This is a genomic window from Dactylosporangium sp. NPDC049140 (assembly GCF_040648435.1).
This window is the reverse complement of record NZ_JBEZDS010000011.1, coordinates 192766-249240: the sequence shown is the minus strand read 5'-3', so window position 1 is coordinate 249240 and position 56475 is coordinate 192766. Positions and strand designations below refer to the sequence as shown.

56 protein-coding genes (1 of these 56 only partly in view) are annotated in these 56475 nt (G+C 73.7%); 24 read left to right on the top strand and 32 right to left on the bottom strand.

Annotation, left to right across the window (positions count from 1 at the left end):
• The 6 genes from AB0B76_RS20870 to AB0B76_RS20845 all read left to right on the top strand — a co-directional run.
• A protein-coding gene (locus AB0B76_RS20870) for an ATP-binding protein (RefSeq protein ID WP_360377420.1) crosses the window boundary here: on the top strand, positions 1–494 show its end. Its footprint begins 1858 nt before the window's first position; 494 of the gene's 2352 nt are visible here — the last part of the coding sequence; its start codon lies beyond the left edge, outside the window; it ends in the stop codon at positions 492–494.
• Positions 491–3400, top strand: a complete 2910-nt coding sequence (locus tag AB0B76_RS20865) for an NB-ARC domain-containing protein (protein WP_360377418.1) — start codon at positions 491–493, stop codon at positions 3398–3400. The genes AB0B76_RS20870 and AB0B76_RS20865 overlap by 4 nt, the downstream gene beginning before the upstream one ends.
• A complete protein-coding gene (locus AB0B76_RS20860) occupies positions 3397–4689 on the top strand; it encodes a CHAT domain-containing protein (RefSeq protein WP_360377415.1) in 1293 nt (430 codons plus the stop codon). The genes AB0B76_RS20865 and AB0B76_RS20860 overlap by 4 nt, the downstream gene beginning before the upstream one ends.
• Complete coding sequence (locus tag AB0B76_RS20855) at positions 4664–5647, top strand: hypothetical protein (RefSeq protein WP_360377413.1); 984 nt, start codon at positions 4664–4666, stop codon at positions 5645–5647. Before AB0B76_RS20860 ends, AB0B76_RS20855 begins: the two co-directional genes overlap by 26 nt.
• Positions 5648–5710: 63 nt before the next feature.
• On the top strand, positions 5711–7051 hold the full coding sequence (locus tag AB0B76_RS20850; RefSeq protein ID WP_360377410.1) for a trehalose-6-phosphate synthase: 1341 nt from the start codon (positions 5711–5713) through the stop codon (positions 7049–7051).
• A 35-nt stretch (positions 7052–7086) separates the two neighbouring features.
• Positions 7087–8043, top strand: a complete 957-nt coding sequence (locus tag AB0B76_RS20845) for a hypothetical protein (protein ID WP_360377408.1) — start codon at positions 7087–7089, stop codon at positions 8041–8043.
• A gap of 34 nt (positions 8044–8077) precedes the next feature.
• Here AB0B76_RS20845 and AB0B76_RS20840 read toward each other — a convergent pair whose 3' ends face one another.
• The 4 genes from AB0B76_RS20840 to AB0B76_RS20825 form a co-directional block, all read right to left on the bottom strand.
• Positions 8078–8956 (bottom strand): hypothetical protein, encoded by an 879-nt coding sequence (locus AB0B76_RS20840; protein ID WP_360377406.1) that lies wholly within the window; start codon positions 8954–8956, stop codon positions 8078–8080.
• An 18-nt stretch (positions 8957–8974) separates the two neighbouring features.
• Complete coding sequence (locus AB0B76_RS20835) at positions 8975–9469, bottom strand: SigE family RNA polymerase sigma factor (RefSeq protein ID WP_360377403.1); 495 nt, start codon at positions 9467–9469, stop codon at positions 8975–8977.
• 7 nt (positions 9470–9476) lie between these two features.
• Positions 9477–11633: an RNA polymerase recycling motor ATPase HelR gene (helR, locus tag AB0B76_RS20830; protein ID WP_360377400.1), complete on the bottom strand. Its 2157-nt coding sequence runs from the start codon at positions 11631–11633 to the stop codon at positions 9477–9479.
• A 333-nt stretch (positions 11634–11966) separates the two neighbouring features.
• A complete protein-coding gene (locus AB0B76_RS20825; protein WP_360377398.1) occupies positions 11967–12506 on the bottom strand; it encodes a GrpB family protein in 540 nt (179 codons plus the stop codon).
• Between the two features lie 89 nt (positions 12507–12595).
• Between AB0B76_RS20825 and fxsT the strand changes: the two genes are divergently transcribed.
• Both fxsT and AB0B76_RS20815 read left to right on the top strand, forming a co-directional pair.
• A complete protein-coding gene (gene fxsT / locus AB0B76_RS20820; RefSeq protein WP_360377395.1) occupies positions 12596–14719 on the top strand; it encodes an FxSxx-COOH system tetratricopeptide repeat protein in 2124 nt (707 codons plus the stop codon).
• 81 nt (positions 14720–14800) lie between these two features.
• A complete protein-coding gene (locus tag AB0B76_RS20815) occupies positions 14801–15676 on the top strand; it encodes an alpha/beta hydrolase (RefSeq protein ID WP_360377393.1) in 876 nt (291 codons plus the stop codon).
• On the opposite strand, the gene AB0B76_RS20810 is transcribed toward AB0B76_RS20815, so the two are convergent.
• From AB0B76_RS20810 to AB0B76_RS20800, 3 genes are all read right to left on the bottom strand, one after another.
• Positions 15630–15974, bottom strand: a complete 345-nt coding sequence (locus AB0B76_RS20810; protein WP_360377389.1) for a hypothetical protein — start codon at positions 15972–15974, stop codon at positions 15630–15632. The two genes, AB0B76_RS20815 and AB0B76_RS20810, sit on opposite strands and share 47 nt — an antisense overlap.
• A gap of 41 nt (positions 15975–16015) precedes the next feature.
• On the bottom strand, positions 16016–16738 hold the full coding sequence (locus AB0B76_RS20805) for a hypothetical protein (protein ID WP_360377386.1): 723 nt from the start codon (positions 16736–16738) through the stop codon (positions 16016–16018).
• A 451-nt stretch (positions 16739–17189) separates the two neighbouring features.
• Positions 17190–17552 (bottom strand): hypothetical protein, encoded by a 363-nt coding sequence (locus AB0B76_RS20800; RefSeq protein WP_360377383.1) that lies wholly within the window; start codon positions 17550–17552, stop codon positions 17190–17192.
• Here AB0B76_RS20800 and AB0B76_RS20795 point away from each other — a divergent pair.
• Positions 17542–17736 (top strand): hypothetical protein, encoded by a 195-nt coding sequence (locus AB0B76_RS20795; protein WP_360377380.1) that lies wholly within the window; start codon positions 17542–17544, stop codon positions 17734–17736. The genes AB0B76_RS20800 and AB0B76_RS20795 overlap by 11 nt on opposite strands.
• Here AB0B76_RS20795 and AB0B76_RS20790 read toward each other — a convergent pair.
• Complete coding sequence (locus AB0B76_RS20790; protein WP_360377378.1) at positions 17706–18629, bottom strand: hypothetical protein; 924 nt, start codon at positions 18627–18629, stop codon at positions 17706–17708. The two genes, AB0B76_RS20795 and AB0B76_RS20790, sit on opposite strands and share 31 nt — an antisense overlap.
• Positions 18630–18668: 39 nt before the next feature.
• On the opposite strand from AB0B76_RS20790, the gene AB0B76_RS20785 reads away from it, so the two are divergent.
• A complete protein-coding gene (locus AB0B76_RS20785) occupies positions 18669–19370 on the top strand; it encodes an alpha/beta hydrolase (RefSeq protein WP_360377375.1) in 702 nt (233 codons plus the stop codon).
• A 73-nt stretch (positions 19371–19443) separates the two neighbouring features.
• Here AB0B76_RS20785 and AB0B76_RS20780 read toward each other — a convergent pair whose 3' ends face one another.
• From AB0B76_RS20780 to AB0B76_RS20770, 3 genes are all read right to left on the bottom strand, one after another.
• Positions 19444–20085 carry a response regulator transcription factor gene (locus AB0B76_RS20780; protein ID WP_360377372.1) on the bottom strand — a complete coding sequence of 214 codons (642 nt, stop codon included), beginning with the start codon at positions 20083–20085 and terminating at the stop codon, positions 19444–19446.
• A complete protein-coding gene (locus AB0B76_RS20775; RefSeq protein WP_360377370.1) occupies positions 20082–22013 on the bottom strand; it encodes a histidine kinase in 1932 nt (643 codons plus the stop codon). The genes AB0B76_RS20780 and AB0B76_RS20775 overlap by 4 nt, the downstream gene beginning before the upstream one ends.
• Positions 22014–22125: 112 nt before the next feature.
• Complete coding sequence (locus AB0B76_RS20770) at positions 22126–22797, bottom strand: hypothetical protein (protein WP_360377368.1); 672 nt, start codon at positions 22795–22797, stop codon at positions 22126–22128.
• A gap of 129 nt (positions 22798–22926) precedes the next feature.
• On the opposite strand from AB0B76_RS20770, the gene AB0B76_RS20765 reads away from it, so the two are divergent.
• Positions 22927–23097: a hypothetical protein gene (locus AB0B76_RS20765; protein ID WP_360377365.1), complete on the top strand. Its 171-nt coding sequence runs from the start codon at positions 22927–22929 to the stop codon at positions 23095–23097.
• An 8-nt stretch (positions 23098–23105) separates the two neighbouring features.
• On the opposite strand, the gene AB0B76_RS20760 is transcribed toward AB0B76_RS20765, so the two are convergent.
• The 9 genes from AB0B76_RS20760 to AB0B76_RS20720 all read right to left on the bottom strand — a co-directional run bounded on the left by AB0B76_RS20760 (position 23106) and on the right by AB0B76_RS20720 (position 30562).
• Entirely contained in the window at positions 23106–23822 is a 717-nt protein-coding gene (locus tag AB0B76_RS20760) for a septum formation family protein (protein WP_360377363.1), read from the bottom strand.
• A 190-nt stretch (positions 23823–24012) separates the two neighbouring features.
• Positions 24013–24357 (bottom strand): hypothetical protein, encoded by a 345-nt coding sequence (locus AB0B76_RS20755; RefSeq protein WP_360377361.1) that lies wholly within the window; start codon positions 24355–24357, stop codon positions 24013–24015.
• Positions 24358–24403: 46 nt separating this feature from the next.
• Positions 24404–24619, bottom strand: a complete 216-nt coding sequence (locus tag AB0B76_RS20750) for a helix-turn-helix domain-containing protein (RefSeq protein WP_360377359.1) — start codon at positions 24617–24619, stop codon at positions 24404–24406.
• Positions 24616–25194 carry an IS607 family transposase gene (locus AB0B76_RS20745; protein WP_360377357.1) on the bottom strand — a complete coding sequence of 193 codons (579 nt, stop codon included), beginning with the start codon at positions 25192–25194 and terminating at the stop codon, positions 24616–24618. Before AB0B76_RS20745 ends, AB0B76_RS20750 begins: the two co-directional genes overlap by 4 nt.
• A gap of 64 nt (positions 25195–25258) precedes the next feature.
• On the bottom strand, positions 25259–26494 hold the full coding sequence (locus AB0B76_RS20740; protein WP_360377354.1) for a hypothetical protein: 1236 nt from the start codon (positions 26492–26494) through the stop codon (positions 25259–25261).
• A 22-nt stretch (positions 26495–26516) separates the two neighbouring features.
• Positions 26517–27308, bottom strand: coding sequence for a GntR family transcriptional regulator (locus tag AB0B76_RS20735; protein ID WP_360377351.1), 792 nt, complete (start codon positions 27306–27308; stop codon positions 26517–26519).
• Between the two features lie 10 nt (positions 27309–27318).
• Positions 27319–28569, bottom strand: coding sequence for an amidohydrolase family protein (locus tag AB0B76_RS20730; RefSeq protein WP_360377348.1), 1251 nt, complete (start codon positions 28567–28569; stop codon positions 27319–27321).
• 8 nt (positions 28570–28577) lie between these two features.
• Positions 28578–29351 carry a class II aldolase/adducin family protein gene (locus tag AB0B76_RS20725; RefSeq protein ID WP_360377346.1) on the bottom strand — a complete coding sequence of 258 codons (774 nt, stop codon included), beginning with the start codon at positions 29349–29351 and terminating at the stop codon, positions 28578–28580.
• A gap of 263 nt (positions 29352–29614) precedes the next feature.
• On the bottom strand, positions 29615–30562 hold the full coding sequence (locus tag AB0B76_RS20720) for an AraC family transcriptional regulator (protein ID WP_360377343.1): 948 nt from the start codon (positions 30560–30562) through the stop codon (positions 29615–29617).
• 57 nt (positions 30563–30619) lie between these two features.
• Here AB0B76_RS20720 and AB0B76_RS20715 point away from each other — a divergent pair, with 57 nt between their 5' ends.
• The 3 genes from AB0B76_RS20715 (at position 30620) to AB0B76_RS20705 (ending at position 32390) form a co-directional block, all read left to right on the top strand.
• Positions 30620–30769 (top strand): hypothetical protein, encoded by a 150-nt coding sequence (locus AB0B76_RS20715; RefSeq protein WP_360377340.1) that lies wholly within the window; start codon positions 30620–30622, stop codon positions 30767–30769.
• A 204-nt stretch (positions 30770–30973) separates the two neighbouring features.
• The gene (locus AB0B76_RS20710; RefSeq protein WP_360377338.1) at positions 30974–31288 is read left to right on the top strand and encodes a winged helix DNA-binding protein; all 315 of its coding nucleotides are present in this window, start codon (positions 30974–30976) and stop codon (positions 31286–31288) included.
• 298 nt (positions 31289–31586) lie between these two features.
• Positions 31587–32390: an NAD(P)H-binding protein gene (locus tag AB0B76_RS20705; protein ID WP_360377335.1), complete on the top strand. Its 804-nt coding sequence runs from the start codon at positions 31587–31589 to the stop codon at positions 32388–32390.
• A 412-nt stretch (positions 32391–32802) separates the two neighbouring features.
• Here the strand turns inward: AB0B76_RS20705 and AB0B76_RS20700 are convergent, their stop codons facing one another.
• From AB0B76_RS20700 to AB0B76_RS20690, 3 genes are read right to left on the bottom strand one after another with little or no spacing between them, the layout of a single operon-like run.
• Positions 32803–33273 (bottom strand): SRPBCC domain-containing protein, encoded by a 471-nt coding sequence (locus tag AB0B76_RS20700; protein ID WP_360377332.1) that lies wholly within the window; start codon positions 33271–33273, stop codon positions 32803–32805.
• Positions 33270–33608, bottom strand: a complete 339-nt coding sequence (locus AB0B76_RS20695; RefSeq protein ID WP_360377329.1) for a metalloregulator ArsR/SmtB family transcription factor — start codon at positions 33606–33608, stop codon at positions 33270–33272. The genes AB0B76_RS20700 and AB0B76_RS20695 overlap by 4 nt, the downstream gene beginning before the upstream one ends.
• A 49-nt stretch (positions 33609–33657) precedes the next feature.
• Positions 33658–34617 (bottom strand): LacI family DNA-binding transcriptional regulator, encoded by a 960-nt coding sequence (locus AB0B76_RS20690; RefSeq protein ID WP_360377326.1) that lies wholly within the window; start codon positions 34615–34617, stop codon positions 33658–33660.
• A 124-nt stretch (positions 34618–34741) separates the two neighbouring features.
• Here AB0B76_RS20690 and AB0B76_RS20685 point away from each other — a divergent pair, with 124 nt between their 5' ends.
• From AB0B76_RS20685 to AB0B76_RS20660, 6 genes are all read left to right on the top strand, one after another.
• Positions 34742–35602, top strand: a complete 861-nt coding sequence (locus tag AB0B76_RS20685; RefSeq protein WP_360377323.1) for a PhzF family phenazine biosynthesis protein — start codon at positions 34742–34744, stop codon at positions 35600–35602.
• A 332-nt stretch (positions 35603–35934) separates the two neighbouring features.
• Positions 35935–37743 (top strand): family 16 glycoside hydrolase, encoded by a 1809-nt coding sequence (locus AB0B76_RS20680; protein ID WP_360377321.1) that lies wholly within the window; start codon positions 35935–35937, stop codon positions 37741–37743.
• 56 nt (positions 37744–37799) lie between these two features.
• A complete protein-coding gene (locus tag AB0B76_RS20675; RefSeq protein WP_360377318.1) occupies positions 37800–39473 on the top strand; it encodes an alpha-keto acid decarboxylase family protein in 1674 nt (557 codons plus the stop codon).
• Between the two features lie 47 nt (positions 39474–39520).
• Positions 39521–40777 (top strand): Nramp family divalent metal transporter, encoded by a 1257-nt coding sequence (locus AB0B76_RS20670; RefSeq protein WP_360377316.1) that lies wholly within the window; start codon positions 39521–39523, stop codon positions 40775–40777.
• A 20-nt stretch (positions 40778–40797) separates the two neighbouring features.
• Entirely contained in the window at positions 40798–41010 is a 213-nt protein-coding gene (locus tag AB0B76_RS20665; RefSeq protein WP_360377313.1) for a hypothetical protein, read from the top strand.
• Entirely contained in the window at positions 41007–42146 is a 1140-nt protein-coding gene (locus AB0B76_RS20660; RefSeq protein WP_360377311.1) for an oxalate decarboxylase family bicupin, read from the top strand. Before AB0B76_RS20665 ends, AB0B76_RS20660 begins: the two co-directional genes overlap by 4 nt.
• 25 nt (positions 42147–42171) lie before the next feature.
• Here the strand turns inward: AB0B76_RS20660 and AB0B76_RS20655 are convergent, their stop codons facing one another.
• Positions 42172–42711 carry a DUF6886 family protein gene (locus AB0B76_RS20655; protein ID WP_360377308.1) on the bottom strand — a complete coding sequence of 180 codons (540 nt, stop codon included), beginning with the start codon at positions 42709–42711 and terminating at the stop codon, positions 42172–42174.
• Positions 42712–42719: 8 nt separating this feature from the next.
• Positions 42720–43421, bottom strand: a complete 702-nt coding sequence (locus tag AB0B76_RS20650) for a hypothetical protein (protein WP_360377305.1) — start codon at positions 43419–43421, stop codon at positions 42720–42722.
• A gap of 83 nt (positions 43422–43504) precedes the next feature.
• On the opposite strand from AB0B76_RS20650, the gene AB0B76_RS20645 reads away from it, so the two are divergent.
• Complete coding sequence (locus AB0B76_RS20645) at positions 43505–44896, top strand: MFS transporter (protein ID WP_360377302.1); 1392 nt, start codon at positions 43505–43507, stop codon at positions 44894–44896.
• Positions 44893–45861: a sigma-70 family RNA polymerase sigma factor gene (locus AB0B76_RS20640; protein ID WP_360377300.1), complete on the top strand. Its 969-nt coding sequence runs from the start codon at positions 44893–44895 to the stop codon at positions 45859–45861. Before AB0B76_RS20645 ends, AB0B76_RS20640 begins: the two co-directional genes overlap by 4 nt.
• 100 nt (positions 45862–45961) lie before the next feature.
• Here AB0B76_RS20640 and AB0B76_RS20635 read toward each other — a convergent pair whose 3' ends face one another.
• From AB0B76_RS20635 to AB0B76_RS20610, 6 genes are all read right to left on the bottom strand, one after another.
• Positions 45962–46954, bottom strand: a complete 993-nt coding sequence (locus AB0B76_RS20635) for a C-terminal binding protein (protein ID WP_360377297.1) — start codon at positions 46952–46954, stop codon at positions 45962–45964.
• Positions 46941–48689, bottom strand: coding sequence for an IlvD/Edd family dehydratase (locus AB0B76_RS20630; protein ID WP_360377295.1), 1749 nt, complete (start codon positions 48687–48689; stop codon positions 46941–46943). The genes AB0B76_RS20635 and AB0B76_RS20630 overlap by 14 nt, the downstream gene beginning before the upstream one ends.
• Positions 48690–48700: 11 nt before the next feature.
• A complete protein-coding gene (locus AB0B76_RS20625; RefSeq protein ID WP_360377293.1) occupies positions 48701–50050 on the bottom strand; it encodes a glucose-6-phosphate dehydrogenase in 1350 nt (449 codons plus the stop codon).
• Positions 50047–51879, bottom strand: coding sequence for a glycoside hydrolase family 15 protein (locus AB0B76_RS20620; RefSeq protein WP_360377290.1), 1833 nt, complete (start codon positions 51877–51879; stop codon positions 50047–50049). Before AB0B76_RS20620 ends, AB0B76_RS20625 begins: the two co-directional genes overlap by 4 nt.
• A 34-nt stretch (positions 51880–51913) precedes the next feature.
• Positions 51914–52909, bottom strand: a complete 996-nt coding sequence (locus tag AB0B76_RS20615; RefSeq protein WP_360377288.1) for a hypothetical protein — start codon at positions 52907–52909, stop codon at positions 51914–51916.
• 95 nt (positions 52910–53004) lie between these two features.
• Entirely contained in the window at positions 53005–54081 is a 1077-nt protein-coding gene (locus AB0B76_RS20610; RefSeq protein WP_360377285.1) for an epoxide hydrolase family protein, read from the bottom strand.
• Between the two features lie 74 nt (positions 54082–54155).
• Here AB0B76_RS20610 and AB0B76_RS20605 point away from each other — a divergent pair, with 74 nt between their 5' ends.
• Positions 54156–54614 carry a MarR family winged helix-turn-helix transcriptional regulator gene (locus AB0B76_RS20605; RefSeq protein ID WP_360377283.1) on the top strand — a complete coding sequence of 153 codons (459 nt, stop codon included), beginning with the start codon at positions 54156–54158 and terminating at the stop codon, positions 54612–54614.
• A gap of 5 nt (positions 54615–54619) precedes the next feature.
• On the opposite strand, the gene AB0B76_RS20600 is transcribed toward AB0B76_RS20605, so the two are convergent.
• Entirely contained in the window at positions 54620–55933 is a 1314-nt protein-coding gene (locus AB0B76_RS20600; protein ID WP_360377280.1) for an MFS transporter, read from the bottom strand.
• An 89-nt stretch (positions 55934–56022) separates the two neighbouring features.
• On the opposite strand from AB0B76_RS20600, the gene AB0B76_RS20595 reads away from it, so the two are divergent.
• On the top strand, positions 56023–56433 hold the full coding sequence (locus tag AB0B76_RS20595; RefSeq protein WP_360377277.1) for a MarR family transcriptional regulator: 411 nt from the start codon (positions 56023–56025) through the stop codon (positions 56431–56433).
• The last annotated feature ends 42 nt before the right edge of the window (positions 56434–56475 follow it).

The window sequence follows — 56475 nt, the reverse complement described above, 5'->3', positions numbered from 1 at the left end:
ACGCCGACCGCGGCGGCCAGGAGCTGGCCCGCACCTGGATCGGGTACGAGATGGCCCAGGTGGCCCGGCATCGGGGCGACACCAAGGCCGTGGTGGAGCTGGCCCTGTCGGCCATGGAGCGCTTCGACCAGATGCGGCACCGCTACGGCAGCGCCCACTGCCGGGAGATCATCGGTCGCGTCAAGGCCCGCGACGATCCCGACGACGCCGTCCGGTTCCTGGCCGAGGCGCTCGAGACCTTCCACAACTGCGGCGACGAGTGGGTCGAGGCGAACACCGCCGAGCGGCTCGGCCAGGTCCAGGCCGCGCTCGGCAACCTCGGCGAGGCTGCCGAACTGTGGCGGGCCGCCGAGCGCCTCTACGCCACGATCTGCCACCGCTACTCCTCCGCCCGGGCGCTGGAGCGCCTGGCCCGGGTGCGGAGACGGCTCGCGCGGATCCCCCGGCGGCCGGAGCTGCAGGCCGCGGGCGCAGGTCCGGACGTGGCCCGGTGAACGCGCTGCGGTCGCGTATCGCGGCGGGGTTCGCGATCGCCGTCGGCGTCGGCCTGGTCGGCGAGGGACCGCTCTGGCTGCGGGCCTGCGCGGCGTTCGGCCTGGGGCTCGCCACGGCCCTGACCGGCCTCGGGCACCGGCCGCCCACCGGCCCCGGCGAGGACGTGCCGGCGGCGCCGACGCGCGTGGTCGGCAGCCGGCTGCCCCGCCTGGCGACGTTCCGGGGACGCCGCCGGGAGCTGGCCGAACTCACCAAGCGGTACCACAACCTGCGCGAGCCGGAGGCGTCCAACGGCGCCATCATCCTGGCGATCCACGGTATGCCCGGCGTCGGCAAGTCGGCGCTGGCCCGCGAGCTGGCCCTGGAACTGGCCGGGCACTTCCCCGACGGGCAGCTGTACGCCAACCTCGGCAACGCCGGCAACCTGCGCCCCGAGGCCGAGATCCTGCAGAGCTTCATCACCGCCCTCCGCCCGGACATGCCGGTGCCGACGTCCACAGTGGACCGGGCCGCCCTCTTTCGCTCGCTCACCGCCACCGGCCGGCTGCTCGTCGTGCTCGACGCCGCCCGCGACCACGAGCAGGTGGCCCGGCTGATGCCCGCCGGCGAGGGCTGCGCCGTCATCGTCACCGGACGGCGCAATCTCGGCCCGGCGCTGGGCGTCCGCTCGCTCCCGCTCGGCGTTCCGGGCACCGACGACGCCATCGCCATCCTTCGCGCGGTAAGCGGTACCGCCGCCGAGGACGAGAAGTTCGCGATCGAGATCGTCGACCGGCTCGGCCGGCTGCCGCTGGCGATCCGGGCGTTCGGCGACGTGGTCGTGCACCGGCTCGGTTCCCTGCCTCCGGCCGCGCGACGGCTGCGCGTGATCCGGGCCGACAGCAGCGCCGAGGACGGCCCCCACCTCGCGGTCGTGCGGGAACGGGTGGAGAGCGAGTACGCGCGGCTCGACGGCGACGAGCAGCTCGCCTTCCGCGCGCTGGCGCTTATCGAGTCGCCGAGCTTCGTGCCGTGGGTCCTGGCGCCGCTGCTGAACCTCGACGGCCACGGCCGCCGCCCGGAACAGCAGGCCGCGGAGCGGACGGTCAGCCGGCTGGCCGAGCGGCAACTGCTGGAGCTCGCCGGCTCGGACCCGGTCACCGGGCTCGACCGCTACCGCCTGCACCCGCTGTACCGCGCCTTCGCCGAGTCGCTGCCGGACGACGCCGGCGCGCTCAGTGCGGCGGCCCTCGCCCGCGTCGACGACGCCTACCTCGAGGCGCTCGACCTCATCTTCGCCAAGGCCGAGCCCGGCTACCGCGAGCGGAATCCGTTGCCGGAGCGCCTGCACTGGTTCGGCGACTCGGAGGTGCTCTCGGCCGCCGTGGACGGGCTGCCGGAGCGCTGGGTCCGAGCCGAGTACCGCAACCTGCTGCGCTGCGTCGCCGCCGCGCACGCGCGGGGGCGGTTCGGTCTGTGCTGGCGCCTCGCCGTCCACCTCGGGGCCAGCGTCGCCGACGAGGTTCTGCCGGCGCCGGTGGAGGAGGCGTTCGCGCTGGGCCTCGACGCCGCCGGTCGGGTCGGGGACGAACACGCGGCGATCCGGGTGGAGCTCGCCCGCGGCTGGTTCCTGGGCCGGCTCGGCCGCTACCGGCCCGATCCCGACCGACCCGAGCAGGACCGGCCGGGAGTGGCCGCCGCGTACGAGGGACTGGACCGGGCCGCCGCGCGGGCGAACCGGCTGCCGGACGACGCCACGCAGGCCGGGCCGCGGCTGGAGGCGGAGGCCTTGCACCGGCTCGCGGCGGTCCACCTGCATCACGGCGCGTACCGCGACGCCGCCCACGTGCTGGCCCGGGCGGCCCAGTTGTGCGAGATCGCCGGGGACAAGGACCAGCAGCACCTCGTCGCCATCATGCGCGCCGCGGCCGAGCCCGATCGGCCGCTGCCGGCGCCCACGGAGAACCCGGGCGACGAGGCGGTCTTCTGGCGCGGCTGGGTGCGCGCGGACCGGGCGCTGGCGGAGGGGCGCTGGCGCGACGCGTCGCAGCGGCTGCACCGGCTGCGGGAGCACTTCGCCGATGACGCCTCACGGGTCGCCGTGCTGCTGGGCCGGCTGGCCGAGTGCCGGCTCACGCAGCTGCGCGCCGACCCGGAGACGGAGCCCGAGCGCTCCCGGGAACGGGCGGTGCACCGGGCGGCCGAGGCGCTGTACCGCTTCCAGCGCATCACCGACCTGGCCGGCGCCGCGCGGGCGCGCTGCGCGCTGGTTCGCGCGTTGGTCGCCGCCGACCGGGCGGACGAGGCCGCCCTTCAGTTCGACTTCGCCCGCGAGGAGGTCGGGCGGGTGGAGCCGCTGCTGAGCCACGAATGCTCTCCGCTGCAGGCCGCCCTGGCCTGGGCCGAAGGCGAACTGCTCCGGCGGCACCGGCCCAAGGACGACCCGGCCGGCGAGAACCGGCTGCTGCGGGCGGCCCTGCTGTTCCACGTGCACGGCGACCGGCAGAGCGAGGCGGGCGCGCTGCGCGGCCTGGACCTGGACCTTCTGCCCGACAACGCCTTCGAGCAGGCACAGCCCGGCCGGCCCACGGACGTCTGGATCGAATCGCCGGACGACACGCTGCGGCCCGACCGGCCCTTCACGGTGTGCTACCGGATCGGCCCGCCCGCGCTGACCCGCGATCTGCCACCGGCCGGGGCCCGCCGCATCGAGGTGATCCTGCACGCCGACGGCGGCCGCGCCGTGCCGGCCGTGCACGCCTTGCGGCTCGATCCCTGGGCCGGCCCCCCGGAGCTGCGCTTCGACATCACCCCGGACGGTGATGCCCCGCACCTGCAGGTGCTCGTCTACGACGCCGACGAGGGCGCCCTGCTGCGCCGGACCGTGGTGTCCACGGTCCCGAGGACCGGAGCGGTCGCGACATGACCGATGTGTACCGCCATCACGTCGACTTCAGCGACGAGTACGACGGCGCCGGCCGCCTGCACGACCCGGCCCGGCGCTGCCCGGGCAAGCGGCGCACCCTGCGCATCCGCTACCACCCCTCGCGGCGCGGCGGCTTCGACGTCGAGGCCTCCGGCACCGACCTGGCCGACGACAACGCGGCGGGGCTGTTCGCCCACCTCGACGCCGAGGCCGCCGACATCCACGGCTGGGTCGACAGGCTGCTGGGCGCCTGGTCGGAGTGGCTCGTCGACTGGCCCGACCCGGACAAGGCGCGCTCGTTCCCGTTCGCCGAGAAGGTCGACCATCGCGACCTGGACAGCGAGCTCCTGCGCAAGATGTGGCAGCGCCTCGCCGAGGCCGGCCACAAGCTCTTCCGCCTGCTGTTCCAGGGCGACGAGGCGCTGGAGGAGCTCGGCGCGGCCATCGCGCGGGCTCTGCACGCCGGCGACCAGGTCATCACCGTGTCGTCCGACGAGGTGATCGTGCCGTGGCCGATGCTGTACGTCCCCGAGGACGTCTGGGCCGACCTGCCGGACGACTTCGAGGTCGACCTCGACAGCTTCGTCGGCCACCGGCACCTCGTCGAGCACGCTTTCGCGCTGTACGGCCGGCACCGCAACGACGTCCGCATCACCGGCCGGATCGCGGCGGGCGCGTACTACGACGCGAAACTGCACCGCCCGGCCCACCACACCCTCGGCTCGGCGCTCGAGGCGCTGAACCTGCACACCCGGCTGGAGCGCGGCACATCGGCGGCCCGGCTGAGCCAGCGGCTGCGGCACGACGGCGCCAACGACCACCTGGTCTACTTCTGCTGCCACTGCGTGACTCCCCCCGCGGGCGAGGAGCTGCTGCACTTCGGGGTCGAGGCGGGCGAGCGGGTCTCGGCCAGCGACCTGCGCGCGTGGCTGCGGCGGAGGTTCCAGCACCGCCCGCTGGTGATGATCAACGCTTGCGGGGCCGGGCGGATCGGCCGGCGCTCGCTGCGGCACTTCAGTTCGGCGCTGCTCGAGCGCGGCGCCGGCGCCGTGATCGGGCCGGTCGTGAACATCCCGACCGCGTTCGCCGGGGCGTTCGCGCAGGACTTCTTCGAGCGGGTGCTGCCCGGCCACCGGCCGGTCCAGTTCGCCACGGTCACCCGCGACCTGGTTCGGGGCTTCGCCAAGGAGCAGCACAACCTGCTGGCGCTGACCTACATGCTGTACCAGGGCATCGACGGGCACTTCTGCCGAGAGGAACAGGATGCGGACGCCGCTGCCGCCGGCTGACGACTTCGACGCGTTCGACCGCATCCGCCTCGACGAGCGCGGCACGCTGCTGCACGACGACCGCCCGGTGCCGGTGGGCCGGGCGGGCGCGCTGCTGGAGGCCCTCGTCGACCTGCCGCCGCGTACGACGGACATCTTCGTGTTCGTGCACGGCTGGCAGAACAGCCGCGCGCGGGCCGACGCCGCCTCCCGCCGGCTGTTCTCGGCGATCTGGCAGCTGTACCGCGAGCAGCCCGACCGCTACCCGGCGCTCGAGGACTTCCGGCCGTACTTCTTCTCCGTCCAGTGGCCCTCGCAGAGCCTGCCGACGACGGCGGGGTACCGCCGAATCCGCGACCGCGCGCACGCGATGACCACCGGCGGCTACGCGGCCCACGTCGTCGCCGCGCTGCTCGGCCGCCTCGACCACGTCCGCGCCGCCCCGCGCGGGCCGTCCACGCTGCGCACGGCGGACGGGCAGTACCTGCACTGCGTCGGGCACTCCTTCGGCTGCCGCTTCCTGGGCGAGGCGATCCGCCAGGCCGCCGACCCGCCGGAGCGCGTCCTCGCCTGGCCGTGGGCGTCCGCGCACGACTTCGCCGTCGACAGCTTCCTGGGGCTGCAGATGGCCGCCCGTCCGGACGTCTTCCAGCACCGCTTCCGCACGCTCGTGGACAAGTCGGCCCCGATCGCCGGGCCGGTCGCCCTGACCGTCTCACCCCACGACCGGGCGCTGTCGACCTGGCACCAGCTCCCGGAGGGCGGGCCCGGCCTGGGCGCGGCCGGCGCGCCGGGTGCCCGCACCATCGCGCTGCGCCCGCTCGCCGAGGACTACACCGCCGCCCAGTTCGAGAAGCTCACGAACGTCGACGCCCAGTGGTACTTCCGCCGCGGCCCGCTCACCCTGGGCGCGCACTCGGACATCTGGTACCCCGAGACCGTCCACCTGCTGCTTTCGCTCGCCGCGCTCAGCCGCTGACCGCTCTTCCAGGCCTGGGATCCCCCACGTTTCAGAACGCGCCCACGCGGTACAGAGGGAGCCGTGAACCAATTCGTGGTGGTGGCCAACCGGCTGCCGGTGGACGCGGGCCCCGGCGGGCTGGTCAGCGCCCTCCAGCCCATCGCCCGCAGCTCCGGCGGGGCCTGGGTGGGCTGGACCGGCAACCCCGGCGAGCGGCCCGAGCCGTTCGAGCACGAGGGCGTGCACATCCAACCGGTCGAGCTCTCCGGCGAGGACGTCGACCACTACTACGAGGGGCAGTCCAACTCGACGATCTGGCCGCTGTTCCACGACGCCGTCGAGCCGCCGGTGCACCGGCGGGCATGGCGGGTGGCCTACGAGGCGGTCAACCGGCGCTTCGCCGAGGCGACCGCGTCCGTCGCCGCCGAGGGGGCGACGGTCTGGGTGCACGACTACCAGCTGCTGCTCGTGCCCGCGATGCTGCGCCGGGACCGGCCCGACCTGCGCATCGGGTTCTTCCTGCACATCCCGTTCCCGCCGGTCGAGCTGTTCATGCAGCTGCCGCGGCGCACCGATTTCGTGCGCGGGCTGCTCGGCGCCGACCTGGTCGGCTTCCAGCAGCCGCTGGCCGCGCAGAACTTCCTGCGCCTCACCACGCAGCTGCTCGGCCTGCACCCCGAGGGTGAGCGGGTGGCGTACGAGGGGCGCACGGTCACCGCCCGGGCGTTTCCGATCTCGATCGACGTGGCCGAGATCGAGAAGCTCGCCGCCGATCCCGAGGTCCAGCGGGACGCCGCCCGGCTGCGCAAGGATCTCGGCGGCGACCGCCGGCTACTACTGCTCGGCGTCGACCGCCTCGACTACACCAAGGGCATCGACCAGCGCATCGAGGCCTACGGCGAGCTGCTCGCCGACGGCACCATCAGCAACGACGAGGCCGTCCTGGTGCAGGTCGCCACCCCGAGCCGGATGCGGGTCGCGCAGTACCAGCAGCTGCGCGAGCGGGTCGAGCGCGAGGTGGGCCGGATCAACGGCGAGTTCGGCGACGTCGGCCGGGCGCCGCTGCACTACCTGTTCCAGTCGCGGACCCGGGCCGAGCTCGTCGCCCTGTATCTCGCCGCCGACATCATGCTCGTCACCCCGCTGCGCGACGGGATGAACCTGGTGGCCAAGGAGTACGTGGCCGCGCGCCGGGACGAGGGCGGCGCGCTCGTGCTCAGCGAGTTCACCGGCGCCGCGAGCGAGCTCGACGACGCCTTCCTCGTCAACCCGTACGACGTCGACGACCTCAAGCGCGGCATCGGCGCGGCGATCGCGACCGGCCCGGAGGAGCTGACCGCCCGGATGCGCCGGATGCGCGAGCGCGTGCGCGCGCACGACGTGGACCGCTGGGCCCGGGACTTCCTCGACGTGCTCGGCTGAGGGAACCGCCGCGCGCCCGGCCCCGTCCTAGGGGCATGCGTAGCGCCGCGGTCCTCGTCACTGCCCTCGCCGTGCTCGCCGGCTGCGCCCGTCCGCCGGGCGCCTCGGTGGCGGCGCCGCCCACCGGCGCGCCCGAGATCCACCCCGCGTGGACGTCGTGCGACCAGGTGGCCGACCCGGGCTGGCCCGACTTCGCGGCGCCGCTCGGCTTCCCGCGCCTGCCCGCCGACTTCGCGCCCACCGCGGTCGTGGTGTGCGCGACCGGCCCGCAGCCACGCGCCGACGGGGGCGAGGATATGGTGCGGCTGGAGAAGCACGGAAGCGATGTCGAAGCCCTCAGCCGGGCGCTGCGCCTGCCGGACCTGCCCCGCACCGCCGAGGCGTGCACCGCCGACCTGCCGGGCGTCGTGTGGTTCGCCGTGCTCGACGCGGCCGGGCGATGGCTGCGGCCGGGCATCGCCGGGGACGCGTGCGGCAAGCTGCGGATCGAGGTCCGGGATGCGGTAGAGCATCTGGCGTTGACGACCGTGCACACGACGGTGCTCGGGGAGACGAAGTCCTCGGCCGCGGCGAGCAGCGGGTGCGAGCAGCGCTGGGCCGACATGGTCGGCGCGGTCACCGCGATGCCGGGCGACGCGCCCGCCGACCGCCCGGCCGACGCGCCGCCGGGCCCGATGCGCCTGTGCCTGTACCGTGTGCCGCCGTCCGAACAGGGCAGCGGCAAGCCGGGCGGCGACTTCGAGCGCGGCGGCCCCCTGCCCGACCAGCGCTGGACGGCGTTGCGCGCCGAACTGCTCACGGCCGGCGCCACGCCCGGGCCGTGCACCACCCACGCGAGCCGGTTCGCCCTGTTCCGGGGCCCCGACGGGCGGGGCGGCGAGGTGTACGCCGAGCTCGACGGCTGTCACCGCCTGCTCTTCGACACCCCGTCGGGCAGCACCCTGCGCCAGGGCACCGCCGAGCTCGCCGCGCACATCGACCAGGCCCTGTGAGCCGGGCCGGGGAGGACCCCGGCCCGGCCTCGGGTCAGGCGACGATGTGCAGCGCCGGGTCGAGGGCGAGCGCGGCGAGCTTCTCGTCGTCGAACGGCAGCACGGTAAGCGACGGGGCGGAGTTGCCGGGCAGGAAGTTGCCGGACTTGGACTGCGCGACGAACACGACGGTGCCGTCCGGGTACTGGTACGCCGACCAGTTGGCGATCCGGTCGTCCCGCTCGCCGCCGGTCGCCACCGCGACGCTCTTGCCGCCGCTCGACACGATCCGGCAGCTGGCCGCCGCCGACCAGAACTTGAGGTCGCACGGGGTCGCGCCGGTGCGCAGGCCCGGCTCGTACACCTCCACGATCAGCTGCCCGGCCGCGTCACCCTTGCGGATCTCGGTGGCGACGAGGTAGCTCCACGCGTCCTTCCCGCCGACCTTGTCCTCGAACTGGGCCTGGACGAGGTTGGTCTCGGCGCTCGCGACCGCCGTGTACCCGGCGGGCAGCAGCTCCGACACGTGCTTCGCCAGCGCCACCGCGGCGTCGGCCTTCTTGCCGGCGCGGGCCGTGCGGTCGCTCTGCGGCGAGCCGTCGGGGCCGGTCGGCCACACCGGCTTGGTCTCGCTGCCGTTCGCGCCGCCCGGCACCCCGGGCGCCACGGTGGGCGTGCCGCTGCCGGGGGGCGCGGCCACGCTCGGCGTGCCGGGGCCGGCCGCCTGCTGGGCGCCCGAGCCGGTGGTCGCCACCACCAGCCCGAGGGCCGTGAAGGCTGCGAGCAGACCCGCCCCGGCGGCCCCGGTGGCGAGCATCCGCACTCGCGCCGCGCGGCGGCCGGCCTGCAGAGCGCCATCCGGCGACATGCTCGGCGGCACGGTGCTGTGGTCGAGGGCGTCGCGCAGCGAGGCCCGGAAGTCCTGTTCGTCCATGATTGTTCGCGCTCTTCCTCAGTCGGTGGTGAACGTCGGGCTCAGCTGGGCGCGCAGGGTCTGCAGTCCCCGCGCGGCCTGGCTCTTCACCGTGCCCGCCGAGCATCCGAGCAGCTCGGCGGTCTCGTCGACGGAGAGGTCCTCCCAGTACCGCAGCACCAGCACGGCGCGCTGCCGTGGCGGTACCGAGGTCAGGGCGGCGAGGACCGCGACCCGCTCCTCGGGCCCGGTGTCCACGACGGCCGGCTCCGGCGGCGTGTCGCTCGTGCGCACGCGCCGCCACCAGCCGAGCCGCCGCTCGTCGAGGTACGTCCGCACCAGCGTGCGGCGCACGTACCCGTCGAGCACCTCGTGCCGCGAGACCCGGTGCCAGGCGAGGTACAGCTTCGTGAACGCCGCCTGGGTGAGGTCCTCGGCCCGGTGCCAGTCCCCGCACAGCAGGAACGCCGTGCCGCGCATCGCGTCCGAACGCGCGGCAAAGTACTCGGCGAACGCTGTGTCCCGATCCGTCATGCGCTACTCACGACCGCGGACCCCCGCCAGGTTGCATGCTCCCGGAAAAATCTCCGCCCGACAGGATGACCAGCTGCCGGGTGGCGCGGGTCATCGCCACGTACCGGTCGACCGCGCCCTCCACACCTTCGCTCACGAGCACCACCAGGTCGAACTCGAGGCCCTTCGCCAGCTGCGGCGTCAGCGACCGCACCCGCGCGGTCGCCGGGAACGACGGATCGCCGATGACGCACGCGACGCCCTCGGCGTGCTCGGCCAGCCACGTATCCACGATGGTGCGCAGCACAGTCGTGGGGCCGTGCACCACCGGGGCGCCGTGGCGGATCGACGTGGGCACGTTCGCGTCGGGCAGGGCGGCCCGGATGACCGGCTCGGCCTCGGCCATGATCTCGGCCGGTGTGCGGTAGTTGACGGTCAGCGCGGCCAGCTCGATCCGGTCCAGGCCGACCCGCTCGAGCCGCTCCCGCCACGACTCGGCGAACCCCTGCCGGGCCTGGGCGCGGTCGCCGACGATGGTGAAGCTGCGCGACGGGCAGCGCAGCAGCAGCATCTGCCACTCGGCGTCGGTCAGCTCCTGCGCCTCGTCGACCACGATGTGCGCGAACGGGCCGGCCAGCGCGTCCGGCTCCACCCGTGTCAGCGCCGCGGTGTCGACGAGGGCGTCGTGGAAGTCCTCGACGCGCAGCATCGAGACCAGCCCGGCACCGTACTCGTCGTCGGCGACGGCCGCGATGTCGTCCACGACCCGGTGCATCCGCTCGCGCTCGGCGGCGGCCTCGGCGACCTGGCGGTGCCGGCGCCGCACCGCCTCCGGGTCGCCCAGGCGCTGCCGGGCCGCGTCGAGCAGCGGCAGGTCCGGCACCGTCCACGCCGACGGGTCCGATCGCTGCAGCCGGTGTACCTCCTCGCCGCTCAGCCACGGCGCGCATTTGCGCAGATACGCCGGTACCGTGAACAGGTCCCCCACCAGGTCGGACGCCTCGAGCAGGGGCCACGCGCGGCCGAACGCCGCCGCCAGCTCCCGGTTGCGCCGCAGCTCCCGCGGGTCCACGTCGTGCCGGTCGGCCAGGATCTCCACCAGCTCCGCCCAGACCGGGTCGCGCGCCTCGTTGTGCGCGACGCCGGGCTCGGCCGCCGCGAACGCCTCGGCCCAGACCTCGGGGGTGAGGCGCAGGTCGGCGTCCTCGGCCGGCACGAGCGTCGTCGTCGTGGGCGGCCGCTCGTAGAAGCGCACCGCCGCCTCGATCGCCGCCACCATCCGGGCCGAGGACTTGAGCCGGGCCACCTCCGGGTCCGGCTCGGCCGCGGCCGCGGCGCCCTCGGCGACCAGGTCGCGCAGCGTGCACGTCCGCACGCCCTCCTCGCCGAGGCTCGGCAGCACGTCGGAGACGTAGGCGAGGTACGGCTGGTGCGGCCCGACGAAGAGCACGCCGCCGTGGCGGTGGCCCAGCCGCGGGTCGGAGTGCAGAAGGTACGCGGTGCGGTGCAGCGCGACGACGGTCTTGCCCGTGCCCGGCCCGCCGTCGACGACGAGCGCCCCGGCCGAGCCGGCCCGGATGATGGCGTCCTGGTCGGCCTGGATGGTGCCGAGCACGTCGCGCATGCGGGCCGAGCGGTCGCCGGCGAGGCTGGCGATGAACGCCGACTGGTCGTCGAGGGCGGCGTGGCCCTCGAAGCCGTCCTCGGTGAACACCTCGTCCCAGTAGTCGGTGATCCGGCCGCGGGTCCAGCGGTAGCGGCGGCGACTGGCCAGGCCACTCGGGTTGGCGTGGGTCGCGCCGAAGAACGGCTCCGCGGCCGGGGAGCGCCAGTCGAGCAGCAGCCGGCGCCCGTCGGCGCCGGTGAGGCCGAGACGCCCGACGTACACCGGCTCGGACCCGTCCGCGCCGACCATCCGGCCCAGGCACAGGTCGAGGCGGTAGCGGCGCAGCGTGCGCAGGCGGGCGGTGAGGCGGTACACCTCCTGGTCGCGGTCCATGGCCGCCTGCCCGATCCCGGCGGGCGCCCGGCGCTCCTCGTCGAGGCGCGCGGACAGCTCGGCGGTCACCTGCTCCAGGCGCGCCGCGATGGCCGCGAAATGTTTTTCGTCCCCGGCGATGAGGCCCGGGTCGTCTTTCGCAAGGTTTTCGGAAAGGTCGAAAACACCGGCGGTCACTGATGGCATGTGCGCGGTCCCCCCACGAATTGGTGCAAGGCCGACGATTCTGCGCCGCCACCGGGGTCTTGCCGCAAGCCCCCACCTGCGGTATACGTTGTGAGTGGAGGAGCGCAGGGCGCTCCTCTTTTGCATGCGCTCGCTGTTCCACGCGAAGGCACGGGCTGGGACGCCCTCAGGGGTGCCGCCTGGCTTCACCGCCGGCCCGTCACCACCAACGGCGGCGTCGCGGGCACCCGCTGCCCGAGCGGGGGCGCCGTGGCAGGCGTTCGTGAGCAACGACCCGACCGGCGACCGGAGCACCCCGCCCTGGACGTGACCGGCCTCCGGCCGGCGGGCGCGTCACGCCCGCCAGCCGACGCTCTGGGCCCAGTCGTCGGCGCGGCGGACGATGTCCCAGACGAACGCCCCCTTCGCCGCCACGTAGCCCGCCCGGTCGTCGCGGAACCGTTGCGCGCACGCGCGCTTGACCGCCGCGTACTCGCTCGCGGCGTCCGGGTGCACGCGCAGGAAGTCGCGGAAGAGCAGCGGGAACTGCTGCGAGAAGCTGCCCGCCGCCCGGACGTGGATGTGCGTGCGGCGACGGCCGGGCGGCTCGCGGAAGTACCGCTTGGTGCGCTCGGGATTGTCGGCGCGGTAGCGGTACCCGAGAAGCTCGATCGGCTCCCGGAACGGGTCGACGGGCTCGAGCGCGACCACCGAGACCTGCACGTCGATCACGGGCTTGGCGGCGAGCCCGGGCACCGCGGTGGACCCGATGTGGTCGATCCGCACCGCAACGCCGCCGAGTGCGTGCCGCAGCGCCGCCCCGATCTGCGCGAACTCGTCCGCCCACTCGGCGCGGTACTCGACAATCTCGATCGGCTCGCCCACGCCCGCCATGATCCCACGCGGTCGGGGGATTGCATTCCGTCATTGACTGCCGAAGGGTGAGGCGTTCACCGTCTTCGACTAGGAGTGGCGCCGGCGCGATGAGCGAGACGCACCAGGAGATCACTGCCTCCGACCGGGCCCGCCAGACCGTGCTCGGCAAGGGCGTCCAGCTGGTCGTCCACAACTACAACGAACCCGACGCCCCGCCCTCCGAGCCGCCGCCGGCCCGTGAGCGCCCCGTGTCGAACCTGCCCGCCCAGAACCACGGTTTCGTCGGCCGGGAGGACGCGCTCGGCCGGATGCGCGAGCTGCTCACCACCGGCGGGCGGGTCGTCACCCGCGCGAAGGCGCGCATGGGCGGTGTGGGCAAGACGCAGCTGGCGGTCGAGTACGGGCACCGGTTCGCGGACGAGTACGACGTCGTGTGGCTCATCCCGGCCGAGCAGGGCGAGCTCATCGGCACCTTCCTGGCCCAGGCCGCGCTGGCCGCCGGCCTCATCGGCCCGGACGCGGCGACGTCGGCAGCCGTCGAGGCGACCCACCGCGCCATGCGCGGCGACCAGCGCTGGCTGCTGATCTTCGACAACGCGGAGGCCCCGCAGGCCCTGGAGACGTGGCTCCCGGCCCGCGGCGGCCACGTGATCATCACCTCGCGCGCCCTGGGCTGGGACGAGCTGGCCGCGCCGGTCGACGTCGGCTTCTTCGAACGCTCCGAGTCCACCACCCTGCTGCGGCGGCGCATCGACTCGCTGCGCGAGGAGGACGCCGACCGCCTGGCCGACCGGCTCGGCGACCTGCCCCTGGCGGTGGCCTCGGCGGCGACCTTCATGTCCGACACGGGCATGCCCGTCGACGAGTACCTGCGGCTGCTCGGCACCCACACGAGCCAGCTCCTGGACAGCGGCCACTCCGCGCGCTACTCGACCCCGCTGGCCGCCTCGATCAACCTGGCCGCGGACCGTCTGACCGCCCACAGCGAGGCGGCGGCCCAGCTGCTGAACCTGTGCGCGGTCCTGGGCCCGGAGCCCATCCCGACGTCACTGTTCACCACCGCCGCGACGACGCTGCCACCCCCGCTGCGCGACGCCGCCGGCAACGCGATCGAGTTCTACCAGCTGGTGAAGGCCATCGGCGACCACGGCCTGGCGACCACCGGCAACCAGGGCGTTCAGCTGCACCGCCTGATCCAGGCGATCCTGCGCAACCGCATGGACGACGCGCAGCTCGACGTCCTGCCGGCCCAGGCGGCGGCGCTGCTGGTGGAGGCGACACCGCGGGACGCCGACTCGCCCGACGCCTGGCCGACCTGGGCGACGCTGGCCCCGCACATCATCGCGGCGGACCCGGCCACCACCGGGAACCGCGACCTGCGGACGGTGGGCACGACCCTGGTGCTCTACCTCCTGCGCCGGGCCGAGACCCGTGCCGCGCTGCAGCTCGCCGACCACTTGAGAACGAGCTGGCACGAGCGTTTCGGACCCGACAACGTCCACACCCTGCAGGCGATCACCGAGTACGCCCATGCCCGGCACGCGCTGGGCGAGATCCACGAGGCCCACCCGATCATCGAGGACACGCTGACCCGGCGCCGGCGGCTCCTGGGGGACGAGCACCCCGACACGCTGCGCTCGGCCCAGGACTTCGCCGTCAGTCTCCAGGCCCTCGGGGACTACGCCGCCGCCCGCGACCTGGACCGGGACACCCTGAGCCGCCGCCGCGTCCTGCTGGGCGACGACCACCGCGACACCCTGCACTCGGCCCAGAACCTCGCCCTCAACCTCCAGAACCTGGGCGACGACGCCGCCGCCCGCGACCTGAACCAGGACACCCTCGGCCGGCGCCGCCGGCTGCTGGGCGACGACCACCCCGACACCCTGCGCTCCGCCGGCGCCCTCGCCTACAACCTGCACGCCCTGGGCGAGGTCACCGCCGCGCGCGACCTGCATCGAGACACGCTGAACCGCCGCCGCCGAATCCTGGGCGACGACCACCCCGACACCCTGGACTCCACGCACGGTCTGGCCACCGCCCTGTTCAGCACCGGCAACAGCTTCGCGGCGCGAACGGCCATGGAGGACGTCTGCTCCCGCGCCCGGAGCGTTCTGGGCCCGGACCATCCCCGCACGCGGCTGTTCACCGAGGACCGCATCGCCATGATCAGGGCGATGGGCGGGTCCGTGCCGGCGCAGCGGAAGAAGCCCAAGAAGGGCAGGAAGAAGTAGCGCTCGCCGGCCCGTCCTCCGGCTCGACGGTTGTGTTAAACTGCAAACGTCGTTCGCAGTTTGGCCCGGGAGGAGAGAGGCATGGAGCAGCGGATTGCGGCGCCCGACGGGGCGGACATCGTCGTGCACAGCGTCGGCAGCGGGCCCGGCATCGTCGTGGTGCACGGGGGCGGGGTCACCATCGGGATCTACCGGCGGCTCGCGAACCAGCTCGCCGACCGGTTCGCCGTGCACCTCTACAACCGGCGCGGGCGCGAGGACGCCGGGCCCCGCCGCGAGCCCTATACGTTCGAACAGGACATCGACGACCTCGGGGCCGTGCTCGCGCACACCGGCGCGGGCAACGTCATCGGGCACAGCTCCGGCGGGTTCATCGCGCTCCAGGCGGCGCTCCGGCTGCCGATCGAGCGGCTCGCGCTGTACGATGCCGCCGTCGGGGTCGAGGGGATCTTCCCGGGCGGGTGGCTCGACGACGCGCGGGCGGCGGCCGCGGCCGGGGACATCCCGCGCGCGATGGCGCTCACCAGCGCCGGGATCAACACCCACTCCGCGGCCGCCCGGCTGCCGCTCGCGGTGCAGATCGCGATGTGCCGGGTGTTCCTGCGCACGCCGATCGGCCGGATGATGGGCGGGCTCCTCGCCTCGACGCTCGACGAGTCGCACCAGATCCGGCTCGCCGAGGGGCCCGCCGAGCTCTGGGCCGGCGTCCGGGCCCGGGTGCTGCTCGCGTACGGGGCCGCCGGGCCACAGTACTACGCGCCGCTCAACGCGGCCCTCGCCGCGGCGATCCCGGACGCGCGCGTGCTGCCCATCCCCCGCAGCGGGCACGACGGGCTCAACCGGGCGCCCGGCCGGGTCGTCGAGCCGATCGCCGCCTTCTTCGGCGAAGGCGCCGGTGACGTCGGTGGAGTCAGTGGATCCACGGAAGATCCGGAGGCATCTCGTACGTCACGCTGACGTCGAAGCCGCCGTCCCCCTGCACGGTGAAGATCAGCCCGAACCGGGACGGGCTGCCCTCGGCCATCATCACGGCGCGCAGCGCGAGGAGGGTGTCGCTGAGCTCCTCGGTCCACGGGTCGGCGAACGCCACCCACCCGCTGCTGTCCAGGGGGCCCGTCGCGGAGTGGAACTCCATGCGTGTGCCGGTGTAGTGGTCGTCGACCTCGGCGAGCAGCACCGACCGCACGGCATCGGGCGGGGTCACCTTGCGCACGATGCCGACAATGGTGTCCATACAGGACGTGGCATCGACCATGGTCACAGCATACGGGCCATCGCCGCAGGCCGGCGCGGCGGTCAGCCCGCGAGGGCCGGGTTCGCCGCCAGCAGCGGGCGGCCGTCGGCGAGCACCGTGCGGGCGGCCAGGGCGCGGACCAGGGCCCGCCCGCCGCTCACCGAACCCTCCTCGTCGTTGCCGACCGCGGCCGGGGGCAGCCGCAGGACGACGAGGCGCCCGCCGCCGGTGTCGGTGGCGTCGACGTCGAGCCCGTCGACGTCGACCCGGGCGGCGGAGTCGCGGAGCCAAGTGGCGAGGGAGAACACCGGCAGGCCCCGCCGCCACCGGTTCCAGTCCTGGCGCACGTGCACGATGTCGATCCAGGCGTAGTCGGCCTCCCACACGCGGCCGAGCTCGGCGACGAGCGCGGCCAGCTCGGGCAGCCGCTCCTCCAGCGCCGGGTTCATCAGCGGCTTGGTCCCCACCTGCAGCTCCGCGCGCGTGCCGGGCCGCCCCGGGCCGGGGTCGCGCCACGTCACCCACAGGCGTCCGCGGCCGAGGCTGAGCGCCTCGACGCCGGTGTTGCCGCCCGCCTCGAGCTCCTGGCGCAGGGCTTCGGCGGTGTCGTCATCCGCGTCGGTACCGATGGGAAGCCGATCGCCGCCGGGGCTCATCCGCACGGTGTCGGCCTCACCCGGGAACGCGGCGGACAGCGCGCGCATGGTCGTGATCAGGCGGCCGGACCCCTCGGCCGCCGTGAGTAAGCGGGACGGCCCGTCGGTCCAGATCTCCCAGCGGTACATTGCGCCCTCCGAAGGTCCTCGTGCCCAGTCGTCGCACGGCGGTGCGTCACCAGCGCCTCCGAACGGCCCGTGCCCCATACCCAGCGCGCCGCAGTCACACGCGCCGGTGCTGGGCCGCGTTCGGCCGACAAATGTGCATGTACCGGACGCATCGTTCGAACCCGTACGACAAGCCCGTTGCGCACATGCCGAAATGCACCGCTCGTTCCGGTACGACGCGTTCGCCCCCCGGCGTCGTTCGTTCCCGTACGATCCGGCAACTTACACGCATCCCCGACGGACCCGTCGACCGCCTCGTGTCTGCACTCGACACGGGCGTGATGCTATCGGAACCGGCCCTCTCCCCGTCGTCCCGATTACGAACTGTAGTGAGCCAGCGCCGCCAGGACCGCCTCGGCGTGCGCCTTCAGGACCGGGTCGCCCAGTGCGGCCGTAGCGCGGCCGAGCGGCGTCACGCCGGTGTGGTCGGGGACGCCCGCGCGGGCGCCGTGCCCGATGAGCCACCGGATCTGCTCGAGTGGCTGTCCAAGGTGGACGGTGGGGCGGTCAGGGCCCGGTGCACGGTGTCGTCCAGGGCCGTCTGGCCGTTGATCGCCGGGCGCTCGTTCAGCGCCGCCGCGAAGGCGACCGGCGGCATGTGCGCGGCGATCGCGCGCAGGCACGCGAAGTGGTTCAGCACGGCGGCGCGGATGACCGCGTCCACGGCCATCGGGTGGCGCTCCGGCCGGTCCGGGTCGGCGCCGCGGGCCAGCAGCTCGCCGACCACGCGCAGCCGGGCCGCCGCCGGCGCCGCGTCGGGGTCGGTGCCGGTCACCGCGGCGATGATCGGGGTCTGGCCGAGCGGGCCGCCCTGTCGGTTGAGCCTCGGCGACACCGCGGTGCGCCGGACGCTGCTCGCGCTCGCCTCGGCCGTCATCGCCACCAACCTGTTCCTGGTGGTCGAGATGAACTTCCCGTACTACGACGCCTACCGGGCGGTGGTCGCCGCGCTGTCCTGAGCGTGGCGGTGCAGGTTGCGCATCGCCAGGATCGACGAGCGCACCTCCTGCAGCAGCTCGGTGGTGCTCAGCGGCCGGCCCCAGTCCGCCATCGCGGCGTCGTCGAAGCCGATGGTTTCGATGCCGCAGCCGTACCGCGAGCCGAGCAGCCGGATCGCGTCGCAGTGCTGATGGCGCACGTAGGGCGCGTTGGTCACCAGCAGCACGCGATCCGTCTTCGCCGGCGTCCGCACGATCTCGGCCCAGCCGGTGAGCGTGTCGGCGGTGTTGGCACGCAGCGGCGGCCGGGTCGACGGCGCGGCGAGCACGTGGATGTCGCCGTCCCACTCGCGGTGCCACTCGTTCACGGCCCGGGCCTCGCCCAGGTGCAGGAACTTCCGGAACGCCGCGGCCATCATGTCGGCCTCGGTGTCGACCGGCCCGAGCCCGAGCCGCGCGCCCTCGCGGAACTCGCGGTCGTCGCGCCACCGCTGGCTGCCGAGCCCGGTGAGGGTGGTCGTGGCGAGCCCGTCCGCGAGCAGGCGGGCGGTGTAGTCGGTGCGGCCGAGCGCGACCCGGATGCCGCCGCCGAGCACGAGCACGTGGTCGTAGCGCCGGTGCGCGGGCGCGGGCGGCCCACCCATCCCGAGCGCGTGCATGAGCTCGCGGATCCGCCGGTCCCGGTCCGACTCGAAGTCGATCCGTTCGGTGTCGAAGCGCTCCTTGACGCCGCCGCGGTAGTCCCAGACCGCGCAGAACCCGGCCAGCGCGTCCAGGTCGGCGCTCGGCGTCCCCCCGAACTCGGCGACCAGCTCGGCCAGCGCAGGCGCGGCGGCCCACGCCTCGACGGACGCGGCCACCTCGCGCGGGTCTTGGCCGCCGGGCTCACAGGGCGGCAGAACTAAGGGCTCCATGGTCCCCGCAGCCTACACAGCACGGCTATTGTGGCCCGCGTGCCGGACGAACTCGCGTGGACCGGGCACGGCGACCCGGCTGGACCCCCGGTGGTGTTCCTGCACGGCACCCCGGGCTCCGCGGACGACCACCCACCCGCGTCCGGCGCGCGCCTGATCCGCGTCGAGCGGCCCGGGTACCGCGGCTCGGCCCCGTCCCGCCGCCCGACCCTGCTCGGCGTCGCCGACGGCATCGCCGCCCTGATGGACTCGCTGGGCATCGAGCGCTTCGGCGTGCTCGGCTTCTCCGGCGGCGCCCCCTACGCGGCGGCCTGCGGCGCCCGCTTCCCGCACCGCCTCACGGGCGTGGTGACGGCGAGCTTCACCGGCCCCGACCGCGAGCTGCACACCGTGCACGGCGCGGAACGCCGGCAGGCCTGGGCGCTGCGGCACGTGCCCGGCCGCGGCCGCCGGTTCGTGACCCGCGCCGCCGCCGGCTTCGGCCCGGACGCGTCCGGCGTGGCCGGCGACTGGCTCGCCACCGACATCCGCCCGTGGGGCTTCCGCCTGCGCGAGGTTACCTGCCGCACGCTGATCTGGGCCGGCGCCGACGACCCGGGCCGGGCGGCCCCGGACGCCCCGCTGATCGCCGCGCGCCTGCCCGCCGCCGAGGTCGACATCGCCGCCGCCGGCCACACGCCGGGGCCCGCGCACTGGGCGTCGATGCTGGCCTGGCTGAGCAGCGGACCAACGTTTTCTTAACGGCCGGCGGATAGCGTCCGGCCGGCCGGTGCGCCCGGGGGTCCCGCCCGGGCGCGCCGCGCGGCCCGTGCGGCTACCGGCCGAGGCCGGCGTCGCGGGCGCGGACGATGGCCTCGGCCCGGTCGGCGACGCGCAGCTTGGCGAAGATGCTCGACACGTTGTTGCGCACCGTCTTCTCGCTCAGCGCGAGCCGCTGCGCGATGGCCGGGTTGGACAGGCCGCCGGCGATCAGCTCCAGGATGTCGTGCTCCCGCGCCGACAGGGCCGGGAAGGCCGGGGCCGCCGAGCGCTGGCCGCCCTGGAAGAACGCCGCCATCCGGGCCGCCACGGCCGCGCCGAAGATGACCTCGCCGGCCGCCACGGCGGTGACCGCGCGCAGGATCTGCTCCTCGTCGGCGCCCTTGAGGATGTACCCGCGCGCGCCGGCCCGCATCGCGGCGAAGACGGACGTGTCGTCCTCCAGCATGGTGAGCATGAGCACCGCGGTCTGCGGCCGCGCGGCCAGGATCCGGCGGGTGGCGTCGATGCCGCTGACCTCGGGCATACGGATGTCCATGAGCACCACGTCCGGCTCGGCCGCGGCGCACACCTCGACCGCCTGGCGCCCGTCGGCCGCCTCGCCCGCGTAGGTCAGGCCCGGGCTCTCCTCGACGAGGATCCGCAGCCCGTTGCGGAACACGGGATGGTCGTCGGCGACCACGACACGGATGCTCATGAGGGCTCCAGCGGCAGACAGGCCCGCACGACCGTGCCGTGCGGACCGGCGGCGGTGACGGTGCAGTCGCCGCCGAGCTCGGCGGCCCGTTCGCGCATCGAGGCGATGCCCACCCCGGCGCGGTACCCGTCCGGCAGGCCCACGCCCTCGTCGGCCACCTCCACGGTCAGCGCGCCGTCCAGGGTGATGCGCACGCTCGCCCGCCCGGCGCCGGCGTGCCGGGCCACGTTCGTCATCGCCTCCAGCGCGATGCGGTACGCCGCCACCTCGACCGCGGCCGGCAGCGCGAGCGCGCCCGGCGGCCCCGCCACGTCGAAGTCCCCTAGGCCCAGACCCTGCTCGCGCAGCGCGCCGACCAGGCCGAGCTCGTCGAGCGCGGGGGGCCGTAGCCCGTACACCAGCCGCCGCACCTCGCCCACGGCCAGCTGCACCTGCTCGGTCAGCGCGTCGAGCCGGTCGGCCACCGCGGCCGGGTCGGTGGCGATGTCGCGCCGGGCCCGCCGCAGCCCCAGCACGACGCCGGCCAGTCCCGGGCCGAGACCGTCGTGCAGGTCGCGGCGGATGCGGCGGCGCTCCTCCTCCGTCGCGCTCACCAGGCGCTCCCGCGAGCGGCGCAGGTCCCGGGTCAGCGACACGGCGTGCCCGGCCGCGGCGACCTGGCCCGCGAGGCCGGCCAGCAGCCGCGCCTCGGCCGGCGTGAAGGGCTGGTCCGGCTCGCGGCGGCCCGCGCGCAGCGCTCCGATCGTCTCGCCCGCGAACGTCAGCGGGTACTCGTCGCAGACCGTCGGCGTGCCGCTGTCCACCCGCGCCGGGCCGAGGTCGATCGCCACGTACGGCAGCCGCAGTGCCTCGCGGACCGTCCGGGCCACCCCGGGCAGCACCTCGTCGGCGGCGGCCGCGTCCTCGAGCCGGTGGCCGAGCCGGACCAGCGCCGCGTACGGGTCGTCGCGGTCGCCGTAGCTGATCCGGTTGGCCAGCCGCTGCAGCGCCTCCCGCAGCGGCAGCGCGGCGAGCAGCGTCGCCACCGCCGCGACCGGCCCGCTGAGCACCGGCGCGCCGAGCGCCCGGGCCCCGGCGGCCACGGCCAGGTAGACGGCGAGCACGGCCAGGCTGAGCCCCGTGTACACCAGCGCGCGGTTGACGACCTTGCGCACGTCGTACAACCCGTGGCGCCGGATCGCCAGCCAGGCCGTGACCGCCAGCACCACCAGCCCGGACAGCTCGGCGCCGAGCGCGTCGTTGCTGTCGCCGGTCGCCACGACCGCCACGCCGCAGGCCCACCAGGAGGCCGCGATCAGCCAGGCCGCCGGGGTCAGCAGGCGCAGCGCCGGCGTGCGCGGCCGACGTTGTACCGCCCACGCGTTCAGGGTCGCCAGCGGCGGGACGAGCACGATGCTCGCGCCCAGCGCGTCGGCGACGGCACCGGCCGGGCCGGGCAGCGCGGTGGGGTTGGCCCGCTGCGGGTGGTCGAGCAGGTGCGGCGCGAACAGCTCGTTGAGCAGCTGCGCGGCCAGCACCGCCAGGGCCAGCCAGAGCACCGGCCGCCAGCGTCGCGACGGCAACCGCCCGTCGGGGAACAGCAGCACGCCCAGCACCGGTACCAGGGTCAGGGCGGGGGTCCAGGGCCAGCCGTCGAGCCAGCCGGCCAGCGGGGTGTACCGGGCGTGCGAGTACACGAAGGCGCCGACGGCCAGCGGCACGCTCACCCCGCAGGCGAGCAGGGTCCAGCCGACCGGGTTGCCGGGCTCGCCGCGCACCACCGCCGCCCCGACCAGGGGCACCGACAGGAACAGCAGCACCAGTGCGGCCAGTCCCAGCCCGGCCGGGTCGCGCCGGTAGCCCACCGCGAGCACCGTCGCCACCACCGTCAGCGCGGCGGCGACGGCGACGGCGGTGCGGGCCACGGCGGCGGCGTTCGGTCGCGTCATCTTCCCTTCGATTCTCGCGGCGCCGGCGGTGGCCCGGCTCAGCCGACCGGCTCGGGCAACCGGTCCGACCCGGCGGGCCGCCCGCCCCGGACCGGGCGGTCGCCGCACGCGCTCAGCCGATCGCGCCGACCGGCTCGGCCGCGCGGTCCGACCCGGCGGGCCGCCCGCCCCGGACCAGGCGCACCGCGCACGCGGCGAAGCCGGCCAGCAGCAGTACGAACCCGGCCGCCGCGACGACCCGGACCCCGGTCGCCTGGCCGCCCATCTCGGCCAGCGGCCAGACGCACAGCGCGACCCCGGCCCAGGCCGGCACCGCCCGGGACCGGATCAGCGCGATGCCGAGCAGGATGAAGCCGACCACGTGCCCGACCAGGTAGAGCGCCACGAGCCCGGTCAGCACGCCGCTTGTCGCGTACCCCTCGACCAGCGCGACGGCCCCGTCCCGGTCGGCCTGCCCGGCCGCGACCTGGACCACGATGTCCTGGCCCAGCAGGTACCCGGCCCCGAGCGCGGTGCCGAACGTCAGCGCGGTGCCGGCCGTGGCCAGGCGCGACCGGCCGGCGACCAGCCCGGCGTACAGGACCGCGGGCAGGACGAGCAGGATCGGCAGGTCGAGCACGACGGCGAGGCGCATCGCCCCGGTGTGCGCGGCCGCGGCGGCCACCTGCCCGGCGGCGGAGTCGCCCGGCCCGACCGGGCTGACCAGGAACTGGATGAGCTGGCCGAGCGGGGCCAGCAGCAGGCAGGCGACGCCCGCGCCGCGGTGCCAGAGGGAAGTACGCATCGTCTCGCTCCCTGCGATCGCCCGCCCGGTCGGCGGGGTCGCAGGGAGCGTCCCGCCGCGGGACGTCCCGGAGGTAGTGACGACTGTCCCGCGGCGCCGGGAAACTCGAGCGGCGGTCAGCCCGGCAGCGTGCTGCGCACGACGTCGGCGATCTCGTCGGGCTCGGTCGCGCTGACGCTGCTGGCCGCGCTGGAGGGCGGGAACCTGCTGAGCCACACCATGCGCAGCTCCGGGCCGCTGCGGGCGGCCATGAACGCGGCGCTGGCCTACATCGGCTCCTTCGGGACCCGAGCGGCCTGACGGTCGGCTCAAGCCGGCAGCGGCGCGGCTCCCTTCTCCTTGAGCGACGCCTTCAGGTCGTCGTGCCCCGACGCCGCGGCCACGACGCAGCCGGTGCGGCCGTCGCGCGGGCTGGCGAGCGCGTACGAGCGCAGGTCCCGCCGGGCGGCGAACTCGTCCACCGGCTGCCCCAGATAGGCCGCTGCCGCCTGGCGGCAGCTCGCCTCGTGGTCCCCGCCGTCGACGACCGCGCCCACGTACTCGGCCGAGTGCGGCTCCCCGCAGGTCTTGTACTGCAGCCGGCCCTCGTCGTAGTAGCGGCCGCAGGTGATCGCCAGCGGGCGGTCGCCGGACATCGCCCCGTGCAGGCTGCCGGTGTACTGGGTGGCCGAGTCCTCGGAGTCGCTGACGACGACGAGTGCGCAGGCGAGCGAGGTGAAGTCCTCGCGGACGTACCGCAGCCGCTGCAGCTGCACCCGCGCGTCGGCGAGCGGGCCGCCGAGGAACTCCTCGGCCGATTCGTGGCAGCCCTTCTCGGCGCCGTCGGCGTAGAAGAAGTCGATGATCTCGGCCTCGTGCGGGTCGCGGCACGGGGCGGGCGCGAGCTGGTCGATCTCGACCGTGGTCCCGTAGCAGCCCTTGTCGCCGGACGCGTGGTGGTTCGGGGCGAAGTGGCGGTACAGCGCGAAACCGCAGCAGGAAAGCACCAGCGCGACGGCGACACCGATGACGATCTTCGTCTTCACGCGGGGAACATACACGCCGTATCAGTAGTCCTGCCTTGCGGCGGGACGGTCCCGGTCTGACCGGCTGATGCCGTGCCGGGTTGACGTTTCGCAGCCACCTGCCCGCGTACGCGGGTCTTCTGGTCGGCTCCACGTCCAGCCGCCGGGCCACTCCTGGCGGTGTCGAGTTCAGCCGCGAGCGCGGCTAGGTTCAGGGCGGCGTTGCGGTCCCGGTCGATGACCAGACCGCACGCCTCACAGCACGCGCCGTGGCGGACATGATCCGGGCGGTGCCATTGTCGAGGCGACGGGCGAGTTTGCGGGCGGACTCGTGCAGCTTCAGCCGACCCAGCCGGGGCAGGACCACATGCATCCGGTCCGGCTCGACCCGGATCGCGCCGGTCGTGAACCGCACGCTGGGTGTGGTGCGCCGACGGGACTTGAACCGGGGAAAACCGACCGGCCGTCCGGCGCGCTTGCCGCTGCGGGAGTCGGCCCAGTTCTTCAAGCCGCGCGCGAGGGCGTCCAGGCCGGTGTTGAACGCTTCTTTGGACACCTCGGTCCACCACGGCGCAGCATCGGACTTCGCGGCGTTCCACGCCTTACGCAGCCCGGCAAGCGACCACGACAGCGACCGGCGTCAACAGTTCGTCCGGCACACCGTACGAGCGTTCGGCCGTGCGCTGCTCCATCACCGCCTTGACCTTCGCGAGTGCCCAGTTGTGTGCAACCCGGGCAGCTCCGGTATGCGCCAGCACGTCGCGTTCCTGGCTCGGGGTGAGGTCGAGCGCGAATCGGTACGCCTGGATCGTCTTCACGTCGGGTCCTCGGCTGCCGCTTCGACGGCCCGGCGTGCCCGGCTGGCCGCGGCCTGGCGGCCGTAGAGCCGGGCGCACAACGACGTCAGGATCTCGGTCACGTCGCGGACCAGGTCGTCATCGACCTCGGCCGGATCGACCACGAGCAGGCGACGGCCCTGCGCCGCCAAGGCGGCTTCGACGTACTCGGCGCCGAAGCGGGCGAACCGGTCACGGTGCTCGACCACGATGGTCGACACCGCCGGGTCGCGCAGCAGGGCGAGGAACTTCTTGCGGTGCCCGTTGAGCGCTGACCCGACCTCGGTCACCACCCGATCCACGGCGAGTTTCTGGCCGGTGACCCAGACGGTCACCCGGGCGACCTGCCGGTCCAGGTCCGGCTTCTGGTCTGCCGAGGACACTCGGGCATACACCACGGTCTGTCCGATACCGGTGGTCGCGCCGGTCAGCGGCTCGCCCACCATGATCAGCCTGCCAAGACGGTACGCGGGAACGGGCAGCGTTCCGGACTCGTAACGCCGACGTGCTGTCGCGTACGAGATACCCGTGGCCGCTGCCCATTCCTTCAAGTTCACACTGACAACTATAGTCGACTACTGAGCACTACTGGCGACTGACATGCAAGCAGCCGCAAGCCCCTCAGGCGGCGCGGCGCCGGGCCATCACGGCGAGGATCACGGCCAGCGCCGCGGCCTCGGCGGCGGCGGTCGCGCCCGCGGTGCCGAGCGGGCCCCAGAGCGGTACCGCCACGGCCACCGCCACCGTGAGCAGGCCGGCGACGATGCCGATGGCCTTCGTGGCCCGGCTGTAGTGCCCGTCGCCGATCCAGTTGAACAGCACGGCCCGGGTCACCGCCAGGCACGGCAGGGCCAGCATGAACACGGCCAGCCAGGTGGAGGCCTCGCGCTGGGGCAGCGACAGCACGGTGTCGGTCAGGAACGGGGCCAGGATCGCGACCGCCGCCGCCATCGGCACCGCGCACGCCAGGGCCACCGCGACCGAGAAGCCGGCCGGGTGGGCCGTCTGCTCGATGCCGAGCCGGCTGCGGGCCCGCGCCACCATCGGCACCTGCAGCGCGGACTGCACGACGCCGCCGATGGCCTGATAGGCGGTCACGATCGCGCCGAAGCTGCCCATGACGGCCGGGCTGGCGGCCACGGACAGCACGAGCGTGCCGAAGCGGGCGACGTACAGCTCGCCGAGGGAGTAGCCGAAGAGGTGGCGGCTGGAGCGGTACCCCTCGAAGGCCCGCCGCCACGAGAGCCCGCGCAGCAGATCGGCCCGCAGCGACCCGTGCTTGCCCAGCACCAGCTCGCCGGCGAGCAGCTGGGCCAGCCCGGCGGTGGCCAGGGCGACCGTGAGCGGCACGCCGAACAGGACCATCACCAGCGAGACCGCCTTGCTGGTGCAGATGAGCACGGCGCTGGCCAGGAAGCGCATCCGGCGGTTGAAGTCGGTCTGCTGCAGCGTGGCGAGCCCGTTGCCCAGCGCCACCACGCCGGCCGCGGTGAGGGCGCCGATGCCGTAGCCCCGCGTGGCGTAGAACGCGCCGACCGCCACGGTGCCCAGCAGCAGGCCGGGCACCACGACGATCATCCACTGGCTGCGCACCAGGGCGCGCTGCTCCTCGGTGCCGTTGAGGTACAGCAGCGCCGAGCCGCCGCTGAGGAAGATGAGCACGAAGGCGAGCGCGGACGTCATGACCGTGTACGCGCCGACCTCGGCGGTCTGCCCCAGTTTCGTGCACAGGGCGAGGATCGCCGCGCTCAGCAGGCCGTTCGCGACCACCGCGCCGGCCGCGATCGCCGAGTTGCGCGCGAGTGCGCGAACGCCCGGCCGCGTCTCGGGGACCGGGTCGGCGACCAGCTCTGCCATGGGCCGAACGTAGCAGGCGCGATCACTGCGGATCGGCCGCCTCGCCCGGCGGCTGCATCAGCTCACACAGCAGGGTGAGGTCGATCGCCGGCGAGCCGGACGGCTCGGGGTTGCGCTGGGCCGCGGCCAGGTGCGATGCGACCAGCCGGTGCACGGCCTCGGACTCGCCGGCCTCGATGAGGTCCAGAATCTTCCCGTGTACCGCTCCGGCTTCCTCGCGCTGGCTCAGCGGTACACCCCGGGGCTCGGTCCGGCTCGCCCAGCCCTCCTCGTGGCTGAACCACAGCGCCTCCAGCGCCCCGGCCAGCACGATCAGCGGCGGGTTCCCGCACAGGCCGACCAGGGCCTCGTGGAAGCGGCGCGACACGCCGACCACGGCGGGCAGGTCGCCGATCCGCGCGAGGTACTCCTCGTGCAGCTCCCGCAGGCGCGGTACCACCGTGCGCGCACGGTCCTCCCGGGCCGCGCACAGCGCCGCGCACGCCGGCTCGACGTGACGCAGGGCGACCGCGACATCACCGATCCCGGAGCGCTGGGCGGCGAGCACCAGGCCGAGGTTGTACCCCAGGTTGGCCGGGGACGGCCGATGCACGACGGCACCGCCCAGCCGCCCCCGGCGCACCGTGATGAGGCCCTCCGCCTCCAGGATGCGCATCGCCTCGCGCAGCGTCGGCAGGCTGACCGGGTACCGCCGGATCAGCTCCTCCGACTTGGGCAGCGGGTCGCCGTCGGCGAGCCCGCCGCTGATGATCTGCGCCCGGATGCGGTCGGCGACCTGCTCGGCGAGCCGATGGACGCGTACCCGGGGCTCCACGGCCGTGAGCTTAGTAGGCGTCCGGGTCCTGCTGCACGGCGTCCGGGACCGGGTGCCGGTACAGCACGGAGGCGTTCTCCCACGTCATCTTGCGCACGTCGGCCGCGGGCAGGCCGCCGATCTCCTCCTCGATCGTGCGCTGGGTGTGCGGCCAGGTCGAGTCGCAGTGCGGGTAGTCCTGCTCCAGCAGGATGTGGTCGACGCCGATGACGTCGCGCAGCGCGAACGTCGACGGGTCCTCCACGGCGCAGAAGTAGAAGTTGCGCAGCAGCACCTCGGCCGGGGTGAGGTCGATGCCCTTCCAGGTGCCGTACATCTCGTGGTAGCTCAGCATGTGGTTGAGCCGGTCGACGAGGCCGGGTACCCAGCCGATCCCGCCCTCGGAGAGCACGATCTTGATGTCGGGGAAGCGGACCGGGATGCGGGAGTACAGCCAGTCGACGGCCGAGAACATCGAGTAGCCGAAGAACAGCACGCCGACCACGTCCGGCGGCGCGTCCTCGGCGGTCGACGGCGAGCTGCCCGACGAGCCGATGTGCAGGTTCACCACCGTGCCGGTCTCGGCACAGGCGCGCATGATGGGGTCCCAGTGCCCGGTGTGCAGCGACGGCAGGCCGAGCAGGTGCGGCGCCTCGGTGAACGTCACCGCCTTGAAGCCGCGCTCGGCGTTGCGGTAGATCTCCTGCGCGCCGACCTCGGGGTCGAGGAAGTACGGCAGCTGGCACGGGATCATCCGGTCCGGGTACGCGCCCGACCACGCCTCGATGTTCCAGTCGTTCCAGGCCCGGGTGGCCGCGAGCGCGAGCTCGGCGTCGGGGGTGGACAGCTGCAGGCGCTGCCCGGCGAAGCCCGGCAGGAAGGACGGGAAGCACAGCGAGGCGTACACGCCGGACAGGTCCATGTCCTTGATGCGCTCGTGGATGTCCCACGAGCCGCGGCGCATGTCGTCGAAGCGGCTCGGCTCCATGCTGTACTCGTCGACGGGCCGGCCGACGACGGCGTTGAACCCGACGTTGGGGAACTCGCGGCCGTCGTACATCCAGACGTGGCTGCCGTCCTTCTCGATGACGCGCGGGGTCTGCTCGGCGTACTTGGCCGGCATCCGGCCCTCGAAGGCGTCCGGCGGCTCGACGATGTGGTCGTCGACGGAGATGAAGGTGTACTTGCGCTCCTGGCGCGGCGGGTCGGGCAGGAACGTCACCTTGTTGCGGTCGGCGGTGGTGAAGCTCGTGTTGCGCAGGAGCTCGTCGATCGAGGCCATGTGCTCTCCTAGTCGAGGACGTCGGGTTCGTGGCGGAGGAGCTTGCGGACCGCGCCGGCCCAGTAGTAGTCCGAGCCCCGCTCCAGCAGGGACTTCTTCATGCCGGCGCGCAGCCCGGGGGCGATGGCGAGGGGGTCGCGGCCCAGCAGCATGACGTCGTACGCGAGCTTGCACGCGCGGTCGATGCTCGCGGAGCGGTAGGTCGCCTCCTGGATCGTCGGCGCGGTGACGATGATCCCGTGGCTGGCGAGGATGACGACGGACTTGTCGCCGATCCGGCGCGCCAGGTCGGCCCCGAGCGCGGCGTCGTCGACCTCGCCGGTGTACTCGTGCACGAACGCCAGGTCGCCGTCGAACATCGCCCCGGTCTGGTGCACGATCTCGGGCAGCACGCCGACCGCGGCCAGCACGGTCACGTAGTACGGATGGTTGTGCACGACCACCCGGGCGTCGGGCCGCGCACGGTGCAGCTCGGTGTGGATGTGGAACGCCGGGGTCACGTCCCAGCGCCCTTCCCTGACGGCCCCGTCCCGGTCGACGACGCACAGATCCGAGGCGGACACCTCGTCCCACCACAGGCCCCACGGGTTGATCCACATGTCGCCGGAGTCGTTCTTGACCATCGTGATGTGCCCGGCGATGTTCTCGCTGAAGCCGTCGCGGGCCAGGATGCGGAACGCGCAGGCGAGGGCCTGGGCCTCGGTGAGCTCGACCCCGATGGGCGGGGTGATGCGGGGCGACCAGACGGCGGTGCCGCCGGCCTTCTCGGTCACGGTTGTCACTCGCACCTCCTGAAAATCTTTTAAAAGATTTAGCAGTCGGTACCGGTTGAGGCAAGCAAACGCTTGGTTGTTTTCTGTGCCACTTTCCGCCGGTCTCGCCCTGCGCTCTCGCCGTCGGGCCTCGCCCGGCGCTCTCCCCGGTGGGCCTCGCCCGGTGCTTTCCCCGCCGGGCCTCGCCCGGCGCTCTCCCCGCTGGGCCTCGCCCGGCGCTCTCCCCGCTGGGCCTCACCGTGCGTGCCGACTCCTCCGCCGGGTTGACGGACTTACGCCGCGCGCCCGCTCTTCCGCCACGCCGACGGACTCACACCGTGCGCCCGCTTGAACGCGACGCTGAACGCGAAGGCATCGGCATATCCGGCCTCACGGGCGACCACGGCAACGGTGTCGTCCCCGGCCCGGAGCCGGTCGGCCGCGAGGGCCATGCGCCAGCCGGTGAGGTACGCCAGCGGCGGCTCCCCCACCTGCCGCACGAACCGGGCGGCAAAGGCGGCACGGGACAGCCGCCCCGCCGCGGCGAGCTCGGCGACCGTCCAGCGCCGGGCGGGCTCGGCGTGCATCCGCTGCAGCGCGGCGCCGACCGCGGGATCGGCCAGCGCCGTGTACCACCCCGGCGGGTCCGCCTCCGGCCCGGCACACCAGGCCCGCAACGCCATGACGAGCACGAGGTCGAGCAGCCGGGCCAGCACGGCATCCTGCCCCGGCCCGTCCCGGGCGGTCTCGGCGGCGAGCAGCTCGAGCACCGGCCGGGTGCGAGGCCCGGCCGGGACGACAGCGAGGGCCGGAAGCATGCCCAGGAGCCGATCGCCGACCGCACCGGTCACATGGAACGCCCCGCGCAGCATGGTCGTGGCCCCGGGCGCGTCGTCACCGTACGTGCGCGGAGCGAGCGGCACCCGCTCCGGCGCCACCTCACCCGAGCCGGCCACGAACTTCCGCCCACCCCGGATGACAAATCGCGCGGGTGCGTCCGGCGCAGACGCAACCGTGTACGGCCCGCCAGCCGTGAGCAGCGCAATGTCCCCGGGATCAAGCACGGCCGCAGGACGACCGGCACCCAAGACGCGAACGGCCGCCGGCCCGCCGATGGCGGTGACGACGGTGAGGGGCGGAACGTCCTCGTACGTCATCGACCACGGCGCCCGCTGAATGAGCTGCCGCACGAGCGCGTCGCCGGCCCGGCCCCGGTGCAGCAGATCGCTGAGCACGTCCACGTGAGCCGATGCTAGTCACTCCCGCGCACCAGAGCTGCTGGCGCAGGACTCGACCACGTGCCCGGGTCCCGGCCCAGCCCCGGCTCCGACTCCGGCCCCGGCCCCGGCCACGGCCGCAGCTACGGCCCCGGCCCGGCCCCGGGATTCGGCCACGAGCGCCCGACCGTGACCCTGGCGCTCGACCCGATCACCCGGCCGTGGTCCTGACCCTGGACTCAACTACGGGCGTCGGGCCCTGACCCCGACCACGAGGCCGCGGGAGTCGGCTCCGCTTTCGGAATCAGAAGGTGTACGACCCGAACCGCCCCCACGCCACCACCGCGGCCAGCACCAGCAGCACCCCGCTCGGCACCAACGCCGGAACCTCACCACGCCGCAGATGCATCACCACGGCACCGACCATCACCAGAGATGCGGATGAGCCTGCTCGCGGCCATCTCCGAGGGCTCCCTCCCGCGCCTCTCCCAGGCCATCGGCCGCTTGGAAAAGCGCGGCTGGGTGCGCCGCTCGCCCGACCCGGACGACGGTCGCTACACGCTCGCCATCCTCACGGACGAGGGCCTGGCAAAGGTCGTCGCAACCGCGCCGGGCCACGTCGCCGAGGTGCGCCGCCTGGTCTTCGACCCGCTGACCAAGGCCCAGCCCCGGCAGCTGCACGACATCTGCGGACGCATCATGCGCACCATCGACCCGGACGGCCCATACCCCGGCCCCCGCCCGTACTAGGGCCTTTGACAGCCGCGGCAGCCCAGACTTCCGCCTCGCCAACCCGGCGCCGAGCGGACTCCGCCTTGCTTACCTGACCCCCGACGGACTCCCGCCTTCCTAACCAAACGGCGGGGCAGACTTGCGCCCCGCTAACCAACGCCGGGCGGCGGCAACGAACACAACGTCGCCGACGCGTGAGACATCGCCCACCCTCGTCGCCGACGGCATTGCGCCGTGAAGCATCTGGACGACCGCAAAGGTTTCGGCGACGATCGCCCATGGCCCGTCCACCAACCGAAACGGTTTCCTAAAAGGCATGGAAAACGTTTTGGTTTTCGGCGGTACCGGCAAAACCGGCCGACGCGTCGCCGACGTGCTGCGTTCGCAGGGCCGTGCGGTTCGCACGGCCGCGCGCACCGGCGCCGACGTCCGGGTCGAACTGAGCGCGCCCGGCACCTGGGGGCCCGCGCTGGACGGGGTCGCCGCGGCCTACCTCGTCGAGCCCGACCTGCAATCCGTGCGGCTGCCCGGTTTCGTCGCCGCGGCCACGCAGGCGGGCGTCGAGAGGTTCGTGTTGTTGTCGGCGCCCGGAGCGGTACACGATCGGCATCCGCTCTTCGCCGTCGAAGCCGCCGTGCGCGCATCCGGCGCCGCGTGGACGATCCTGCGGCCGGGCTGGCTCGCGCAGAACTTCACCGAAACCAATTGGCATGGCCACTTGACCACCGGTGAGCTGGCGCTGCCCACGGGCGACGGGCGGACCGCGTTCGTCGACGCCGAGGACATCGCCGAGGTCGCCGCGGCGGCGCTGACGTCCGACCGGCACGACGGCGAGCAGTACGCGCTGACCGGCCCCCGCGCGCTGTCCTTCGGCGAGGCGGTGGACCTGGTCGCCGCCGCCACGGGGCTGCGGGCCCGGCACGTGGACGTGACGCCCGGCGAGTACGTCGAGCGCCAGGTCACCGGAGGTGTGCCGCGCCCGGTCGCCGAGATCCTCGCGGGCGTCTTCACCGCCATCCGCGACGGCCGGGATCAGGGCGTCTCCGATGGAGTGGAGCGCGCCCTGGGCCGGCCGCCGCGACCGTTCGAGGAGTACGTGAGCCGGCTGCGCACGGGATGACAAACGTCGCCGGGATCCTCCCGTGCGCCTGCACAGCCACCCACGGCGGCCGGAACCAAGGCACGGCCAATGCGACCGTCCCAGGGCTACGTGAGCCGGCCGCGCACGGGATGACAAACGTCGCCGGGATCCTCCCGTGCGCCTGCACAGCCACCCTGGGCGGCCGGAACCAAGACACGCCCCGGGCCGGCCACTGCGACCGTTCGAGGACTACGTCAGCCGGTCGCCTGTGGGATGGCCACCGTTGCAGCACGCAGAGGGCCGAACCTCAGGCAGGCCCAGCCGGCCTCCGGCACCGTCCGCCGGTCACCGCCTGCGCGTCGATGGCCGTCAGCCTCCGGTGGAGCGGGAATGTGTTCGTCGCCCCCGGCGCGAGCTCCCCGACCGCGCAGCGCATGGATTCGCCCCGGCGTTACACCCCGCGTTCGGCGAGTTCGGCCAGCTGCGCGGTGACCGTTCCCCAGCCGTCGACGAAGCCGAGCTCCTCGTGGCGCGCCCGGGCGGCGGGGTCGCCGTGCCGGACGACGACGTTGTACTCCGTGCCGTCCGGGTGGTCGCCGAAGGTGATCTCGGCGGTCATCGGCACCGGGGCGGGGACGGCCGGGCGCCATGCACTGTCGAGCGCGTTCGTGAACACGATGCGTTCGAACTCGTCGACGATGATGAAGCACGCGTCGAGGTGCGGGACGAACGAGACGCCGTCCTCGCTGAGGCGGGTGACGAAGCCGCCGCCGGGGCGTACGTCGAGGCGGTCGACGCGCGTCTGCGCCGGCGCCGGCACCCACCACTGCTCGAGGCGGCCGGGCTCGGTCCAGGCGCTCCACACGCTCTTGCGGGGCGCGCGGATGAGGCGGTTCACGGTGAGGTCGAGGTCGGGGTTCACGGCTGGTCCTCCAGGGTCTCGGTGACGAACTGTTCGAGGCGGTCGGTGCGGCCCAGCCAGATCCCGCGCTGCTCGGCGAGCCAGTCGTCGACGAGCGCGAGGCGCTCGCGGTTGAGCGTGCAGGTGCGCACGCGGCCCTCCTTGACGGTGCGGATCAGGCCGGTGCCCTCGAGCATCCGCACGTGCTTCATGAACGACGGCAGCGCCATCGGAAACTCGCGGGCGAGCTCGCCGACGCTGGCCGGCCCGAGCCCGAGCCGCCGGATCACGGCCCGCCGCGTCTGATCGCCGAGCGCGACGAAGACGCCGTCCAGCTGCGCCAAATACTGAGCCATGGGGCTTAGTATTGCGCGCCGCGATAGTTAGCGCAAGAGCTAGGTGTTCTCAGCTCGATCCGCGCAGCGTCAGGGTCGTCGGCAGGCGGCCCGCGTGCGGCAGCGCCGGGTCGAGCAGCCTGCGCACGGCGGACGCGGCCTCGTCCTCCGCCGGCATGTACACCGAGGACAGGTCGGCCATCTCGGCCAGCGCGCTGCCGTCGAAGCTCACCACCGCCACGTCGTCGGGCACCCGCCGCCCGGCCTCGCGCAGCGCCTGCAGCACCCCCATCGCCGACACGTCGCAGGCCGCAAACACCGCGTCCAGCTGCGGGTTGTACGCGAGCAGCTCCTTGGCTGCCGCGTACGCCCGGGCCCGGGTGAAGTCGCCGTCGATCGAGGCGACGGGCTGCCCGGCGCCCGCCATCACGCGCAGGAAGCCGGCCTTGCGCTCCAGGGCGCACGGCGTCGCGGGGCCGAACACTGCCCCGACCCGCCGGCGGCCGGTGGTCACGAGGTGGTCCGCGGCCTGGAACCCGCCGCCGTCGTTGTCGGGCGCCACGTACGGGATCCCGGGCGCGGTCTCACCCAGCGCGATCGTCCGCGCGCGGCGCATCCGGGCCGCGGCGGCGAGCGGCATGTTGATGAGGACCCGGCCGAACGGCGGATCGTCGTCGCTCGCCGGCGGAGCGTCGACCCGCCGTACCTCGAGCGCGATGTTCTGCCCGGCCAAGGCGCGCAGGGCGCCGGTGAGAACGCGGCCATAGTACGGCTTGACGCTCATCGCATTCGGATCGGCATCGACGATCAGGATTTCGATGCGCTCCGTCCGCCCCGCACTGGAGCGCCCCGTCGCGAGCGCCCGCGCGGCCGCGTGCGGCTCGAACCCGAGCTCGGCGGCGACCGCCCGGACCCGTTCCCGCACGGCCTCGGTGGTGCCGGGCAGCCCGTTGAGCGCCCGCGACGCGGTGGCCCGCGACACCCCGGCCGCAATGGCCACGTCGGCGAGCTTGGGACGCTGTTGATCCATGCCTAGAACGTACTTCAGCCGACCCGCGGCGGCGGTACCTCCCGAGCCGGCCAGGTCTTCCGCGGGCGGGCGCTACCTGATCGAGTAGTGGGCGGTGTCCCGGGCGGTGCCTAGTCTCGGCAGTGTGTACGGATACGTGATCGCCGACGTGTTTACCGATACCGCACTCGAGGGAAACCCGCTCGCCGTCGTGCCCGACGCGGCCGGGCTCTCGTCCGAGTGCATGCAGCGCATCGCGCGCGAGATGAACCTCTCCGAGACCACGTTCGTGCTGCCGCCCGCGGCCGGCGGCGATGTGCGCGTGCGCATCTTCACGCCCGTCGGGGAGCTGCCGTTCGCGGGGCATCCGACCTTCGGCACCGCCGCCGTGCTCGCCGCGACCGGGCACCCCGGCGTGCGCGACGGCGGGCTGCGCATGGAGACCGGGATGGGCGTCGTGCCGTTCCGGTTCACCGGGCGCAGCCCCGACCGGCGCGCGCTCACCGCGCGGATGCTCCAGCCGATCCCCGTCTGGGAGCCGTACGCGCGCGCCCGCGAGCTCGAGGCGGCGCTCGGGGTGGAGGCGTCGACGCTGCCGGTCGAGGTGTACCGCAACGGGCCCCGGCACGCGTTCGTCGGGCTCGCGAGCGTCGCGGAGCTCTCCGCGCTGCGGGTCGACCTGCGCGCGCTCGCCGCGCACGAGGACCTCGCGGCCAACTGCTTCGCGCCCACCGACGACCCGATGGTGTGGCGGGCGCGGATGTTCTCGCCGGCCTACGGGGTGGCCGAGGACGCCGGGACCGGGTCGGCCGCCGGCCCCCTCGCGCTGCACCTGGGCCGGCACGGGCTGGTCCCGCTCGGACAGGCGATCACCGTCCGGCAGGGGGTGGAGATGGGCCGCCCGTCCACGATTCGCGCACAGGTATCGATGCTCGGCGACCGCGTCGAGCGGGTCGAGATCGCCGGCAGCGCGGTCGTGGTGGCGGACGGCCGGCTCCACATCTAGATCTTCCCCGTGCCCGCGTTGGCCGTGACGTAGGGACCATGCCGAGGCGGACCCGCGGGGCGCGCTGCCCGAGGTTGCGGTAGAGGTCGTCCAGGAAGACGAGCACCGCACCCACGGTGACACCCCACGAAATTTTCATTGACGCGTCCTCTCGCAAGCGGCCTGGCGGCGCCGCATACCTAAGGGAAAGCGATTTCCCCGGCGCCCGACCATAATCCCGGCGGCGAAGGTCGTCAATGGACAGGCACTGCAACAAACCTGCAAACGTCGCGCCTTGCGGACCGGGAAAACGCTTTCCTAGGATTGGGGTCCTTCGATGACCAGGAGGATCCATGCGTCCAAACAAGCGCACGTGGCTGGCCGCCTCGGCCGCCGTCACGGCGGTCGCGGGCGTGGCGCTCGCCACCCAGGTCGCGTTCGCCGACACGGCGTTCAGCGCGACCTTCGAGGACGGCTCCACCAGCGGCTGGTCGAAGTCCGGCGGCACCTGGAGCGTCGTCACCGACGGCACCAAGGTGCTGCAGCAGTCCAACGCCGGCAGCGAGAACGCCCGCGAGTTCGCCGGCGACAGCGGCTGGACCGACTACACCGTTCAGGCCAGCGTGAAGCCGCTGTCGCTGGGCTCGGGCGGGTTCGCCGGGCTGCTCGCCCGCTCCACCAGCTCCACCACGTTCTACCGGCTCGCGCTGCTGCCCGGCAACACGGTGCAGCTGCAGGCCGTGAACAGCGGCTCGGTGACCGTGCTGGGCAGCGTGTCGCGGACCGTGTCGACCGGCACCTGGTACACCCTGGCCATCGCCGTCAACGGCAGCTCCATCAGCGGCTCGGTCAACGGGACCACGGTCGCCACCGCCAGTAACAGCTCGATCACCAAGGGCCGCATCGGCCTGCAGACCGCCTACTCGAGCGCGAACTTCGACAACGTCACGGTCACCACCGGCGGGACCAGCCCCACCCCGTCGCAGACCACCGGCTCGCCGACCGCCAGCGCGAGCCCCAGCCCGAGCCGCTCCGCGAGCACCTCGCCGAGCCCGTCGACGAGCCAGCCGCCGTCCTCGGCGCTGTACGTCTCCCCCACCGGCAACGCGGGCAACCCCGGCACCCAGGCCAGCCCGACCACGCTCGCCTCGGCGATCACCCGGGTGACGGCCGGCGGGACGATCTACGTGCGGGGCGGCACCTACAGCCTGTCCTCGACGATCACCATCGCGGCCGGCAACAACGGCACCTCGGGCGCGCTGAAGAACATCACGGCGTACCCCGGCGAGACCCCGGTGCTGAACTTCTCGGCGCAGTCCGAGGACCCCGCCAACCGCGGCCTGTCCGTGAACGGCAACTACTGGCACATCACCGGCCTCGTGGTCGAGCGCGCGGGCGACAACGGCATCTCGATCGGCGGCAGCAACAACACCATCGAGCGGGTCGTCACGCAGTTCAACCGGGACAGCGGCCTGCAGATCTCGCGCATCGCCTCCGACACCCCGAAGGCCAACTGGCCGGCCAACAACCTCATCATCAGCAGCGAGTCGCACGACAACGCCGACTCCGACGGTGAGGACGCCGACGGCTTCGCGGCCAAGCTCACCATCGGCACCGGCAACGTCTTCCGCTACGACGTCTCGCACAACAACATCGACGACGGCTGGGACCTGTACACGAAGACCGACACCGGCGCGATCGGGCCGGTCACGATCCAGGACTCGCTGTCGTACAACAACGGCACCCTGAGCAACGGCCAGGTCAACACCAACGGCGACCGCAACGGCTACAAGCTCGGCGGCGAGGACATCGGCGTGAACCACGTCGTGCAGCGCAGCATCGCCTACAAGAACGGTCACCACGGGTTCACCTACAACAGCAACCCGGGCTCGATGACCATCTCGAACAACCTGTCCGTCGACAACGCCGAGCGCAACTTCTCCTTCGACGAGGGCACCTCGACGTTCCGCAACAACACGTCGTGCCGCTACGCCAGCGGCGGGTCGAACGACAAGACGATCGGCAACACGGACAGCTCCAACCAGTTCTGGACCGGCACCAACGGCTCCCGCTGCACCAACTACAGCGGCGCCCTCGCCTGGTCCTTCGCCTCCGACGGTCACCTGGTGGTCACCCTCGGCGGGCGGACCGTGAGCCTGTAACCACGCACGGCTTCCCCGCCTCGCTTACCGTAAGCGAGGCGGGGTAGTCGCGGGCGATGACGGATTGCACGATCGGCGAATACCTCCTCATGCGCTTGCGGGAGGTCGGCATCCGGCACGTGTTCGGCGTGCCCGGCGACTATCAGCTCGAGTTCCTCGACCAGATCGAGGCGGCCGACGGCATCGACTGGGTCGGCAACTGCAACGAGCTCAACGCGGCCTACGCCGCCGACGGCTACGCCCGGCTCAACGGCATCGGGGCGGTCGTCACGACCTTCAGCGTCGGCGAGCTCAGCGCGCTCAACGGCATCGGCGGCGCGTTCGCCGAGCGGGTGCCGGTGGTGTCCATCGTGGGCACCCCGGCCACGTTCGTAATGCGGGAGCGCCAGCTCGTCCACCACACCGCCGGCGACGGCGAGTTCACCCGGGCCCTGCACTGCGCCGCGCAGTACACCGCCGGCCAGGCGAAGCTCGGCCGCGACAACGCCGCCGAGGAGATCGACCGGCTGCTGCGCCTGTGCTGGCTGGAGAAGCGGCCGGTGTACCTCATGCTGCCCTCGGACGTCGCCCAGCAGCGCATCGCCGCCCCGTCGGCGCCGCTGGCCCTGCCGGAGCCGACAAGCGACCGGCCGATGCTGACCCGCTTCGCCGCCGACGTGCGCGAGCGCCTCCGCGGCGCGGCCTCGACGACGATCCTGGTCGGGCCGGAGGTGGACCGGTACCGCCTCGGCCCGCAGCTGCTCGCCCTCGCCGACGCGCTCGGCTGCCCGGTCGCCACGCTGAGCAGCGCCAAGGGCGTCTTCCCGGAGACCCACGACCAGTTCGCCGGCGTCTACGCGGGCGCGCTCAGCCCGCCCGAGGCCCGCATGGCCGTCGAGGACGCGGAGTGCCTCCTCGCGGTCGGGTGCTGGTTCACCGACTCGGTCACCGGCGGCTTCACCCAGCGCATCGACCCGGACCGGACGGTCGAGCTGCACCCGTCGTCGGCGTCGGTCGGCGGCATCCCGTACGCGAACGTCGCCATGAAGGACGGCCTCACCGCGCTCGCCGAGGCGCCGGAGCGGGCGAGCGGCCGTGGCCCGGCCGCGCACCGGCGCATCCCGTCGAGCCCCGAGCCGGTCGCGGGCGCGAGGCTGGCCCAGGAGCGCTTCTGGCCGCAGATAGCCGGGTTCCTGCGCCCCGGCGACGTCGTCGTCGCCGAGCAGGGCACGTCGTACTTCGGCAGCGCCGCCCAGCCCCTGCCGCGCGACTGCGCCTTCGTCGGGCAGCCGCTGTGGGGCTCGATCGGGTACACGCTCCCGGCCCTGCTCGGCACCATGCTCGCCGCCCCGGACCGCCGGCACGTGCTGTTCATCGGCGACGGCTCCTTCCAGCTCACCGCGCAGGAGCTCGCCACCGTGCTGCGCCTCGGGCTCAACCCGGTCATCGTGCTCGTGAACAACGACGGGTACACCGTGGAGCGCTGCATCCTGGGCGAGAACGCCGCGTACAACTCGATCGCGCCGTGGCGGTACGACCGCCTCGTGCAGGCCTTCGACCCGCAGGACCGGGCCGTCACCGTCGCGGTGGGCACCGAGGACGAGCTGGCGATAGCGCTGGACAAGGCCGGGGCGACCCGCGACCGGCCCGTCTTCATCGAGGCGCGGATGGGCCGGATGGACGCGCCGGAGGCCCTCGTGCGCATCGGCAAGGCGTTCGCGGACGCCGACTACCACCACGCGCCGGTGTAACCACCGCAGGTGAGGCGGGTGGCAACCAACCGGCCCACCGTTGACCCATGGAGCAGGTCGCGGTCGCGGATCGGCCGGTACAGCAACGAAAACCGCGCCTCACGCCGCTGGTCGGCCCGGCCGTCGTGGCCGCCGTCGCGTACGTCGACCCGGGCAACGTGGCCACGAACCTGACCGCGGGCGCCACGAGCGGGTACCTGCTGGTGTGGGTCGTCGTCGCGGCGAGCCTCGTCGCGCTGCTGGTGCAGTTCCAGGCCGCGAAGCTGGGCGTGGCGACCGGCCGGAGCCTGCCGGAGCTGTGCCGGGAGCGGCTGCCCCGCTGGGCGAGCCTGCTGCTGTGGGGCCAGGCCGAGCTCGTGGTGCTGGCGACCGACCTGGCCGAGTTCGTCGGGGCGGCGATCGGGCTGCAACTGCTGTTCGGGCTGCCGGTCGCCCCGGCGGCGCTGGTGACCGCGGCGGTGTCCATGGTGCTGCTGGAGCTGCGCCGCCGCGGCCGCCGCCGGTTCGAGCTGCTGACCGCCGCGGCCCTGCTGCTCGTCGGCGCCGGCGTCATCTACGACGTCGTCGCCGTCGGGCACCAGTCCCCGGCGGGCCTCGCGGGCGGCCTGGTGCCGCGCCTGGACGGCGTGCAGAGCGCGCTGCTGGCGATGGGCATCGTCGGGGCGACAGTGATGCCGCACGCGATCTACCTGCACTCCGCGCTCGCGGTACGGCCCGAGTTCCGGGTCGCCGACGCGATCGGCCGGCGGGCGCCCGGGCTGGTGCGCCGCGCGCTGCGGCTGGACTGCGGCGTCGCGCTGGGCGGCGCGGCCGTGGTCAACGTCGCGATGATCGCGCTCGGGGCCGGGCTCGGGGCGCTGACCGCCGGCGGCTGGACGGGCGACATCATCGCCGCGCACGGCGAGATCGCGGCGCGGGCCGGCGGGGCGGCGGCGCTCGCGTTCGCGGTGGCCCTGCTCGCCTCCGGGGTCTCCTCGTCCGGGATCGGCACGCTGGCCGGCGACTTCGTGATGCAGGGCTTTCTCGGGTGGCAGATCCCGAGCCGCGTGCGAAGGCTGCTGACGATGCTCCCGGCGGTCGCCGCGCTGCTGCTGGGGGCGCCGCTGACCACGCTGCTGGTGCTCAGCCAGATCGTGCTCTCGCTCGGGGTACCGGTGGCGCTGTTCCTGCTCGTGCACTTCTGCCGGGACCGCGCGCTCATGGGCGGGCTCGTCAACGCCGCGGCCACGACCCGGGTCGCCGCGAGCGCCGGTTTCGTGGTGGCTGCGGTCGGCCTTTCCCTGCCGGTACTGCTGCTGCTCTGACATCCACTGAGGACTGTCCAATGCCGACACTGCCGCGCCTGCGCGCCCGCATGCTGGCCTTCGCCGTCGCCGCCGGGCTCGCGCTCGGCCTCGGCGTCGCGCCCGTCGCCGTGCTGGCCCTCGTCTTCGCCGCCGCAGCGATCCCCGCTGCGGTCCTGATTTCCGGAGGTGTACCGCAGGCGCGCGCCCTGTGCCGCCTGCGGCCCGCCGCAGCCGAGAAGGAGCGCACATGAACCCTGAACCCATTCCGCAGCCTGAGCGCGGCCTGTCGGGCGGACCCGACACCGGGCCGCGCAACGTCGAGCTGGACCGGCAGAACCCCGACCTGCTCACGCCGCCCGAGACCGACGCGGGCACGCTGCCGAACCTGAAGTTCTCGATGTCGATGGCGCACACCCGCATCGAGGACGGCGGCTGGACCCGCGAGGTGACCCAGCGCGAGCTGCCGATCGCGACCGAGCTCGCGGGCGTCGACATGAAGCTCGACCCGGGCGCGTACCGGGAGCTGCACTGGCACAAGCAGTCCGAGTGGGCGTACGTGCTGGACGGCAGCTGCCGCATCGGCGCGGTCGACCAGGAGGGCCGCAACTTCCTCGAGGACGTGGAGAAGGGCGACCTGTGGTTCTTCCCGCACGGGGTGCCGCACCACATCCAAGCGCTCGACGAGGGCGTCGAGTTCCTGCTGGTCTTCGACGACGGCCAGTTCTCGGAGAACTCGACGTTCATGATCAGCGACTTCTTCGCGCACACGCCGAGGAGCGTCATCGCGAAGAACTTCGGCTGGGTACCGGAGCAGCTGGACCGGCTGCCGGAGCGGGAGAAGTACATCTTCTCCGGGCAGGTCCCGCCGCCGCTGGAGCGCGACCAGGTGGTCAGCCCGACCGGCGACGTGCCGCGCACGTTCAAGCACCGGCTGCTGGCGCAGGAGCCGGAGCACTTCCACGGCGGCCAGGCCCGCGTCGCGGACTCCACGAACTTCGCCGCCGCGGACACGATCAGCGCCGCGCTGGTCGAGATCGACCCGGGCGGCCTGCGCGAGCTGCACTGGCACCCGACCGACGACGAGTGGCAGTACTACATCTCGGGTCACGGCCGGATGGGCGTCTTCGCCAGCTCGGGGCTGAACCGGACCTTCAACTACCGGGCGGGCGACGTCGGCTACGTGCCGTTCGCCTACGGCCACTACATCGAGAACACCGGCCGCGAGCCGCTGGTGTTCCTGGAGATGTTCCGCAACCCGAAGTTCGAGGACATCTCGCTGAGCCAGTGGATGGCCAACACCCCGCCGCAGGTGGCCGCCGACGCGCTGAACCTCCCGCGCCACGTGGTCGAGTCGATCCCGAAGACGAAGGCGCGGATCACGATCTGACGCCCGCTCGCCGGTGCCCCGCCCCCTACGGGCGGGGCCTCGCGTTGCGCAGCCGGATGCCGCTGAAGGCCATGCTGCCGGCGATCACCTCGTCCCAGAAGGGCCAGAGGTTGGGCAGCACGCGCAGCTGGATGCCGGCCGCGGCGTGCACGTCGAGCAGGTTGCCGACCGGCTCCGCGGGGCCGAGCGGCACGACGGGCTCCTCGGCCACGTGGGCATGCGAGCCCGGCCCCTCGCCGAACCGGCGGAACCGCTCGGCGGCGAACCGGTACGCGTACAGCCGCGTGGTGCGCATGGCGTCGAGCCAGCCGAACTCGATGGCGTGCACGCGGTCGCCGCAGCCGGCCCCGGCGATGCGCTCCCGGTCGGCGTCGGTGGTCGTGTCCGTCGCCCAGGCGAGGGCGCGCGGGCACTGCCGCGGGAACCAGTAGTCGGGCGCGCGGGCGGCGTCGACGGCCCAGACGTAGGCCTCGGGCTGCCGGGCGGTCGCGGCCACGTGCGGGACGAACCGCTCGATCGTCGGGTCCTCCGAGAAGTGCAGCACCTGCCCCGGCTCCGGCCGCACGACGGCCCTCAGCCGGCGGCGACGTCGAGGAGGTACCAGTTGCCCTCGACCAGCGCCGCGGAGAGCAGGACACGCCAGCCGGTCCGGGCCTGGGCGGCGATCTCCGGCGGCACCGCGACCGCCCCGATCTGCTCGAACGTGATCTCGCGCCTGCCGATGGCGACGACGGCCCGGTGCTCGTCCTCGACCATCTCCTCGGCGAGCTCGACGAGCTCGGCCGGGTCGGGGGCGTCCGGGTCGTTGGCGACGTGCTCGCCGAGCGCCTCGACGAAGTCCTCGAGCGACGTGCCCGCCTCATCCGGCTCCTGAGCATCGGCCTGCTCCTGAGCCGGCGGGGTCGGCTCCTCGGCCGCCGCGACCGGCTCCTCGGCCGCCCGGACCAGATCCTGGGCCACCGTCAGCTCCGGGTAGTCGCCCGACCACGCCCAGCTGACCTCGTGCTGCCGGGTCGCGGCGCGCAGCCGGTCCCACAGCCCGCCCTCGCCGCCGCCGCGCACGTAGTCGCTGTGCACCCGCACCTCGACCACCGTCGGGCGGGTCAGGCACTCCAGGCCCGCGACGACCGCGGTGAGCGCCATCCGGTCGGCGGGCGCGCCGGGCTCGCCGCCCTGGACCTCGCGCCGGTGCCGCCCGTACGTCAGGACCGCCGCCCAGGCCCCGCCGGCCCCGGCCGCGTGAACAAAGGCCTGCTTGGAAGTGTCATCGACCACCGGCCCATCTTCGCACCCGCCGCCGCGATGACTCCGGTCCCCCGCTGCGGTCAGTACCGGTGAGCACAACTTCTGGAGGACCGGTGGACAGCAGGGAACGGACGAGCGCGGGGCAGCGCTGGGTGCTGGGGCTCAGCGCGCTCGGGGCGGTGATGGTGGCGCTGGACGCGCTGGTGGTCGCGGCCGCGCTGAGCACGATCAGGCGGGACCTCGGCGCCTCGATCGAGCAGCTGGAGTGGACGGTGAACGCGTACAGCCTGAGCTTCGCGATGCTCATGGTGACCGCGGCGGTGGCCGGGGACCGGTGGGGGCGCCGGCGCACCTACGCGGCCGGCCTGGCGCTGTTCTGCGTCGCGTCGGCGGCGTGCGCGCTGGCGCCGTCGATGCCGGCGCTGATCGCGGCCCGGGCGGTGCAGGGCGCCGGGGCGGCGGTCGTGATGCCGCTCGCGATGAGCCTGCTCGGGGTGGCCTTCCCGCCCGAGCGCCGGGGCTGGGCGATCGGGATCTTCAGCGGGCTGACCGGGCTGGCGGTGCTGGGTGGCCCGGTGCTCGGCGGCGTGGTGACCGAGGGCCTGGCCTGGCAGTGGATCTTCTGGATCAACGTGCCGGTCGGGGCGGTGGCGATTCCGCTGGTGTACCGCATGATCCCGGAGAGCCGCGGGGTTGTGCGCCGGCTCGACCCGGCGGGCCTGGTGCTCGTCACCCTGGCCGTGCTCGCGCTCGTCTGGGGCGTCGTGCGCGGCCCGGCGGCCGGCTGGGGCGGTCCCGAGGTGCTCGGCGCGCTCGCGGCCGGGGTACTGCTACTGGCCGCGTTCGCCGCGTGGGAGCGGCGCGCGCCGCAGCCGATGGTGCCGACGGCGTTCTTCCGGGTGCGCTCCTTCACCGCCGGCAACGCCGCGGGGCTGCTGCTGACCGCGGCGCTCTTCGGTGCCGTCTTCTTCAACGCGCAGTACATGCAGAACGTCCTGGGCTCGGGCCCGGCCCGGGCGGGGCTGCAGCTGCTGCCCTGGACGGCGACGCTGTTCCTGGTCGCGCCGCTGGCCGGCCGGCTGGTCGACCGCCTCGGCGAGCGCCCACTGGCCGTGACCGGGCTGGCGCTGCAGGCGGCCGGGATGCTCTGGATCGCCGCGGTCGGCGGCGATGCGAGCTACCCCGAGCTCATCGCGCCGTTCGTGCTCGCCGGGTGCGGGGTGTCGATGGCCATGCCGGCCACTCAGAGCGCGAGCATCGGGGCGCTGCCGCGGGAGGCGGTGGGGATCGCCTCGGGCATCTACAGCATGATGCGCCAGCTCGGTGGCGTGGCCGGCGTCGCCGTGCTGTCCGCGGTCTTCACGGCCTCCGGCGGGTACGATGCGTTCGCTCCCGCATACGGCCGCGCGATGGTCGCGTGCGGGGTACTGTCGCTGCTCGGAGCCGTGGCCGGCCTCGGCATCGCGGCCCGCCCGGCCCTGGTGCGGGAGATGGTTTCGACGTGAACATCGAGGACGAGTTCGGGCGGCGCCGCGGCGAGCTGCTCGCGCACTGTTACCACATGCTCGGCTCGCTGCACGACGCCGAGGACGCCGTGCAGGAGACCTACCTGCGGGCGTGGCGCGGGTTCGCCCGGTTCGAGCGGCGCTCGTCGGTCAAGACGTGGCTGTACCGCATCGCGACCCGGGTCTGCCTCAACGCGCTCGCGCACAGCAGCCGCCGGATGGTGCCCTCGGCCCTCGGGGCGCCCGGCACCGACCCGGACGACCTCGAGCCGCGAATCCCGGAGGCGAGCTGGCTGGAGCCGTTCCCCGACCTCGTCGGGCCCGACCCGGCGCTGGTCGTCGGCGCGCGGCAGTCGCTGCGCCTGGCGATGGTCGCCGCGCTGCAGCACCTGCCGCCCCGGCAGCGGGCGGTGCTGATCCTGCGCGACGTGCTCGTCTGGCCGGCCGCCGACGTGGCGGGGCTGCTGGAGACGAGCCCGGCGGCGGTCAACAGCTCGCTGCAGCGGGCCCGGGCCGAGCTGGCCCGGCTCGCCCCGCACGAGGAGGAGATCGGCGAGCCGGCCGAGCCCACGCGCCGGGCGCTGCTCGACCGGTACGCCGACGCGTTCGAACGCGCCGACCTGGCCGCCCTGGAGGGCCTCCTGACCGCGGACGTGCGATGGGAGATGCCGCCGGTGCCGACCTGGTTCGCCGGCCGGCCCGACGTGCTGCGGCTGCTGCGTGCGAAGCTGCTGCCCGAGCCCGGCGCCCGCGTGCTGGTGCCGACCGGGGCGAACGGGCAGCCGGCGTTCGCGTGGTACGTCCGCGACCCCGACGGCGTCCACCGCGCGCACACGATCCAGGTGCTGACCCTGTCGGGCGCCCGGGTCCGCGCGGTGCTCGCGTTCCACCGGGCCGACCTGTTCGACGCGTTCGGCCTGCCCGGCACGCTCCGCCACCCGCAGCCGGCGGCCGCCCGCCGATGAGGAACGGGGGCGCCGGGCCACCGGCGCCCCCGCGCGGTCATGACGCCTGTGTGCCCACGGCCGCGCCCGGTCATCCGTGCGACGGTGGTCACCGGGTGGATCAGCCGACGGTGTTCACCGGGGACTGCGGGCGCCGGCCGGTGAGCACCCGGACGGCCTCCTCGGCGGCGACGGCCCGCACCGTGCGCAGCGACTGCTCGGAGTAGTACGCGGCGTGCGGGGTGACGATGGCGTTCGGCAGCTGCAGCAGCCGGTTGTCCGGGCGCCAGTCGCGCTGCTTGGCCGGCTCCTCCTCGAGGTCGTCGAGGGCGGCCGCGGCGATGGTGCGGTGCGCCAGGGCGTCGGCGAGGGCGGCGTCCTCGACGATCGGGCCGCGGGCGGTGTTGACGAGTACCGCGGAAGGCTTCATCCGGGCCAGCGTCGCGCGGTCGAACAGGTGGTGGGTGTCGCGGGTCAGCGGGGCCTGGATGACGAGGTAGTCCGACTCCTCGACCAGCGTGTCGAACGAGACCGGGCGCACGCCGGCGGCGCGGACGCGCTCCTCGGCGACGAACGGGTCGTGGCTTCGCAGCTCCACGCCGAAGGGCCGGGCCCGCTCGGCGATCAGCTCGGCGATGGCGCCGAAGCCCAGGATGCCGAAGACCCGCCCGCGCAGCCGCCAGATCGGCTCGCCGGTCTGCCACTGCCACTCGCCGGCCCGGGTGGCGGTGTCGTACTCGTTGATCTTCCGCGCGGCGCACAGCCACAGGGCGATCGCGTGGTCGGCGACCTCCTCGGCGCACCAGTCGTTCGGCGCGTTCGTCACCTGGATGCCGTGCCGGGTGGCCGCGTCGACGTCGACGATGTCGACCCCGGTGCCGTACCGGGCGATCACCCGGACGTCGGGCAGCTGGTCCATGGCGGCCGCGCCGATGTGGGCGTACTGGGTGAGGATGCCCCCGGCGCCGCGGCCGTAGCGGATGACCTCCTCCTCGGACTTGCACTGGCGCACGTCCAGGGCGAATCCGGCCTCCTCGATGATGGCGCGCTCGATGTCCGCATCGCCGAAGTCGGAGTCGGCGATCATGATGGTGCCGCGGTCAGTGTGAGTCACGGGGCAGTCCCTTCGTGTGCACGACGTCGCGGTAGGCGACGGCGAAGTCGAGGCAGCTTCCGGTGTCCATCTGGCCGGTGTGCGCCCGGAACAGCTCCTGCCAGGGCGTCTGGTTTTCCAGCGGCGGCGGCGTGTACGCGCGCCACCGTTCGGCGATCTCGTCGTCGTCGATGTCGGCGTCGAGGCGGTGGGCGGCGACGTCGAGCGTGATGCGGTCGCCGGTGCGCAGGATCGCGAGGTTGCCGCCGACCGCCGCCTCCGGGCTCGCGTTGAGGATCGACGGGGCGTCGGACGTGCCGCTCTGCCGGCCGTCGCCCAGGGTCGGGATCGCGTCGACGCCGCGCAGGATCAGGGCCGTGGGCGGCTGCATGTTCACGACCTCGGCCGAGCCCGGGTAGCCGATCGGCCCGGTGTTGCGTACCACCAGGATGCAGTGCTCGTCGATCTCCAGCGCCGGGTCGTCGATGCGCCGGTGGTAGTCCTCGGGCCCGTCGAAGACCACCGCGCGCCACGTCACCGTGGGCGCGGCCTGCAGCCGGGCCCGCAGGTCCCCGATCAGCACCGACATCTTCATCATCGCCGAGCGGAACAGGTTGCCGTGCAGCACGAGGAAGCCGCCGCGGGGCGCGAACGCGTCGTCGTAGGTCGCGATGACGTCGGGGTCGCCGCTGGTCGCGTCGCGCACGTTGGCACCGATCGTGCGGCCGTTCACGGTCATCGCGCCGGCGTGCAGGCGGCCGGCGTCGAGCAGCGCCCGCATCACCGCCGGCACGCCGCCGGCGCGGTGGAAGTCCTCGCCGAGGTACTCCCCGGCCGGGGCGCAGTTGGCCAGGATCGGCACGTCGCCGCCGACGCGCTCCCAGTCGTCGTTGGTCAGCTCCACGCCGGTGTGGCGGGCGATCGCGACGAGGTGGATCGGGCAGTTGGTGGAGCCGGCGATCGCGGCGGTGGTGACGATCGCGTTCTCGAACGCCTCCCGGGTCATGATGGCGCGCGGGGTGAGGTCGGAGCCGACCAGCTCCACGGCGCGCCGGCCGGTGTCGTAGGCGATCTGGCCGCGCTCGCGGTACGGGGCCGGGATCGCGGCGCAGCCGGGCAGCGACATCCCGAGCGCCTCGGCGATGCTGTTCATCGACAGGGCGGTACCCATGGTGTTGCAGTGCCCGGCGCTCGGCGCCGAGCGCGCCACCCGGTCCATGAACTCGGCGTAGTCGATCTCCCCGGCGGCCAGCAGGCGCCGCGACTGCCAGATGATCAGCCCGGACCCGGCGCGCCGCCCATCGACGTACCCGTTGAGCATGGGGCCGCCGGAGAGCACGATCGCGGGGATGTTGACTGTCGCGGCCGCCATGAGGCACGCCGGCGTCGTCTTGTCGCAGCCCGTGGTCAGCACGACGCCGTCCAGCGGGTAGCCGTACAACACCTCGACCAGGCCGAGGTAGGCGAGGTTGCGGTCCAGGGCGGCGGTGGGGCGCTTGCCGGTCTCCTGCAGCGGGTGTACCGGGAACTCGAGCGGAATGCCGCCGGCGTCACGGATCCCGTCGCGTACCCGTTCGGCCAGCCCGATGTGGTGCCGGTTGCACGGCACCAGGTCGTTGCCGGTCTGCGCGATGCCGATGACGGGCCGGCCGGACTGCAGCTCCGCCGGGGTCAGGCCGAAGTTGAGGTAGCGCTCCAGGTACAGGGCCGTCATGTCGGGGTTCGCCGGGTTGTCCCACCACTGCCGGCTACGCAACGGCGGCGCGGTCATCGCGGGGCCGGGCCTTCCGAGCCGGCCGGGTACTCCTCCAGCGGCACCAGGTCCTTCGCCCAGGCCTCCAGTACCGGCGTGACCACGCGCCAGGACTCCTCGGCCTCGTCCGCGCGGATCGACAGCGCCGTGTCACCCTTGAGCACGTTGAGCAGCAGCCGGCCGTACGGCGGCAGCGCGCCCGGCGCCGGCGTGGCGGCGAGGGTGAGCGGCACGAGCCCGTCGGCATGGGTCGAGGTGCCGGTCAGGTGCAGCGAGACCGTCTCCGGCTCGAGGCCGAAGCGCAGCACGTTGGGCTCGGCCGTGACGCCCTCGCCGAACGGCAGGTGCGGCACGGCCCGGAAGTGGACCGCGATCTCGTGCCGGTTGACCCGCACCGCCTTGGCCGTCCGCAGCCGGAAGACCGTGCCGCGCCAGCGCCAGTTGTCGACCTCGAGCAGCAGCTCCGCGAACGTCTCGGTGTGGTGCGCCGGGTCGACGCCCGGCTCGTCGACGTAGGCGGGCACGCACGCGCCGGCGCTGTAGCGGGCCCGGCGGGTGCGGCGGGCGGCGTCGTCGAGGGTCAGCGGCCGGATCGAGCGCAGGACGTCGACCTTGCGGTCGCGCAGGTCCCGCTCGCCCAGGCTGATCGGCGGCTCCATCGCGACCAGGCACAGCAGCTGCAGCAGGTGGTTCTGCAGCATGTCCTTGAGCGCGCCGACGCCGTCGTAGTACCCCGCCCGGCCCTCCAGCGCCAGCGACTCGTCCCAGATGATGTCGATGCGCTCGATGTGCGAGCTGCTCCAGATCGGCTCCAGCACCCGGTTGGCCAGCCGGACCCCGAGCAGGTTGAGCACCGTCGCCATCGCCACGAAGTGGTCGACCCGGTAGATGCTGCGCTCCTCGTACAGCTCCGACAGCAGCCGGTTGAGCTCGACCGCGTCGTGCAGGCTCTCGCCGAACGGCTTCTCCAGCACGATGGTGCTGCCCTTGGCGGTGCCGGCCGCGTGCAGCGCCGACGCCGTGGCCGGGAAGATCGACGGCGGGAGCGCCAGGTAGGCCGCGACCGGCTCGTCACGCGGGATCGCGGCGGCGAGGGCGTCCGCGTCGGTGACGTCGGCGCGACGGTACCGGGCGGCCGTCGCCACCGCCCGCCGCTGCTCGGCCGGGACGCCGGGCGCGTGCCGGTCGAGCTGCTCGGCGGCCCAGGTGCGGAACGTCTCGTCGGTCCAGTCCTCCCGCCCGACGCCGGTGAGCCCGAACCCCTCGTCGAGGTGCCCGGCGGTGCGCAGCGCGCCGAGGGCGGGCAGCAGGTACCGCGCCGTGAGGTCGCCGGTGGCGCCCAGGATCACCAGTTGCTGGATCATCTCGCCAGTCCTTCCTTCGCTCGTGCGAGGTTGACGCCACTGGCGATCACGCCGATGTGGCTGAACGCCTGCGGGAAGTTCCCGACGAGCTCCCCCGTCGCCGGGTCGACCTGCTCGGACAGCAGGCCGAGCGGGCTCGCCCGGCCGCACAGCGAGGTGTAGAGCGCCTCGGCCTCCTCGAGGCGCCCCTGGCCGGTCAGGTTGTCCACGAGCCAGAAGCTGCAGAGCAGGAACGCGCCCTCGTCGCCGGCGATGCCGTCCGGGGACTCGTCGTGGCGGTAGCGGTACAGCAGCCCGTCGCCGGCGCCGAGCCGCTCGGTGACGGCCCGGGTCGTCGCCACCATCCGCGGATGGTCGGCCGCGATGACGTGCCGCAGCGGCAGGGCCAGGAGGCTGGCGTCGACCCCGCCGTCCCCGCCGAGGTGCTCGGAGATCGTCTGCGCCCCCTCGTCCCACGCGTCCTCGACGATCGCGCGGCGGATCTCGGCGGCCTCGTCCCACCACCGCGGCGCCGGGCCGGGCAGCCCCAGCCGGTCCGCCATCGTGGCCGCGCGGTCGAGGGCCACCTGGCACAGGGCGGCCGAGTAGGTGAAGACCTGACCCTCGTTGCGCACTTCCCAGATGCCCTGGTCGGGCTGGCGCCACGTCCGGGCGGCCGCGTCCGCCAGCCCGGAGAGCCCGGCCCACAGTCCCGGGTCGACCTCGCCGCCGGCCCGCGACCACTGGTCGGCGCAGTCCAGGATCTCCCCGTAGACGTCGTGCTGGCGCTGGTCGGCGGCGCCGTTGCCCCAGCGGACCGGGGCCGAGCCACGGTACCCGCCGAGCGCCGCGTCGATCCGCTCGTCCGGGACCGGGCCGCCGGCGAGCGTGTACATGATCCGCGGGCGGCGGCTCTGCTCGAAGGCGTCGAGGACCCAGCCGAGGAACGCGTCGGCCTCGCCGCGGAAGCCGATGCGCCGCAGGGCGAAGACGGCGAAGGCGGCGTCGCGGATCCAGGCGTAGCGGTAGTCCCAGTTGCGCACCCCGCCGACCGGCGCCGGCAGCGAGGAGGTCGGCGCGGCCGCGACCGAGCCGTTGACCCAGTGGTCGCACAGCTTGAGCGTGACCGCGGCCCGGCGGACCATCGCCTCCTGGGGTCCGTCGTACCCGAAGCCGGTCATCCAGCGCCGCCAGGCCGCGGCCGTCTGCTCGAGGCTGGCCGCGGCGTCGAGCCGGTGGTGGCGGTGGATCCGGCCCCACGACAGCACCAGCTCCAGCCGGTCGCCCTGGGCGAGGTCGTAGCGGTTGGTGAGCCCGCCGTCGAGCGGATGGCTGGAGCGCAGGTGCAGCCGCACCCCGGGCCGCCGCGCCGCCTGGATCTCCAGCCCGCCCAGCGCGGCCCGGGCCGCGCCGCCCCCGCGCGGCTGCACGTCGACCCGCAGCTCCACGGCGCCGTCGAGCACCTCGACGAGCCGGACGAGCTCGCCCCGGTCGGCCGGGGTGTCCTCGGTGAGGTCGGCGCCCGAGCGCAGCGCCAGCGCGTCGGTGATGCGCACGAGCCCGCCGGCGGTGCGCAGCTCCGTCTCGAGCACGCCGGAGTCGGGGCGGTACCGCTGCCGTCCCTCGACGACGCCGTCGGGCGCCACGGCGAACCGCCCGCCGCCGGCGTGGTCGAGCAGGCCGGAGAACAGCGGATCGGCGTCGAACGCCGGCACGCACAGCCAGTGCACGTTGCCGTCGAGGCCGACGAGGGCGGCCGTCGCCCCGTCCCCGATCAGCCCGAGATCCTCCAGCGGCGGGAATCCGTCGCGCAGGCGCAGCGGACGAAAGGACGGTTCGAGATCCAGCATCCCGCTGCCTCCACGGTACGACGACCGGGCGTGCCTACCCGGCCCCGCGGACGCCTAACGCGACGGCCGCCCCGGCGTGCCGGCGGGCGGCCGTGACCACCTGGGCCGCACCCGCGAGGGTGAGCACCGCGACCGCGCCGAACGCGACAAGGGTCGCCGCGTCGGGGTGCAGCACCGACTGCCCGCGCGCGGCCTGCCAGCTCAGGATCGTGAACACGCCGGCATAGCCGAACCCGGCGGCCCCGACCAGCCGGGCCCGGACCCGCTCCGCGCGCAGCCACGCCCGCCGGGTCGCGAGCACGTTCAGGACCGCGGCGACCGCCAGGAGCACCTGGATCGCGTGCAGACCGGCGAAGTGCGGCACGCGCAGGTCGCCGCCGGTCGTGCTCCAGTTCGTCAGGAACATGCCGTGCCCGTCCGGATCGCCGACGCCGTGCGCGCCGACCAGCGACACCGCGTGCCCGTTCGCGTCGATCTCCGTACGCGGCGCCGGACCGGCGGAGCCGCTCAGCCACAGCGCCACGACCATACCGGCGAACGCGAGCCCGAGCCCGGCGCGCAGGGCCCGCTCGAGGGCCCGGTCGCCGGTCCGCTGGATCAGCAGCAGGATCGCGATCACCAGCGTGGCGAGCAGCAACGGCATGATGCCGAAGGAGAACACGGTCTGCACGGTCCGGGCCACGTCATCGGTGTCCCGGTTGAAGTGGCTGAACGTCCCGTGCGCGGCGGCCCAGGTCACCGCCCCGACGTCGAGCACCCCGGCGACCGCGAACACGGTCCCGACCCACCATCCGGCGCGCCGGCCCCGGGTCAGCCGGGTGAGCAGCCATGCCAGCGTCAGGCTGTAGACGCCCATGGCCACGCCGAACTTCATCGGCTTGGCCCACACGGGCTCGCCGAGCAGCCGCCGGTCGTCGGCGAACAGCCCCACCGCGGAGACGACCGCCAACCCGAACATGAGCAGTGCGTGGCCCACCAGCGGCCGGTGCCAGGCCCGCACCGCTCGGCCGAACCTCGTGAGGACGTTCATCGGGCGCTCCAGACCGCGATGCCGAATAGATGCCCTCAGCGTCGGCGTTCCGCCCGCCGGTGACCATCCGACCACCCCCCGGACGCGACCGGGGGCTATCCCCCGTGGAAGAACGCGCGGATGTCCGCGGCGAGCAGGTCCGGCACCTCCATGGCGGCGAAGTGGCCGCCGCGCTCGAGCTCCGTCCAGTGCCTGATGTCGTACAGCCGCTCGGCCAGCGGCCGCACCGACTGGGTGATGTCGTGCGGGAGCACCGCCACGCCGACCGGCACCGGGCACGGCTCGATCCGCCGCGGCGTCTCGCGGGCCAGCCGCGCCGCGGACGCGGCGGTGCCGGTCAGCCAGTACAGCGAGACGTCGGTGAGCATCCGCTCGTCGCTGATCGGCGCGGCCGGGTCCGTCCACTGCGCGAAGCGCTCGGCGATCCAGACCAGCTGACCCACGGGCGAGTCGGTCAGCGCGTAGCCGATCGTCTGCGGGGTGAGGGCCTGCAGCGCCTGGTACGGCGGGCGGTTCGCCATCAGGTGCCGGATCTTGTCCAGCCGGGCCTCGTCGGCCGCGGACAGCTCGAGGCCGGCGGCCGGGTCGGGCCGTGTCGGCAGGTAGTTGACGTGCACCCCGGTGACCCGCTCGGGGGCGACCGCACCGAGCGCCAGGGAGATGCCTGCGCCGAAGTCGCCGCCCTGCGCGCCGTAGCGCTCGTAGCCCAGCCGGTGCATCAGTTCGGCCCAGGCGTGCGCGACCCGGACGATGTCCCAGCCGCGCTCGTGGGTCGGCCCGGAGAAGCCGAAGCCCGGGATGGACGGGATGACGAGGTGGAAGTCGCGCGCGAGCGGCTCGATCAGGTCGAGGAACTCCAGGAACGAACCGGGCCAGCCGTGGGTCAGGATCAGGGGCAGCGCGTCCGGGTCGGCCGACCGGACGTGGACGAAGTGGATGTTCTGCCCGTCGATCTCGGTGGTGAAGTGCGGAAGCCGGTTGAGCTCGGCCTCGTGCTCGCGCCAGGCGTACCCGGTGCGCCAGTACTCGGCCAGCTCCCGCAGCCGCGCCAGCGGGAAGCCATAGTCCCACCCGGCGCCGGCGACCTCGTTGGGCCAGCGGGTCCGGGCGAGGCGGTCGGCCAGGTCGTCGAGGTCGGCCTGCGGAACGGCGATACGGAACGGGGAGATCATTTGGACTCCTAACGTTTGCGTCACTAACGTTTATACACCGAACGGTGCCGCGAGCGGTTCGTTAGGCTTGTCACATGCAACAGCCGGCCGAGACGACGCCCGCACGGTGGGAGGGCCTGCCCAGCTGGCTGCTCACCCAGACCGCCGCCCATGCGCACCGCCTGGTGGGCGACGGTTTCTCGGCCGCCGACGCCAGGGGGTACCACTACCGCGTGCTGGCCACGCTCGCCGACCTCGGCCCGGCCAGCCAGGCCGATCTGGGCCGCCGCAGCGGCATCCACCTCAGCGACATGGTGGCGACCGTCAACGAGCTCGCCGACCGCGACCTGGTGGAGCGGGCCCCGGACCCCGCCGACCGGCGGCGCAACATCGTCTCGCTGACCACGGCGGGGCGGCGGCAGTTGCGACGGCTGGAGCAGCGGCTGGCCGAGGTGCAGGACGAGCTACTGGCGCCCCTGCCGCCCGCGGACCGGCGGCGGCTCACCGAGCTGCTGGCAACGCTGCTGGAGCACCACAATCAGCGCCACCCCTGAGGGAGCTACTCGGCGGCGTAGCGGCGGCTGAGGCGGCGGTACGGCCGGGAGCGCATCGCGATCGCGGTGGCGACGATGCCGACCACGCCGGTGAGGACGAACACGAGCGCGATGCCGCGGTCGGCACCGGTGCCGAACCAGTCGCCGATCGCGCGCGCGCCGAGCCCGTCGGTCATGAACGGGATGAACACGAACTGCGCCACCGGGGCGATCAGGAACGCGGTCAGCGGCGACGCCGACTGCTCGACGCTCTGCGCGAACCCGAACACCCGCCCCTGCCGCTCGTACGGGACCACCTTCTGCAGGATCGTCTGCTCCGCGGCCTCGGCGTACGGGACCAGGAGCATGTAGACGTACATCCCGGCGGCGAGCAGCACGATCGAGGAGCGCAGCGGGAAGAGCAGCGTCACCGTCCACAGCACGAGGTTCACCGCGAGCAGCAGCCAGACCGGGTTGCGGCCGAGGCCGGTGCGCGCGATGAGCAGGCCGCCCACGATCAGGCCGGTGCTGAGCGCGCCCCACAGCAGGCCCCACGCCTGCACCGAGACGAGCGACAGACCGTACGCGTCCATGAGCGCCATGAACACGCCGCCGAGGAAGTTGTTGAACGCGGAGAAGACGATGAGCGCGCCGAGGCCGGGCACCTGGGCCACGATGCGCAGCGTGCCGCGCAGGTCGACGCGGCCGCGCCCCTCGCTCGCCCCGGCGGCGGCCGCCCGCTCGTCGATCCGCACCGCGGCGAGGTGCGCGAGCGCCAGCGTGAGCACGCCGACCGCGAGGACGAGCACCCACGTCATGCCGCCGGCCGCGACGAGCACGCCGCTGATGACCGACGTGACGAGGAACGTGACCCCGGAGGTGGTACCGACGAGCCCGTTGGCCCGGTCGCGGCTGTCCTCCTCGACGAGCACGGTGACGAGCGTCGGCAGCGCGATGGTGCGGATGTTGCCGGCGATGACCCCGAGCATGAGCAGCACGATGAGCACCCAGAGGCGGCCGCCGGCCGGGTCCCGGAACGCGCCTGCGGGCGCCGTCTCGTGCACGGCGAGCGCCAGAACGTACAACAGCAGCGAGACGCCCGCGGAGACCTGCATCATCGCCTTCTTGCCCCGGTGGTCGACGAGGCTGCCGAACCAGATCCCGGTGGCGGCGGTCAGCACCAGGAAGATCCCGGAGACGACCCCGGTCGCGAAGACCGAGCGGGTCTCGAGGAACACGTAGAACGTGATCGCGAACCACACCGTGAAGTTGATCACCGACACGAGCAGGGTGCTCACGAGCAGGTGGAAGAAGGCCGGCCGGTCTCCGCGGATGGTCATCCCCCGACCGTATGACCTGAACCCGGGTTGATGTCCAGCGATTGCGGCCCGCCGCGCCTTCTCCGCCGCCGCGCCGGTACGGTCGCGGGATGGACGATCTCGAGCTCGCGGAGGAGCTACGCGTCTCGATCGGGGACTTCGTGCGGCGGGTGCGCGTGCACGACCGGATGCCGCCGGGCCAGGCGGCCGCGCTCGGGCACCTCGACCGGGGCGGGCCGCTCACCATCGCCGAGCTGGCGCGGCGCGAACAGGTCAAGCACCAGTCGATGACGCGCACCGTGAACCTGCTCGAGGGGCTCGGCCGGGTCGCGCTGCGGGCCGACGACCGCGACGCCCGGCAGCTGCTCGTGGCCATCACCGCGGCCGGACGCGCCGCGCTCGGCGAGGAGCGCGGGCAGCGGGCCGCCGCGATCGCCCGGGCCATGCACGACGACCTGGACGAGTCGGAGCGCGAGGTGCTGCGGCGGTTGCCGGCCATCATCCGCAAGCTGGAGCCATGACATTGCTTACAGTTCAGCTGTACAGCATTGCTGTATATTCGA

Bases quoted from the DNA above. Each gene is read 5' to 3' on its own strand.
- AB0B76_RS20600 (WP_360377280.1), bottom strand. From the start codon at position 55,933: ATGACCATCCGCGGAGACCGGCCGGCCTTCTTCCACCTGCTCGTGAGC.
- AB0B76_RS20780 (WP_360377372.1), bottom strand. From the start codon at position 20,085: ATGAGCATCCGTGTCGTGGTCGCCGACGACCATCCCGTGTTCCGCAAC.
- AB0B76_RS20595 (WP_360377277.1), top strand. From the start codon at position 56,023: ATGGACGATCTCGAGCTCGCGGAGGAGCTACGCGTCTCGATCGGGGAC.
- AB0B76_RS20805 (WP_360377386.1), bottom strand. From the start codon at position 16,738: ATGTACCGCTGGGAGATCTGGACCGACGGGCCGTCCCGCTTACTCACG.
- AB0B76_RS20815 (WP_360377393.1), top strand. From the start codon at position 14,801: ATGGAGCAGCGGATTGCGGCGCCCGACGGGGCGGACATCGTCGTGCAC.
- AB0B76_RS20605 (WP_360377283.1), top strand. From the start codon at position 54,156: ATGCAACAGCCGGCCGAGACGACGCCCGCACGGTGGGAGGGCCTGCCC.
- AB0B76_RS20690 (WP_360377326.1), bottom strand. From the start codon at position 34,617: ATGGATCAACAGCGTCCCAAGCTCGCCGACGTGGCCATTGCGGCCGGG.
- AB0B76_RS20730 (WP_360377348.1), bottom strand. From the start codon at position 28,569: ATGGCCTCGATCGACGAGCTCCTGCGCAACACGAGCTTCACCACCGCC.
- AB0B76_RS20665 (WP_360377313.1), top strand. From the start codon at position 40,798: ATGCCGACACTGCCGCGCCTGCGCGCCCGCATGCTGGCCTTCGCCGTC.
- helR (WP_360377400.1), bottom strand. From the start codon at position 11,633: ATGCCATCAGTGACCGCCGGTGTTTTCGACCTTTCCGAAAACCTTGCG.
- AB0B76_RS20825 (WP_360377398.1), bottom strand. From the start codon at position 12,506: ATGGCGGGCGTGGGCGAGCCGATCGAGATTGTCGAGTACCGCGCCGAG.
- AB0B76_RS20810 (WP_360377389.1), bottom strand. From the start codon at position 15,974: ATGGTCGATGCCACGTCCTGTATGGACACCATTGTCGGCATCGTGCGC.
- AB0B76_RS20770 (WP_360377368.1), bottom strand. From the start codon at position 22,797: ATGCGTACTTCCCTCTGGCACCGCGGCGCGGGCGTCGCCTGCCTGCTG.
- AB0B76_RS20660 (WP_360377311.1), top strand. From the start codon at position 41,007: ATGAACCCTGAACCCATTCCGCAGCCTGAGCGCGGCCTGTCGGGCGGA.
- AB0B76_RS20840 (WP_360377406.1), bottom strand. From the start codon at position 8,956: ATGGACGAACAGGACTTCCGGGCCTCGCTGCGCGACGCCCTCGACCAC.
- AB0B76_RS20705 (WP_360377335.1), top strand. From the start codon at position 31,587: ATGGAAAACGTTTTGGTTTTCGGCGGTACCGGCAAAACCGGCCGACGC.
- AB0B76_RS20855 (WP_360377413.1), top strand. From the start codon at position 4,664: ATGCGGACGCCGCTGCCGCCGGCTGACGACTTCGACGCGTTCGACCGC.
- AB0B76_RS20790 (WP_360377378.1), bottom strand. From the start codon at position 18,629: ATGGAGCCCTTAGTTCTGCCGCCCTGTGAGCCCGGCGGCCAAGACCCG.
- fxsT (WP_360377395.1), top strand. From the start codon at position 12,596: ATGAGCGAGACGCACCAGGAGATCACTGCCTCCGACCGGGCCCGCCAG.
- AB0B76_RS20670 (WP_360377316.1), top strand. From the start codon at position 39,521: ATGGAGCAGGTCGCGGTCGCGGATCGGCCGGTACAGCAACGAAAACCG.
- AB0B76_RS20615 (WP_360377288.1), bottom strand. From the start codon at position 52,909: ATGAACGTCCTCACGAGGTTCGGCCGAGCGGTGCGGGCCTGGCACCGG.
- AB0B76_RS20740 (WP_360377354.1), bottom strand. From the start codon at position 26,494: ATGGCAGAGCTGGTCGCCGACCCGGTCCCCGAGACGCGGCCGGGCGTT.
- AB0B76_RS20845 (WP_360377408.1), top strand. From the start codon at position 7,087: ATGCGTAGCGCCGCGGTCCTCGTCACTGCCCTCGCCGTGCTCGCCGGC.
- AB0B76_RS20835 (WP_360377403.1), bottom strand. From the start codon at position 9,469: ATGACGGATCGGGACACAGCGTTCGCCGAGTACTTTGCCGCGCGTTCG.
- AB0B76_RS20610 (WP_360377285.1), bottom strand. From the start codon at position 54,081: ATGATCTCCCCGTTCCGTATCGCCGTTCCGCAGGCCGACCTCGACGAC.
- AB0B76_RS20775 (WP_360377370.1), bottom strand. From the start codon at position 22,013: ATGACGCGACCGAACGCCGCCGCCGTGGCCCGCACCGCCGTCGCCGTC.
- AB0B76_RS20625 (WP_360377293.1), bottom strand. From the start codon at position 50,050: ATGATCCAGCAACTGGTGATCCTGGGCGCCACCGGCGACCTCACGGCG.
- AB0B76_RS20695 (WP_360377329.1), bottom strand. From the start codon at position 33,608: ATGGCTCAGTATTTGGCGCAGCTGGACGGCGTCTTCGTCGCGCTCGGC.
- AB0B76_RS20860 (WP_360377415.1), top strand. From the start codon at position 3,397: ATGACCGATGTGTACCGCCATCACGTCGACTTCAGCGACGAGTACGAC.
- AB0B76_RS20675 (WP_360377318.1), top strand. From the start codon at position 37,800: ATGACGGATTGCACGATCGGCGAATACCTCCTCATGCGCTTGCGGGAG.
- AB0B76_RS20710 (WP_360377338.1), top strand. From the start codon at position 30,974: ATGCGGATGAGCCTGCTCGCGGCCATCTCCGAGGGCTCCCTCCCGCGC.
- AB0B76_RS20680 (WP_360377321.1), top strand. From the start codon at position 35,935: ATGCGTCCAAACAAGCGCACGTGGCTGGCCGCCTCGGCCGCCGTCACG.
- AB0B76_RS20620 (WP_360377290.1), bottom strand. From the start codon at position 51,879: ATGCTGGATCTCGAACCGTCCTTTCGTCCGCTGCGCCTGCGCGACGGA.